The 43880-nt window shown below is 42.7% G+C and carries 42 protein-coding genes and 1 pseudogene (1 of these 43 cut by a window edge); 23 read left to right on the top strand and 20 right to left on the bottom strand.

The genetic code is table 11. From position 1 onward, the window contains the following. Window positions 1–341: 341 nt before the first annotated feature. Together C0J08_RS06870 and C0J08_RS06865 are read right to left on the bottom strand one after the other, a co-directional pair. Complete coding sequence (locus tag C0J08_RS06870; RefSeq protein WP_212655356.1) at window positions 342–1037, bottom strand: DUF1353 domain-containing protein; 696 nt, start codon at window positions 1035–1037, stop codon at window positions 342–344. A 987-nt stretch (window positions 1038–2024) separates the two neighbouring features. After that, on the bottom strand, window positions 2025–3662 hold the full coding sequence (locus C0J08_RS06865; RefSeq protein WP_212655355.1) for an NAD+ synthase: 1638 nt from the start codon (window positions 3660–3662) through the stop codon (window positions 2025–2027). Window positions 3663–3734: 72 nt separating this feature from the next. Here C0J08_RS06865 and C0J08_RS06860 point away from each other — a divergent pair, with 72 nt between their 5' ends. Next, window positions 3735–3995 (top strand): PP0621 family protein, encoded by a 261-nt coding sequence (locus C0J08_RS06860; protein WP_212655354.1) that lies wholly within the window; start codon window positions 3735–3737, stop codon window positions 3993–3995. On the opposite strand, the gene C0J08_RS06855 is transcribed toward C0J08_RS06860, so the two are convergent. The 5 genes from C0J08_RS06855 to C0J08_RS06835 form a co-directional block, all read right to left on the bottom strand. After that, complete coding sequence (locus C0J08_RS06855; RefSeq protein WP_212655353.1) at window positions 3979–4431, bottom strand: hypothetical protein; 453 nt, start codon at window positions 4429–4431, stop codon at window positions 3979–3981. The genes C0J08_RS06860 and C0J08_RS06855 overlap by 17 nt on opposite strands. Window positions 4432–4477: 46 nt before the next feature. Then, window positions 4478–5377 carry a type II secretion system protein gene (locus C0J08_RS06850; protein ID WP_212655352.1) on the bottom strand — a complete coding sequence of 300 codons (900 nt, stop codon included), beginning with the start codon at window positions 5375–5377 and terminating at the stop codon, window positions 4478–4480. After that, window positions 5374–5766, bottom strand: a complete 393-nt coding sequence (locus tag C0J08_RS06845) for a hypothetical protein (RefSeq protein ID WP_212655351.1) — start codon at window positions 5764–5766, stop codon at window positions 5374–5376. Before C0J08_RS06845 ends, C0J08_RS06850 begins: the two co-directional genes overlap by 4 nt. Further along, the gene (locus C0J08_RS06840) at window positions 5763–6275 is read right to left on the bottom strand and encodes a GspH/FimT family pseudopilin (protein WP_212655350.1); all 513 of its coding nucleotides are present in this window, start codon (window positions 6273–6275) and stop codon (window positions 5763–5765) included. Before C0J08_RS06840 ends, C0J08_RS06845 begins: the two co-directional genes overlap by 4 nt. A 69-nt stretch (window positions 6276–6344) precedes the next feature. Continuing rightward, window positions 6345–7226, bottom strand: coding sequence for an alpha/beta fold hydrolase (locus C0J08_RS06835; RefSeq protein ID WP_212655349.1), 882 nt, complete (start codon window positions 7224–7226; stop codon window positions 6345–6347). A 135-nt stretch (window positions 7227–7361) separates the two neighbouring features. Here C0J08_RS06835 and pabB point away from each other — a divergent pair, with 135 nt between their 5' ends. From pabB to C0J08_RS06820, 3 genes are all read left to right on the top strand, one after another. Continuing rightward, entirely contained in the window at window positions 7362–8786 is a 1425-nt protein-coding gene (pabB, locus tag C0J08_RS06830) for an aminodeoxychorismate synthase component I (RefSeq protein WP_212655348.1), read from the top strand. Window positions 8787–8794: 8 nt separating this feature from the next. Further along, entirely contained in the window at window positions 8795–9445 is a 651-nt protein-coding gene (locus tag C0J08_RS06825) for a CoA pyrophosphatase (protein WP_212655347.1), read from the top strand. A gap of 106 nt (window positions 9446–9551) precedes the next feature. Then, window positions 9552–10286: a phosphoadenylyl-sulfate reductase gene (locus tag C0J08_RS06820; RefSeq protein ID WP_212655346.1), complete on the top strand. Its 735-nt coding sequence runs from the start codon at window positions 9552–9554 to the stop codon at window positions 10284–10286. A 43-nt stretch (window positions 10287–10329) separates the two neighbouring features. Here the strand turns inward: C0J08_RS06820 and C0J08_RS06815 are convergent, their stop codons facing one another. Beyond that, window positions 10330–10635: a LysR family transcriptional regulator gene (locus tag C0J08_RS06815; RefSeq protein WP_212655345.1), complete on the bottom strand. Its 306-nt coding sequence runs from the start codon at window positions 10633–10635 to the stop codon at window positions 10330–10332. A gap of 111 nt (window positions 10636–10746) precedes the next feature. Here C0J08_RS06815 and C0J08_RS06810 point away from each other — a divergent pair, with 111 nt between their 5' ends. Beyond that, window positions 10747–12093 (top strand): anti-phage deoxyguanosine triphosphatase, encoded by a 1347-nt coding sequence (locus C0J08_RS06810; protein ID WP_212655344.1) that lies wholly within the window; start codon window positions 10747–10749, stop codon window positions 12091–12093. Between the two features lie 136 nt (window positions 12094–12229). On the opposite strand, the gene C0J08_RS06805 is transcribed toward C0J08_RS06810, so the two are convergent. From C0J08_RS06805 to C0J08_RS06795, 3 genes are all read right to left on the bottom strand, one after another. Further along, the gene (locus tag C0J08_RS06805) at window positions 12230–12646 is read right to left on the bottom strand and encodes a DUF6678 family protein (RefSeq protein WP_212655343.1); all 417 of its coding nucleotides are present in this window, start codon (window positions 12644–12646) and stop codon (window positions 12230–12232) included. 59 nt (window positions 12647–12705) lie between these two features. Then, window positions 12706–13020: a putative quinol monooxygenase gene (locus C0J08_RS06800; protein ID WP_212655342.1), complete on the bottom strand. Its 315-nt coding sequence runs from the start codon at window positions 13018–13020 to the stop codon at window positions 12706–12708. Window positions 13021–13140: 120 nt separating this feature from the next. Then, complete coding sequence (locus C0J08_RS06795; protein ID WP_212655341.1) at window positions 13141–14016, bottom strand: HEPN domain-containing protein; 876 nt, start codon at window positions 14014–14016, stop codon at window positions 13141–13143. A gap of 653 nt (window positions 14017–14669) precedes the next feature. Here C0J08_RS06795 and C0J08_RS06790 point away from each other — a divergent pair. Then, complete coding sequence (locus tag C0J08_RS06790) at window positions 14670–15791, top strand: FAD-dependent monooxygenase (RefSeq protein ID WP_212655340.1); 1122 nt, start codon at window positions 14670–14672, stop codon at window positions 15789–15791. Window positions 15792–15965: 174 nt separating this feature from the next. Here C0J08_RS06790 and C0J08_RS06785 read toward each other — a convergent pair whose 3' ends face one another. The 7 genes from C0J08_RS06785 to apbC all read right to left on the bottom strand — a co-directional run bounded on the left by C0J08_RS06785 (window position 15966) and on the right by apbC (window position 21390). Beyond that, window positions 15966–16382, bottom strand: a complete 417-nt coding sequence (locus C0J08_RS06785; RefSeq protein ID WP_212655339.1) for a VOC family protein — start codon at window positions 16380–16382, stop codon at window positions 15966–15968. Between the two features lie 118 nt (window positions 16383–16500). Further along, window positions 16501–16932: an acetyltransferase gene (locus tag C0J08_RS06780; RefSeq protein ID WP_212655338.1), complete on the bottom strand. Its 432-nt coding sequence runs from the start codon at window positions 16930–16932 to the stop codon at window positions 16501–16503. 28 nt (window positions 16933–16960) lie between these two features. Beyond that, complete coding sequence (locus C0J08_RS06775) at window positions 16961–17476, bottom strand: phosphatase domain-containing protein (RefSeq protein ID WP_212655337.1); 516 nt, start codon at window positions 17474–17476, stop codon at window positions 16961–16963. A 114-nt stretch (window positions 17477–17590) separates the two neighbouring features. Then, window positions 17591–17986 carry a hypothetical protein gene (locus C0J08_RS06770; RefSeq protein ID WP_212655336.1) on the bottom strand — a complete coding sequence of 132 codons (396 nt, stop codon included), beginning with the start codon at window positions 17984–17986 and terminating at the stop codon, window positions 17591–17593. A 1-nt stretch (window position 17987) separates the two neighbouring features. Beyond that, complete coding sequence (locus tag C0J08_RS06765; RefSeq protein ID WP_212655335.1) at window positions 17988–18914, bottom strand: ParA family protein; 927 nt, start codon at window positions 18912–18914, stop codon at window positions 17988–17990. Between the two features lie 761 nt (window positions 18915–19675). Continuing rightward, window positions 19676–20260 carry a dCTP deaminase gene (gene dcd, locus C0J08_RS06760; protein ID WP_212655334.1) on the bottom strand — a complete coding sequence of 195 codons (585 nt, stop codon included), beginning with the start codon at window positions 20258–20260 and terminating at the stop codon, window positions 19676–19678. A 47-nt stretch (window positions 20261–20307) separates the two neighbouring features. Then, window positions 20308–21390: an iron-sulfur cluster carrier protein ApbC gene (gene apbC / locus C0J08_RS06755; RefSeq protein ID WP_212655333.1), complete on the bottom strand. Its 1083-nt coding sequence runs from the start codon at window positions 21388–21390 to the stop codon at window positions 20308–20310. A gap of 288 nt (window positions 21391–21678) precedes the next feature. Here apbC and metG point away from each other — a divergent pair, with 288 nt between their 5' ends. From metG to C0J08_RS06675, 17 genes and pseudogenes are all read left to right on the top strand, one after another. Further along, window positions 21679–23730, top strand: a complete 2052-nt coding sequence (gene metG / locus C0J08_RS06750; protein WP_212655332.1) for a methionine--tRNA ligase — start codon at window positions 21679–21681, stop codon at window positions 23728–23730. A 340-nt stretch (window positions 23731–24070) separates the two neighbouring features. Then, window positions 24071–24652: an electron transport complex subunit RsxA gene (gene rsxA / locus C0J08_RS06745; RefSeq protein ID WP_012069258.1), complete on the top strand. Its 582-nt coding sequence runs from the start codon at window positions 24071–24073 to the stop codon at window positions 24650–24652. 9 nt (window positions 24653–24661) lie between these two features. Further along, window positions 24662–25258 carry an electron transport complex subunit RsxB gene (rsxB, locus tag C0J08_RS06740; RefSeq protein WP_212655331.1) on the top strand — a complete coding sequence of 199 codons (597 nt, stop codon included), beginning with the start codon at window positions 24662–24664 and terminating at the stop codon, window positions 25256–25258. Then, a complete protein-coding gene (gene rsxC / locus C0J08_RS06735; RefSeq protein ID WP_212655330.1) occupies window positions 25258–27933 on the top strand; it encodes an electron transport complex subunit RsxC in 2676 nt (891 codons plus the stop codon). Before rsxB ends, rsxC begins: the two co-directional genes overlap by 1 nt. Next, entirely contained in the window at window positions 27934–28992 is a 1059-nt protein-coding gene (gene rsxD, locus C0J08_RS06730; protein WP_212655329.1) for an electron transport complex subunit RsxD, read from the top strand. After that, window positions 28992–29609, top strand: coding sequence for an electron transport complex subunit RsxG (rsxG, locus tag C0J08_RS06725; protein ID WP_169459165.1), 618 nt, complete (start codon window positions 28992–28994; stop codon window positions 29607–29609). The genes rsxD and rsxG overlap by 1 nt, the downstream gene beginning before the upstream one ends. Before the next feature lie 15 nt (window positions 29610–29624). Beyond that, window positions 29625–30386: an electron transport complex subunit E gene (locus C0J08_RS06720; RefSeq protein ID WP_249344641.1), complete on the top strand. Its 762-nt coding sequence runs from the start codon at window positions 29625–29627 to the stop codon at window positions 30384–30386. A gap of 71 nt (window positions 30387–30457) precedes the next feature. Next, window positions 30458–31093, top strand: coding sequence for an endonuclease III (nth, locus tag C0J08_RS06715; protein ID WP_212655328.1), 636 nt, complete (start codon window positions 30458–30460; stop codon window positions 31091–31093). Window positions 31094–31205: 112 nt separating this feature from the next. Beyond that, the gene (locus tag C0J08_RS06710; protein ID WP_212655327.1) at window positions 31206–32483 is read left to right on the top strand and encodes a tyrosine-type recombinase/integrase; all 1278 of its coding nucleotides are present in this window, start codon (window positions 31206–31208) and stop codon (window positions 32481–32483) included. Then, the gene (locus C0J08_RS06705) at window positions 32480–34129 is read left to right on the top strand and encodes a hypothetical protein (protein ID WP_212655326.1); all 1650 of its coding nucleotides are present in this window, start codon (window positions 32480–32482) and stop codon (window positions 34127–34129) included. Before C0J08_RS06710 ends, C0J08_RS06705 begins: the two co-directional genes overlap by 4 nt. Continuing rightward, window positions 34126–36441 carry a hypothetical protein gene (locus tag C0J08_RS06700; protein WP_212655325.1) on the top strand — a complete coding sequence of 772 codons (2316 nt, stop codon included), beginning with the start codon at window positions 34126–34128 and terminating at the stop codon, window positions 36439–36441. Before C0J08_RS06705 ends, C0J08_RS06700 begins: the two co-directional genes overlap by 4 nt. Window positions 36442–36451: 10 nt before the next feature. Continuing rightward, window positions 36452–36874, top strand: coding sequence for a hypothetical protein (locus C0J08_RS06695; RefSeq protein ID WP_212655324.1), 423 nt, complete (start codon window positions 36452–36454; stop codon window positions 36872–36874). Window positions 36875–36950: 76 nt separating this feature from the next. Further along, window positions 36951–37073 (top strand): annotated as a pseudogene (locus C0J08_RS22865) (VPA1267 family protein); the annotation flags it as partial. A gap of 127 nt (window positions 37074–37200) precedes the next feature. Then, window positions 37201–37761: a recombinase family protein gene (locus C0J08_RS06690; protein ID WP_212655323.1), complete on the top strand. Its 561-nt coding sequence runs from the start codon at window positions 37201–37203 to the stop codon at window positions 37759–37761. Continuing rightward, entirely contained in the window at window positions 37761–38198 is a 438-nt protein-coding gene (locus tag C0J08_RS06685) for a VPA1267 family protein (RefSeq protein ID WP_212655322.1), read from the top strand. Before C0J08_RS06690 ends, C0J08_RS06685 begins: the two co-directional genes overlap by 1 nt. 158 nt (window positions 38199–38356) lie before the next feature. Beyond that, on the top strand, window positions 38357–40375 hold the full coding sequence (locus C0J08_RS06680) for an AAA family ATPase (RefSeq protein ID WP_212655321.1): 2019 nt from the start codon (window positions 38357–38359) through the stop codon (window positions 40373–40375). A 363-nt stretch (window positions 40376–40738) separates the two neighbouring features. Next, window positions 40739–42439, top strand: a complete 1701-nt coding sequence (locus C0J08_RS06675) for an ApeA N-terminal domain 1-containing protein (protein WP_212655320.1) — start codon at window positions 40739–40741, stop codon at window positions 42437–42439. 200 nt (window positions 42440–42639) lie between these two features. Here C0J08_RS06675 and C0J08_RS06670 read toward each other — a convergent pair whose 3' ends face one another. Beyond that, a complete protein-coding gene (locus C0J08_RS06670) occupies window positions 42640–43071 on the bottom strand; it encodes a hypothetical protein (protein WP_212655319.1) in 432 nt (143 codons plus the stop codon). 132 nt (window positions 43072–43203) lie between these two features. Beyond that, window positions 43204–43880, bottom strand: the 3' portion of a protein-coding gene (locus C0J08_RS06665; RefSeq protein WP_212655318.1) for a HEPN domain-containing protein. It continues 601 nt past the right edge of the window; only the last 677 of its 1278 coding nucleotides appear in the window; its start codon lies beyond the right edge, outside the window — the gene reads right to left on this strand; the stop codon is at window positions 43204–43206.

Here is a 43880-nt window from a genome sequence, read left to right as displayed (position 1 = left end):
AGTGGATACGTCGGAACAAGCAACGGGAGTGGCATAACCTCCGACGGCGTTAGGATGGCCATCAGATAGCTATCTGATTGAACCACGAGCATAGACTGAAGAAACGGTGTCACGACGTATCAAGTAAGGTCAGCTCTGATAGGGAAAAGCCCTATTAATCTACGGATACCAGCATGATAACCGACGAATTTACTGGCTTCTTCCAATGTGTTCACTCATCTCTTTTGAGCAGTGCAAAAGGTCTATTCATTTAGAAGGAATCGCTGTGTGCTACTTGACGTGGGGAGTCATACCAACGCTGCATTCACCGGCTTGTCCGGTGCAATGCTTTGTTATGCGCACTACTTGAATGCATTAATCTGCTCCAGCGACATAGGGGAGCTGGAGTTTTCAGACTTTTCAATCTGTGCTACCAACTCTTCAAATTTTTTCTCTGTTAAAATTTTATCGGGAGGTGGTATTTTTATTGCAAACTCAACAACGCGATCACCGGCACTCTTGGTTTCAGGCATATCAAAACACACTCGATCTCCCAACGGCATCTTCATACAATGTTTTTTAGAGGAACCAGAAGTTTGATATACAATCGATTTCACTTTTTCCTCTATAGGCCATCTTGGGCCAAAGTGGTAAACAGCCGCGTACATAGTTTTTGCCTTAGCCACCCCAACTCCAGATGCCCTCATTCCATAATAGAATGCTAGATGCACCACCTCCCAAGTTCTATTCTTCTCTTGACACGCTATATCATGTATCACCGATGCATCACGATATTTTCCAGAAAATGGTGCGCCAACAATAATCCAAGCAAGAGTTGGTATCGACGCCCCATCAACTACAGAATTTTTCGGTGCAGACCAGGTTAAACCATTAGGATCTTCAAAATTAAAATCCTCCAAAACCTTCATTTGCCGTCCATCTTGAAGCCATTCGGCCCTAACATTACCTGAGTATTTGCCAAAATATTCATCAGCTGATGAGATCGATGAATGTAATAGAATGAAAATTGCTATTGCCCACCAATTAAGTCTGTTCATAAAAAGATCTCCGTATTCAGCGCATAACATTTTAATAGTGCGCATGCGCGTTTACACATTTTTAAATTCACTCAAAAAACCTTTTAACTTTCTGAAGAATAATACTTTTTAACTGATATCCACAAAAATCAAAACTGGAAAAACGAGCATGCGTGTTATTCCTTTTATCCACAGCACGTTATTTCTGTGCGGTAGATTCTTATTCATTGATATTAGGAGACTTTCTTTATTTCTGCTAGCACAAAACGCGCACAATTGATTTATTTAAAATGGCTAAACGCGCAAGAAAGCTCACTTTAAAAAAAATAAACTGTATATCCATCCATTAATTGCGTTTTGGTTTTCACCCTAAATAAGCCTGTTCGACGCGACGAAGTTGCGCGACCCTATTGAATTTCAGGGTCAGTTAAAAATCCCCTTCCCTCCACCAGCAAAAACAGTCTATGCCTTACGGTAAAAATCGTCTTGCTAAAGGTAGCGTGAAACAAAGCAAATGAGACGTTTGGGCGATAGCCCGATAAAGCGAATTTTTGCTTTCCTTTTAAACGAAAGTTTTGTGTCGCTAGACAAAAGTTACCCGCTCAGCAGAGCGGAATAAAGGTTGGGAATACAAAGCGTTTGAATGGAAACAAATAAGCTAAAGAAGCGGCTTCGACGCGACGAAGTTGCGCGACCCTATGGAATTTCAGGGTCAGTTAAAAATACCTTTTCTAAAATCAGCAAAAACAATCCATGCCTTACAGCTTAAATCGTCTTGCTAAACGCAACATAAAAAAGCAAATGAGACGTTTGGGCGATAGCCCGATAAAAGATTTTTTGGTTACTTTTGCATCGATTGGCAAAAGTTACCCGCTCAGCAGAGCGGAATAAACCAGCAGCTCAAAGCCATTGAGAAGTAACAAATACACCTTCAAACTCAAATAAAAACGCCTTCCCTTTTTTCAAAGAGAAGGCGCAAAACAAGTTTTGAACGCTTTTTTAAAAGCCCTACTCTCCGATGTGCCAACCATTGGTAATTGGATAACGACGATCTCGTCCAAACCCACGTGCGGTGATGCGAACGCCGGTTGGAGATTGGCGACGTTTGTATTCGTTCACGTCGACAAGGCGAAGCACGCGATACACGGTTTCACGGTCAAATTGATTCGTCGCTAGAATGGCTTCGGCGCTTTGGTCTTCTTCGATGTACATGCGCAGAATTTCGTCAAGGATGTCGTAACTTGGCAAAGAGTCTTCATCGACCTGATCTGGAGCCAGTTCCGCAGAAGGTGGACGTGTAATAACACGTTCCGGAATCACGTAGCCCAAGGTGTTGCGGTAGCGACAAAGCTTGAAGACTAAGGTTTTAAAGACGTCTTTTAGGACAGAGTAACCACCCACCATGTCGCCATATAAAGTGGCATAGCCAACGGCCATTTCGCTCTTGTTGCCTGTAGTCAGTACCATGTAGCCTTTCTTGTTAGAAATCGCCATTAAGGTGACGCCACGGGTACGAGCTTGTAAGTTTTCTTCTGTGGTGTCTTTGCCATAGCCTTCAAATTCTGGTGCAAGCACGTCTGTGAAAGCGGACACCATAGATTCAATCGGCAAGACGCTGTATTTGACACCCAGCAAGTTGGCTTCTTCTTCCGCGTCATGCAAACTGATAGAAGAAGTGTAAGTGTATGGCATCATGACTGCTTGAACACGGTCCGCCCCAATCGCGTCTACCGCGACCGCTAATGACAAGGCGGAGTCGATACCACCACTCAAGCCCAGCACAATTCCTTTAAAACGATTCTTGGTGATGTAGTCGCGTAGGCCAAGCACCATAGCTTGATACACGCTGGCTTCCACACCCAATGCAGGAGCAATGCTGCCCGCTACCGGTTCGACCTTATTCGGCTGGCTGTCGTCGACAATCATGTCGATACAATACAAACCAGATTCAAACCAAGGGGCTTGCATGACTTTCTCGCCTTTGGCGTTGACCACAAATGAGCCGCCTTCGTATACCAACTCATCCTGCGCGCCCATGTAGTTTACATAGACAATTGGCAGAGTAACTTCAGTGGCACGTTGATGCAGTAGCGCTTCTCGCTCGCCCATTTTTTCGATGTGGTATGGCGATGCGTTCAAGTTCAGAATTAACTCGGCACCAGCCGCTTTGGCTTGCGCCGTTGGCTCTGGGTGCCAAATATCTTCACAGATACTCAAACCGACTTTTACACCCTTGATGTCCACAATGCCTGGTTCACGACCTTCGCTGAAGTAACGCTTATCATCAAAGACCAAAAAATTTGGCAATTTATGCTTGGCATATTCCATCAACAAATTACCCTGATAAATTACGCCAGCACAGTTAAAGAGTTCCCCATCGATTCGACGTGGGTAGCCCACCACAACATAAATGTCATGAACATCGGTTAGTATTTTGGTTAAGGCAGATTCAATACGTGGATCTAAACTAGAACGCAGCAACAAATCTTCTGGTGGGTAACCGGTTAGGGTCAGTTCAGGAAAAACCACGACATCCGCGTGTTCTTCATCACGGGCTTTACATGCCGCATCGATAACGGATTGGGTGTTTTTGGTAATGTCGCCGACCAGCATATCCAGCTGGGCCATTGCAATTCGTAATGTCATACAGTTGCTATCTCGTGAACTCTGTTAGAATATGCCGTTATTGTCTGGAATAACCTAAGCTAGGTAAAGTGTATGATCGTACGTTTGATCGTTTTTGTGGCTATTTTCTTTATTGGTTGGTGGTTATACCGCCAATTTGTCCTTTTTAAGCACAATCAGTCCTCTGCAAAAGTCCAAAAACAGGATTCAGCCCAAAAAAACGAACCCCAAGAAAATATGGTTCGCTGTGAAGAATGCAAAACCTTCATTCCTCGCTCCCATGCGATTCACGACCAAGATGCGCGTCCTTTTTGCAGCGCTGAACATTTAAAAGCCTTTAACCAGAAGCACTAACCCAACCGGTTGAAAGCAATCGCCCCTCTCGCCACCACCAGCATCGATACTGTTGCTGGTTTTGTGTGGCGCAGAGTCGGTAGGATGTTTGCGTTGGCTCATCTTCCTCACTCTTGCGCTCATAACTTTCCCATCGATAATATAGAAACTGATTCTGGCTTTGCCACTCTTTTTGAGTGGTGAGTTCACTTAACGGACAAAAGCCCGAACATTGACTTGCTAAAGCAGATACAAAATGAGGCGATGTGACTAAATCTTGGTAAAAATCTTGCCAAATTTTTAATTCGCTATCCACATCATGCAATTGACCTCGCCATTGAGAAGATGCCAATACTCTTTCTTGGTAATGTATTGATAAACTGGACATCGCAAGTAATAAAGCCACTATAGGCAAAGATATCCAACCACGAAACTTACTCAATATAGAAAAATCCATTTTCTATCATCCTTATCGCCATTTAAACGGCTATTAATCGCTTACTTTACAGCACAATAATTTGGTTCCCCACACCCTGACAAGGTGAGAAGTAATGCCAAGTTTCACCTCTCATCGTCTGATATTGACTAATCGTGGTATCACGATCCAATTTGCAATCATTCAAGCGATATTGATATTCGACCCATAAGGCACGCAAATCTTTCAAGGGAAACTTTCCATAGCGAGTTTCTAACGTGTCCACCATTCCGTTCTGGTTATCATCTAACAATGGAAAAACCGTAAAACGCTCAATCCCATTCCACAACTCTAAAGAATTACCGCTTTCTTCAGGGGTGCGCCATAATGCATTCCAGCCATCTTTGCCTTTAGATATATACCAATAAAAACCATCTTGGCTTTCAATAATGCCAGACTGACCGAGAGCATTAATGCTTCCTTCTTGATCAGCTTGATTCTCGATTTTTATAAGACTTCGTTTAGAAGTAACACTCGTCACTTGAGCGTTATGACGGGACTGGCAAGTAGAAAAAGTGACATTGTCACCGGCTTTCCAATGACAAGACATGGTTGTCGCAACAGGGTTGCTTTGAACATTGACAGAGCCACGACACAAGCCATAATCGACCCCCATTAACCAATCAGAATCTTTATCGACAACCCTTGTCGCTAAACGAATCGGTGGAGACATACCTGACCCTATTGTTAAAAATAAAGACTCATCAACATAACAACTAGCCGGCAACAGACGAGACCACTGAGCTTGCACATGGGCCTCAATAGCCGCTTTTATACTATGTTGATCTTGATAAGTTTCAACTAACTGCTGACGATCCTGCATGCGTGCAATCGCAGTGACTAATAATGGCAAAAACAAGGCGATCAAGGCGCAAATCACCATTAACTCGACTAACAGACTGCCTTTTAAATAACGTCGACAATTCACTTTTCGCCCTCCTTAGCGACTAAAAAATCTTGTTGTGTAGATCTTTGCTCTAAAAGAGAATGCTGAGATGCATAGAACCACTCTCTTAATTGATTTCCTCTGCATGTTTGGCAATCAGGATAAGGTGCTTTGATATCCTTATTATCCTGGGGGTCCGTTAACCAAGAAACCGATCCAACCAAGCGCAACATAGCTTGTTGTTTCTGTTGATTTTCTTGCTGTTTTCGCTCGTTATCTGCCCGTTGAAGAGACTGCCATTGTGTTTCACTTTGCTGTTGCGATACAGACAACACAATAGCAAACAAGGCTAAACAAAGAATGACTTCTACCATGATCCATCCCTTCTGTTTCCCCCCAGATACTCGTTCCATATCCCCTGGGTTATTCATCCACATTGCCCTCCACTTATTCCCTGTGGATCTGTGAGATAAAAACGCCCACTCTGATTGAGTATCAAATCCGCTTGCCACATGCCCAAACAAAACTCAAACGTACCATTCTGATAACCAGACAAGCCGTTAGGGCGAAACTCGATTTGTTTTTTCTGGGTCGGAAAGCCATGCCAAGACACATCTAATGGATCACTAAACCGTATATCTCGATAGCGCTTTTCGGCGCCATTAGAAGGTAGAATTTGGTACAGTTTAAAGCCCGATGACCAGCCACCACTGCAATCTGAGCCACCACACACAAAGCTCGTCTGACCGCTCAATACCGCCAATTGACGTGCTTGTGTTAGCGCATCGGCTAAACGCTTCATTTCTGTTTTTAACGTATTTTTATCTTTGCTATTTTGACTGACACTAAGAAATTGCGTGGCGCCAATATGAGCTAAAACGCTCACAATGACGAGAACACACAGTACTTCCAGTAAAGAAAACCCTTGTTGATGGGTCATTGAGAACCTCCATGTTATGACTACTGTTTTTTTTATGATGGAAATGGCGTCCTGCCAATTCCATTTACGCTATTTTAATTCACTTTCTCTCAATGAAAACCAATTATTAATATGATTAGCAATTTGTCTAGGTTTTTGAAACGGCAATGAATGATCACACCCTGTCATGACTTTATGATGCCAAGCTGGATTCTGCTCACTCAATAAATCATAGTGCTGTCGTAGCGCTTCATGACTTAATTCACCCGAGAACAAAAACACCTGCTCAGAGGCCTCTATCATTGCCTGACGAATAGATGGTTCGTTCGCCATTAACGTCACGTGATCGGTTACTGCATCCAATGCAAAAGCAAAACCATAAGGTCGATGTGCAAGACGCGATTGCGTGGTGGCTTCTGCAACAGGATGTTTACGACGATTCGGTGATACCCCATCCATAAAGCTCGCAACACCTAGCTCAACATCTCCCGTATCACGAATCAATTTCGACGCATGACGATATTTTTGACGCACTTCCATCAAGGTAGATAAGTCTTCACGATCCAAAGACGCTGGCTCTAGCAAGGCCAATTTAACTTTCTTTTTACCCTGCAAACTGCGCTGATAATTAAGATTTAACGCCACCAGACCACCTAACGAATAGGCAACCATATCAAAATCATCCCATTTAACATGAGTTAATAGCGCTTCTACTTCGTCGGACAATTCAGCAATTGACACCGCACCTTCATCACCATGGTGATGAAAAGAATCTCCCATACCTTTTAGATCTGGCACCAGCATCCAGCGCCACTGAGTAAAATACGGCAACATCGGCGAATAAGTAATTTCACCCGCGACCCCAGCACCGTGCAATAACAAACAAACACGATCACTTTTTGCTTCTGGATTCTCGTAAAGACGATACGCAATACGTGCATTGGGCAAAGAAAGAAAAAATACGTCAGACACTTGTAATTAACCTGTGAGGACCCTTATTAAAAGAATACAATGCTTGCTAGTTGCAAAACACATAAAAAATCGAAACGCGCCTTTTTAACAAAGTATTGCTAAGCACGGATTCAATATTACTAGGTATTAAAATAAATGTCAGAAATCAAACACGTAAATCTCCCTTATCAGGCGTCGTTATTGTCTTTCTTTTCTGCTGTACGAGACTTACCTTACCCTGCCCTACTCGACAGTAATCATGAACATTTCCCTGATACACATTATGATATTTTAGTGGCCAATCCGCTTGCTCGAGTTCATCCATCGAACAATAGCCAACCTATCACTTGGTACACAACACCGTTTTATGAGTTAAGCAACACAGATAACCCAATGACACTATTGGATGAATTAATGGCGCTCATTTGCCAAGAATCATGGGCCAAAACAGCGCCGAAGGACTTGCCGTTTATTGGTGGATTATTGGGCTACTATGGATATGAAAGTGGTCACTTTGTCGAGCAATTACCTGATACAGTAAAACACGATATTCAACTGGAAACCCTAAGCATTGGTCTTTATGGTTGGGCGGTCATCACCTGTCATAAAACAAAAACCACCCAACTCATTACTTCCCCTTGGTGTCATTCCGAAGACGTTGCCGATCTTATCAACCGCTTTACCAGTGCTTGTGATGATGTCTTGGTAAAACATGACCTAAATGAAGCTCGCCCGTTTCGTCTAGCGGCACCTTTTGCTTCCAATATGACCGAGTCCGAATACGCGCAAAAATTTTCCGCAGTACAAGACTATATTCAGTCTGGAGATTGCTATCAGGTGAATTTGGCGCAACGCTTTTCCACTCATTTTCAAGGCGATACATTTACGGCCTATCACACATTGAGAGAAGCTTGCCCAACGCCCTTCTCGGCTTACATGGAGCTTTCACCAGAGCAAAGTATATTGAGTCATTCGCCGGAGCGCTTCCTTTTGTGTGACCAAGGTCGGGTTGAGTCCAAGCCTATCAAAGGCACCGTTGCTCGTGGCAAAACACCAGAAGAAGATCTGAAAAATGCTAACTGGTTATTAGCATCTGAAAAAGATCGCGCTGAAAACCTGATGATTGTGGATTTACTGCGTAATGATTTAGGTCGCACTTGCTTAACAGGTAGCATTAAGGTTCCAACACTTTTCGCTTTGGAGAGTTATGCCAACGTGCATCATTTGGTATCTACAGTGGAAGGCCGAATTGATCAGGCCGCCCAAGCCATTAAAGTATTCCATCAAAGTTTCCCTGGTGGCTCCATTACGGGCGCACCTAAAATTCGCTCGATGGAAATTATTGATGAATTAGAACCCCATGAGCGTTCAGCCTACTGTGGTTCTATTGCTTACTTTAGTGCCAACGGCCAAATGGACTCTAGCATTACTATTCGAACCTTGGTGGCAGATCATGGCAATTTGCATTGCTGGGCTGGCGGTGGATTGGTTGCAGATTCAAAATGCCAAGAAGAATACCAAGAAACCTTTACCAAAGTAGGCAAGTTAACCCATACTCTAGAACAAGACTTTTTGAAATAGGCCGTATCATGTCTGACATAGAGCAGTTTTTGAATGCTCCTCCCATCGATTTTAGCTTGGACGATATTCGCGCAGCATTAGACAGAGCACCTTATGCGCAACAGATTCATAACCCAGACGAAGAAATGTTTCCGAATGGTTATGATTTAACTTACCGATCTGCTGCGGTGCTCATACCTATTTGGCGAGAACCAGAAGATGGTGAGCTGTATGTACTTTTAACACAACGCGCATTGCACATGCGCAACCATCCAGGACAAATTGCCTTCCCCGGTGGCAAACATGATCCCGATGACGCCAGCATCCAATACACGGCTTTACGAGAAACACTGGAAGAAGTCGGTTTATCACCCGATTGCTTCGATCTATTAGGAGAGTTAGGTGAATACTGCACCATCTCTGGATATTGCATTAAACCCATCGTGGCTGAAATGACCCGAAAAAGCGAACTAAGCCTGTGTGAAGACGAAGTAAAATCCGTTCACTGGGTGCCTTTACGCTACTTACTAACGCCTCAAAACTATCGTTTCAGAAAGAAAAAGCTCGATAAAATTTCCCGTGGTTACTTCGAAATAAATTATGAAGAAATTCGTATTTGGGGTGTGACCGCCGGCATTTTATATGGGCTTTATCAAACCCTCGCAAGGCACCAACGCTGAACCAGTTCATTTAGTATTATAAGGATAGTGTTCTTTCGTCTTTTATTTCGTCGACACAAATTGATAAGGTACAGCCAACGTAACTTAGAACACGGTAAAATTTACTATGCCTGCATTTGATTTAACGTCTTTTATTGCCAACAACAAAGAAGACGAAGCTCAAAAAATCATCCATAACGCGATGAAGGAATTCGACAACATTGCCATTTCTTTTAGTGGCGCAGAAGATGTTATTCTCATTGACATGGCCGTCAAAGCTAAAAAAGACATTCACGTATTTTCTCTTGATACAGGTCGCCTACATCCTGAAACCTATCGCTTTATCGAGCAGGTCCGTAAACACTACAAAATCAATATAGACATACTGTCTCCCGATCGAGAAGAACTGGAACAATTCACCCGTGAAAAAGGTTTGTTTAGCTTTTTTGAAGATGGTCATAAAGAGTGCTGTGGTATTCGTAAAGTAAAACCGCTTAAACGCAAATTAGCCACGCTAGACGCATGGATCACAGGACAGCGTAAAGACCAAAGCCCAGGCACACGTAACGTTCTAGCCTTTGCTGAAAAAGACAGTGCTTTTAGCACAAATGAAAAAGATCTATTTAAATTCAACCCGTTGGCTAACTGGTCATCGGGAGACGTTTGGAACTACATCAAAATGTTTGACGTTCCATATAATGAATTGCATTTGAAAGGCTTTACCAGTATCGGTTGCGAGCCTTGTACTCGACCTATCTTACCAAACCAGCACGAACGTGAAGGTCGCTGGTGGTGGGAAGAATCAGAACACAAAGAATGCGGCCTGCATATCGGTAATCTCATACCCAGCACTCAGCAATAAACCAACTTTTTCTAAAAAAGCAAAAAGTGCCTGATTCATACAATCAGGCACTTTTACTTGCTTGGAATACATCAGTTGATTTGCTAGTCAAATAGTTTTGCCAAGATAAGATAAAACCATCATAACAAGCTTCAAGCTCTTTTATATGTTGCAGTAAAACTTCACCCGCTGGCGTCATATCGGTTATTCGACCATGCCGAATCAACAGCGGCTCACCTAAATCACGCTCTAATTTTTGAATATGTTGGCTGACCGCAGGTTGAGTTAAACCCAACAGCTTCGCTGTTTTTGTAAAACTTCCCGTTTCAACCAAGGCTTTAAAAGTAATAAGATGTTGTGTATTAAGCATAAAGATTCCTTATAGTTGGTTACATTATGCCCAATCCCATTTTTACGAACATTGACCTATATCGTGTTTTAATGAAAGATTGAAAGTTATTAAACTAAGTGGATTAAGAGCATGACAACCACGCAAGACATAATGAGACCTTGGCACGAAAGACAATCCGGCCATCAAGAATCCCGTGACAACGACTACCGAACACCTTATCAACGTGACAGAGCCAGAATCATTCATAGTGCGGCTTTTCGACGTCTGCAATCCAAAACTCAAATCCTCGCCATCAGACAAAATGACTACAGCCGCACTCGATTAACACACTCTCTAGAAGTAGCCCAAATTGGCAACGGCATAGTCCATCAACTAAAATTTAGCTCACCAGAAGATGCGGATTTTCAACCTTGGCTTGCGGACGACTCGTTAATTGAAACCGTTTGCTTAAGTCACGATATAGGCCACCCACCTTTTGGCCATGGTGGTGAAGTCGCCCTCAACTACATGATGCAAAATTATGGAGGCTTTGAAGGCAACGCACAGTCCCTAAGAATTTTAGGTAAACGCGGATCTTACTCTCCCATTTTTGGTATGGATGTCACACGCCGCACCTTACTCGGTGTTTTAAAATACCCCGTCTTACATGCCAGCGTGGTTGGCAAATACCCTGAAAAACCAAATAATTTTCGCCAGTTCAAAGCATCTCACTGGGCGCCACCAAAGTGTGTCTATCAAGAAGAACAAGACCTACTTAACTGGATCATCGAACCCTTTAGCCAATCTGACAAAGTACTGTTACAAGAAGTCCAAAAAACGAACCCTGATGGCCACGCCAAAGCCAAGCACGCCAGCTTCGATACCAGCATCATGGATCTGGCTGATGACATCGCCTACGGCGTCCATGACCTTGAAGATGCCATCGTCCTTGGCATGGTCACCAAAGACATGTGGCTAGAGCACCTAGAACCCAAATTAGCCGCGCTGGCTTCACCCTTTTTAATCGAACACTTAAACGACATCCGCACCCAATTATTCAGCCGCCAAAGCCACCTTCGTAAAGAAGCCATTGGCAGCTTAGTTAGCTGGTTCATCACCTCATGTCGAGTCATCGAAAAAACACAATTTGAGCACCCGTTACTGCGCTTTCAAGTGGGCTTGCCCGAAGGCCAACGCCAAGCACTAAACTTGTTAAAGCAATTTGAAATGCAACACATCATCCAACGTCCAGAAGTACAAATGCTCGTCTACAAAGGACAGCAAATGTTATTGGAAATGTTCGAAGCCTACTCCGCCGATCCGAGTCGATTACTTCCAAGAGAGATCGCCAACGAATGGCAGAAAAGCCAAGAACGAGGAGAAAATGGACTGCGCATCATCTGTGACTACATGGCTTCCATGACCGACGACTACGCCAGCCGTATGTACAATAAATTGTTCGTGCCAAGCCTAGGCTCGGTATTTGAACCAATGTAATTTGGTCAATTCCCCTTTTTGATAAAATCTCATAATCGGGATTGCGTCTAAGGGGGGATTGACGCCGCCAACACATGCCGAGCGTAGCGAGATACAGTGAAATGCGTTTTGCATTGAACGATTGTGCTTAGCCTTCTTATACGAACTCTACCGTTTGACCTGGCCATTGGTAGCCCCAAATTCTTATTGACTCACCCTCAATACTAAAGGGAATGCTATGACACTTGAGTAGGCTGGTAAAGTACTCGGTATTGTCTGTGACTCTATCAGGAAGTACATGCCCTCGACGCTCTTTGTTAATTGGATATATTTCGAGCCACTCAATATATTTGTATTCTGGCAGGTGGTAGTACCAGTCTCCGTCCCATTGCGGTTCAGTTTCTTGTTTATCCCTTAGGCAGCGTACACGCCAAACGGGTTGACGCTCAGTTTCTTCAAGCATCAAGGTTCGAAGCTTTTCCCATTTAGTGTTGTTCATAACACTTATAAGAGAATTACGAACGATATAGCGTTCTAGTCTTTCGCAATCTTTGAATTGATCTTCAGTTTTCATGATTTGTATGACGCATGAATTAAGCCGCGCTGCAGAACGGCGTCGGCTTAAATGAATGGTTAGGACTCATCGATTGGAAGAGCGGCATATGGATGAACTGGAATGCGCATGGGCGGCTCAGCCAAAAGGCTAATTATCTCGTCGCGAAGTTCGTCAGCGAGCGGGCTATTTTCATAGTTGGCTTTCGCTTCCTCGGATATAAAAACCTCAACGTTCCAAAGGATGTCTGGGTCTCCGTCCTCACGAGCAATGATGAATCGATCGGAAGCCCCTGATTTCGTCATTCCAGTGCTCGCCAACTCGAAAAGCTTGTCGCCTAGGCCCGGTTTGGCGCGCATTTTGATAATGTAAGCGGGTTGATCTTGAAGTGCCATAAAGTCTCCTATAAGTCGTAACGCCCGCATAAAATGCGAATAATGCTTGGCTAAAATTAGCGAAGAATGAGCGCCAGCCAAGCTTTAGACGTCTTTTTTGATGCGTTTGTTAGCTGATAGTTACGATTCCGAACCAAACAACATGATATCTAACTGTTCATTATTTGGAACATAACCGCTCTCAATAATTTTAAAAAGCACATTTCTTAGTAGATTGAATGTTTCCAGCAAGTGCTGTTCATCATGTTTAGGCCGACCATGAGCAGCAGCAGAACGCTTGTCATATAGTTTTGCTACTTTCTTTTGAAGTTCTCTTCTGCTTGCCCCCGGTTTTTCTAAAAAAGATGCAATTAAAGCCGAAACCCTAAACCTCAATTCTGATGTGCTCGGTGAAAATAACGCTTCAAGCGCTCCCCATAATGACACGAGTGTTAACGCCGTATTTTGGATGAATTGCCCCTGATCAATTGCTTCTTTTGCGAGAGCGAACTCAGGACTTTTCTTCAATAGTTCCTGTGTTACCTGCCAATGCTCTTGAACCCACTTAAGAGATCCAAAACTTGCGGCCTCTTGTTCTACTGATAGGGCAAAGGAGCGGTTTTGAACCTCAAATGCATAGAGAGCCTGATGTTTTTCATTGGCATTTTCGCGATCAAAAGCTAGATTCGAGAAAACTGGAAGTGTAATCGCTGGGTTAACCCCAAGCCGAAGTAAAAACAATATAACACGTGCAGTCTGAATGGCCTCATCCGTTTCACCCTTGTTTTCAATTGGGACAACTAGCTCTGCTGAAATATCATAGGATATACCACCTGATGCAGAAGACCACGGACCTGGATGGTGCTTAGTTGGCTCTTCGGGTGGAGCAAAAGCAACCATGAATGGGGCTAAGATGTGCGCATACGTTTCTCGAATCACAACCCCATTGCCCAGATCAAAATCTGTTTCTGGTAACTGGAGACCATGAAGGCCAAAGAACAGCTTTTTAATTTCCACAGAGCTCCCTCCTATGATAAACAGCTAACAGCTTAATAGTGCGCATGCGCGTTTGAACATATTTAAAACCTTCTTAATATCTCTATAAATTACTGACTCTAAAGCCATTAATATAAATATTAACAATCTCCAAAACTATAAAAACGAGCATGCCTGTTATTTCAATTATCCACAGCGCGTTATTCTTTTGCCATGACTCCTTACTTCATTGATACTAAAAGACTTCCTTGCTTCCTGCCAGCACAAAACGTGCGCAACAGGTTTATTTAAAATGGCTAAACGAGCAAAAATGCGTTCATTTCAAAAATAAACGGTATATTCATCCATAAATTACATTTTAATTTTCATCCAAAAATGAAGTCATTTCGATGCAACGAAGTTACGCGACTTTTTGGCATTTCTGAGTCGGTTAAAAATCCCCTTCCTAGCATCATTAAAAACAATATATACCTTACGATAAAAATCGTCTCACTAACCCCATATCTAACAACATGGATGAAAAGTTTGGGGTAGATTGAACACCTCATCCCTACAAAATCGTATAAAACCCTAATTTATATGGATTTTTTTAGTTCAAATGCATCAACCTATCGATACTCTTGGCGTCTAGCGATAAAATACCCGCAACATGAGTCAACAAAGAGAGAAGTGTAATGCGAGTGTTAATTGTCGGTGCTGGGGTAGCAGGTTGTGCTTTATATCGACGTTTGAAACCATTGGGATTTGCGGTCGATATTATTGAAAAATCTGCAGTGCTAGAAAGTGAAGGCGCGGCTATTTGCTTACCGGCTAACGCTATGCTGGCATTGGAAAAATTGGGCTTAAGTCAGCCAGTGCTGGATTTAGCCTACCAAGTAAACCAAGTGGAATACGCCCTACCGTCTGGCAAAACGCTGGCGTCTGCTTCGTTGCACCAAGCCCCGCTGAATAAAGCGCCTTTTGTCGCGTTAAAGCGCGATGACCTGATGTCTGTGCTAAGAAAAGACATGGCAGAAGCCGTTCAGTTGAACACTTGGCTTGAAGACCTTAAACAAGGTGACAATGACGTACTGGTGACGTTTCAATCGGGAGAAACCAAATCCTACGATTTAGTTGTCGCGGCTGATGGTATTAACTCCTCCGTTAGACAAATGGTACAAACCGACTCCGCCCCTCTTTCTCATAAAGTGACCAACTGGCGATACACCACGAAAAAGCCTATCGCAGGTATTCAGCCAACTTACTACGTGGGTAATGATTCCGCCTTCATGATTTACCCGATCAGCGAAGAAGAAGTCTATTGTTACGGCCAGATTATGGATGACGATGGAAAGTTCGCGTCCTTGCCTAGCCATCAAGCCATTCAAGACATCTTTGCCGATTACGCTTCACCTGTATCAGATTGCATAAAGAATCTAACGGCAGAGCAACCCATCGTACTGGGTCAGTTAAAAACGGTAAAAAACACGGAGTCTTTGTTTAATCGGGTCGTGTTAGTGGGCGATGCCTTGCATGGTTGCCCGCCAAGCTTGCAACAAGGCGCTGGCATGTCGTTAGAAGACATCAACTGTTTAGCGGACGCGCTGGAGCAATTCGAACTAGCCGAAGCGTTAAAACACTATCAGCAACAACGCACAGCGAGAGTAACGTGGACGGTAAATGAGTCGAATAAAATCATTAAACTCGCCGGCTTAGGTCGCTCACCCATTGGACGATTTATTCGTAACACCATGATTCGTGTAAAAGGCCCTGCCAATGTGGTTGGCTGGCGCAAACTGCTAAACGAAATGGAGTAAATACCACTAACCCCCATTTTTCCTTCTAATTAAGAAGGTGGAGAATGGGGTTGCTCTTTGGCCTTCAAGTATATTTGTTACTTCTCAATGACTTTGAGCTGAAAGTTTATTCCGCCCTGCTGGGCGGGTAACTTTTGCCAAGCGTTGAGATCCCCTCTTAAATTGCATGTTATGCTACCTTTTCGCCATCGGATGGTCTGGGTTTAGTTGGAGCAGATCCCACAAGTTTCCATACAAGTCTTCAAACACTGCTACCGTTCCATAGTCTTGTTCTGCAGGCTCTCGAACAAAATTAATACCAATAGATTTCATGCGCTCAAAGTCACGCCAAAAATCGTCGGTATTTAGGAACAAGAACACTCGGCCACCAGTTTGGTTTCCAATAAAGTCATGCTGTTCTGGTTTCGATGCTTTAGCAAGCAATAGAGTAACACCATGAGAGTTAGGCGGAGCGACAACCACCCAACGTTTATCTTGCTCAGGTTGGTAGGTATCTTCAATAAGCTCAAATTTGAGTTTGTTTACGTAAAAATCTATTGCTTCATCGTAGTCTTTTACAACCAAAGCTATATGGACAATATTCTGTTTCATCGTATTCCTTATTGAAGATTTCGGGTCGGTAGCATGACCCCAACCAGCCTACGCGGTTACGGAATGGAGGCGAAGCCGCAATGCAATAGGCACCACCGTGACTGGCTTTGTTAAATTTTTATAGCGCCATATGCAACAGAGGATAAGGCTTACCCTGCCCATCTACTGCTGATCGGCCTGTCACTTTAAAGCCAATATGCTGGTAAAAACCTAGCGCCTGTTCATTCTGCTCGTTTACATCAACCTTTGATACTCCCTGCTCATTGATAGCATGGGCCGCTAACATGGCACCAATGCCTTTGCCACGTGCATCAGGTGAGATGAACAACATCTCAATATTACCGTCATGTACTCCGCAGAATCCCTGAACTTCGCCGTTACTGTTTTTAACGCACCTTAAATCAACTGCGTCAAAATACTGTTCCAAAATTAACGGCTTTAACTCCTGTAGATCATCTTCAGCCAGAAAATCATGCGTTGCCCTGACCGACGCTTCCCAAACTTCTATCAACTTAAGATGATCTGCTTTTTCTACGATCTCGATATTCATCACTAAGCCCGATTAAAAATTTAACGTTTCAATTTGAGGCAAGTGATAACGAGTCAGACAACATTGACTTGTTCTGTAAGTAAAATGCTTCGAGCACACCTTTAGAAAAGCTCATCCATCCATCAGCACTGAAGGCAACCTCCCTAACCTTAAGGACTTCAATCATAGAAATATCAACCTCTGCTCCATCAATGGCTATCAAGCTAGCTGCCAAGACTAAACCAGTTCGGTCTTTTCCAGAACGGCAGTGAACCAGTACCGGACCATTCCTTAAATTTTCACCCAAAAATTTCATAGCTTTTGGAAGATTCCTTAAACAAAGCTCTTTATCTCCTGGCTGAACAGGCGCATTAGATGACATAGGTATATTCGCGTAATTAAATCCCAATGATTCAATTAAACTCTCGTGTACCATTTCGCCATCATTAACACTTAAAATAGCCGAAAAACCATTATTCTTAAATGTTTCCAAATCCCATGGATCAAGATTTGGACCAGATCGCCCCGCGAGCAAACCCTCTCTCAACCAGAATACCTTTTCCACTATTACTCCTTACACAGAACGCCCGCATAAACTGCGGAGCAAGTTGGACCGATTTTTGCGGCTTTTTTTTTGCAAAAATCGGGCTGACTTGTGACGTCAGATTTGATGCGATTGTTATGTATCGTTTCTTTGAATGGCACTAGATCTCAATGTGGCACCTACCGTACCTTCAATAATTTTTTCTCTAATTTTATCGACCTTATCCTGCTTCATTACAAAAATATCAATCTGTTTTGCAAACCACTCTAATTCATTTTTATTTTTAAAGTTATTATTTAGGATTTCATATCCTGAATCACGACTATTACAGGCTTTCAGCTCATCGAGCACTAAATTTGCCTTTTTTGTATCAAGTTCAGGTTTACCTTCTTGCGATTGATTTTTCTTTAACACCTTTAATGCTAAGGAGTACTCTCCACTGTTAAGTTTTTTGATATCACTTTCTGAAAGTGATTCAAGATCTTTAACTAGCTCAATCAAAAATTTGGATATTATATTTTCATTTTTCATTTTAAACACCTGTAGCTCTTTGAAATTCATCTACAAATGAATTTATTTCTGAAACTACATCAGAGTAAGTCCCTCTGCTGTATTCATGCAGTGTTACGGGAATCCCATCTTGCGGAGCAGATGCAAAGATTGATTTATTTTCTCTGAAATATGTAGAAAAAGTAGGTATACCAAGTCGTTGCGTTTGAGTAATAAACTGTTGCTGAGATCCGATTGGTGCCCCTGAATATATTTGTATCATTGTAAAAACAACACCCAACATTGCTGGACTAGATTGAGGAACAGTTACATCCATAGAAGCGAATTCATTAAATTCTCGAATTAATTGATCTACACTTCTATGCAAATAATCAATACCTAGAGTTGAAAGGTAATCGGGCTTGGCTGGTATCAATATTTGATCAGACGCAATTAACGCATTCTTGGTAACAATATTAAAGTTAGGCGGGCAGTCGATCAATACCACATCATAAAAGTTAGAGGCATATTCAACTATCGAATCTCTTAATTTACCATGGACTTTAATATAATTTAGTTTTGCTTGATTCATGTTTGCACCACCAAGTAATGTAGCTAGCTCTAAATCTACATTAATCAAACCAAGGTGAGAGGGAATCAAGTCAACCAAACCTGTTGCACCCATTTGTTGCAGTACGTTATTTACTCCAGGTCTAACAACTAAGCTAGATAATGATGGAGGAGCCAAGCCTTGGCTGATCGCATCAAAATAATTTTTTATTGTTTTTGTATCTTTCAGATTTTTGTCCCAATAATCAGGGCTAATAAAAGAAAAAGTTAAGCTGGCCTGAGCATCCATATCGAGTAATAACACTCTTTTATTTCTTCTTGCTAATTCAGCAGCTATATTGGCCGTAACGGTCGTTTTACCAACACCACCTTTGTAATTTATTACTGATATTATTTTCATCATTACTCCTTTAATTGTACCGAAACTTAATTATATGGCCGAGATACATAACATTTTAATAATGCGCATGCACGTTTAGTCAATTTCAAAACCATCTAAAAAAACCTTATAAACAATTGAATAATAAAAGTTTTATAAAGCTATTCACAAAAGTGAAAACTAGAAAAACGAGCATGCGTGTTATTCCTTTTATCCACAGCGCGTTATTTCTACCCTATGAATCCTTATTCATTGATATTAGAGGACTTTCTTACCTACCTCCAGCACAAAACGCGTACAACTGGTTTATTTAAAGTGGTGAAACGAGCAAAAATACCTTCATCTCAAAAATAGATTATATATCCACTCATAAATTGCGTTTTGACTTTCATTTCAGAAGAAGCCAGTTCGACGCGACGAAGTTGCGCGACCCTATGGAGTTTCAGGGTCAGTTAAAAATACCTTTCCCTCCACCAACAAAACCAATCTATGCCTTACGGTAAAAATCGTCCTGCTAGACCAATCTTAAACAAAGTAAATGAGACGTTTGGGCGATAGCCCGATAAAGCGAATTTTTGGTTACTTTTTGGGCGCTTGCAAAAAGTTACCCGCTCAGCAGAGCGGAATAAAGGTTGGGAATACAAAGCGTTTGAATGGAACTTGATTAGACTATAACCAAGGAGTCATAGCCCTTTTTAGAAAGGGCTTTTAATATTTGAAATACCTTGGGGTTAAAAAGGGGTTCGACCCCTTTACCCAATAAGGCAATTTGCAATTAAAAACTAATTCTCGCCGGAAATCCGGCTACCAACCGCGGAGGTCTGGTCTTTATACTTAGCGTTATCACGTTTGTTGTAAGGACGTTCCGCCGAACCCGACATGGTTTCAAAGTTGATGGCGCCGATGGTCATGCCTGGGCTTAGGGCGATGGGCAGTTTGCCACCGTTAAGGAATTCTAGAACGATACCGCCGCTCCAACCTGGGTCGATTCGGTGTGCGGTGACGTGGACCATTAAGCCAAGGCGCGCCAAGGAAGAGCGACCATCGAGCCAGCCAACTAGGTTATCAGGTACGGTGACCGATTCTTTGGTGACACCGAGTACTAACTCCCCAGGATGAATGAAGAAAGGCTTGCCGTCGTCGACCAGTATTTCTTCACTCATGACAGATTCAATAACTTTGCTAAGGTCGGCTTTTGAGCTGCTTAGATCAAGGTAAGGCGCAGGGTGACCTTGGAAAACACGAAACGAGTTGCCCAATCGTAAATCAACGGACACACCACTAATCACGCTGTTATCAGGGCGCGGTTCAATTACTATGGAACCTTCGTCTAGGGCTTTGATGATATCTCGGTCACACAAACGCATTTCTTTTCCTCAATTTTCTATTTAATCGCTCTGATTAGGCTGTTTTTTTAATCGTCGCTCATGCTAATAGTCGGCATGGCAAATTGCTCACCTAGTCCAGAGCCTTGTTTGGATGCAAGGGTAGCACCAAGCTTGCGTGCAATCGACTGATAAATGCCTGCCGTATCACTTTCTGGTGCATTTACCACGATTGGACGGCCTGCATCGCTTTGCTCACGAATGGCTAGACTCAGTGGCAATTTACCTAATACGTTGACGTTATATTCTTTTGCAAGGCTAGCACCGCCTTCGTCACCAAAGATGGCTTCATGATGACCACAGTTAGAACAAATATGGGTCGACATGTTTTCTACTACGCCCAACACAGGAATTTTTACCTTGTTGAACATTTCAATACCGCGGCGCGCATCCAATAAGGCGATGTCTTGCGGTGTCGTCACAATAACAGAGCCCGCTACCGGCACTTTTTGCGCCAGTGTTAGCTGAATATCGCCTGTACCCGGTGGCATATCAATGAACAAATAATCAAGGTCATTCCAATCGGTTTGCGTCAAGATCTGCATCAAAGCGCCAGTGACCATAGGTCCACGCCATGCAACGGGTGTGTCTTTGGTGGTTAGAAACGCCATCGACATGACTTGCACACCAAAGGCGCTTGGTGGCACAAAGAATTTGTCTTCACGTACTTGCGGACGCGTATCTTCTGGGAAGCCTAGCAACATGCCTTGGCTTGGGCCATAGATATCAGCATCTAAGATGCCTACCCGAGCGCCCTCTTTTGCCATAGCCAACGCAAGGTTAACTGTCGTGGTAGATTTGCCCACACCACCTTTGCCAGAGGCCACCGCGATGATGTTTTTTACCCCTTTTAAACCGGCAATGTTACCTTGAGTGGCTTGGCTTTCGACCTTAAAGTCGATGTCTAGCACCAAGTCGCGATCCTCTGCCATTAAGGTTTTAATTTTAGCTTCCAATGCCGCTTGTTGTTTCTGTGCTGGGTAACCGAGCGTCAAAGTGACATGAACGCGGCTGTCATCACTCACTACATTCCATACGGCACCATAAGGCTGACCGGAGTTGTCATCAATGAGGGTTTCTAAAGTCGCCTGTAGTTGGGCATCTGTTAGCATAGGGGATCCTTGTAAGGCGGAAAATAAAGACACCGTCGCTCGTAACATCGCTCAACGATCTCTTAAAACGTGTTTAGTTTATCTTGTGCCAAATGTGGGGACAAATTACAGAAAAGCAAGCCTAGAAGTGAGCTTAGAATAGAGTCTAACCCTTGCACATGGGAGATAGGGTCTTATAATGTCGCTTTTCTTATACTCTCTATCCTTTAGGTGCTTTATTTATTCGTCATCTGCGCCTAATTATTGATAGAATACCCGACCTTTTTTAATCCAGCAGGCTTATCAAAAATGGCACAAACGCAACGCAAAATTTTAGTCACCAGCGCCCTTCCTTATGCCAATGGTTCTATCCATTTAGGGCACATGCTGGAGCACATCCAAACCGATATCTGGGTGCGTTTTCAAAAAATGCGCGGCCATCTTTGTACTGCGGTATGCGCAGATGATGCACACGGCACGGCGATCATGATCAAAGCCGCGCAAAACGGCATCACCTCAGAAGAGTTGATCGATGGCGTTCGCCAAGAGCACATGGCGGACTTTAACGACTTCCTGATCGGTTACGACAACTATTACTCGACTCACTCAGAAGAGAACCGTGAGTTTTCTAACAGCATCTACAAAGCATTGCGCGACAATGGCAAGATCGCTGTGCGTTCTATCGTGCAGGCGTACGACCCTGAAAAAGAAATGTTCCTTGCAGACCGTTTCATCAAGGGAACATGCCCAAAATGTAAAGCAGAAGATCAATACGGTGATAACTGTGAAGTCTGTTCTGCCACTTACACGCCGATGGAAATGATCAATCCGCGTTCTGTTTATTCTGGCGCGACTCCGATCGAAAAAGATTCAGAACACTACTTCTTCAAACTGCCTGATTTCCAAGACTTCCTAGCAAAGTGGACTCGCAGTGGTACGTTACAAGATCAAGTCGCGAACAAGCTATCTGAATGGTTGGACTCTGGCCTGAAAGAATGGGACATCAGCCGTGACGCGCCTTACTTTGGTTTTGAAATTCCAGATGCACCAGGTAAATATTTCTATGTGTGGCTAGATGCTCCTATTGGTTATATGGCGAGCTTCAAAAACCTTTGTGATCGTACCGAAGGTTTGGAATTTGATGACTACTGGGCGAAAGATTCCGATGCAGAGCTTTATCACTTCATTGGTAAAGACATTATCAACTTCCACGCTTTGTTCTGGCCTGCCATGTTGGATTGCGCTGGTTACCGCACACCAACCGCGGTCAATGCACACGGCTATGTTACGGTTGATGGCGAAAAAATGTCTAAATCGCGCGGTACTTTTATTAAAGCGCGTACTTATCTGAAGCATTTGGACCCACAATACTTGCGTTACTACTATGCAGCCAAGCTTAACTCCCGTGTTGACGATATCGACCTTAGCCTAGGGGATTTCCTTCAACGCGTGAACTCAGACATTGTGGGTAAAGTCGTCAACATTGCCAGCCGTACGGCTAGCTTCATCAACAAGAAATTCGATGGACAATTGGCAAGTGACATAAGCGAAGCCGAGATGATTCAATCTTTCATCGACGCGGGCGACTTGATTGCAGAACACTTTGAAGGTCGTGAATACGGTAAGGCGATTCGTGAAATCATGCGCCTTGCGGACGTGGCGAACGAATACATTGCCGAGCAAGCGCCTTGGGTATTAGCAAAAGACGAAGCGACCCTACCTAAAGTTCAAGACGTATGTACCGTTGCGCTGAACCTGTTCAGCATTTTGGCGACCTACTTGAAACCGGTTATGCCGAACCTAGTGACCGACGCCGAGGCCTTCCTTGACAAAGAACTAACATGGGATAACCGCAGCGAATTGTTGTTTGGCAAAACAGTGAACAAATTCAAGCCGCTAATGGGCCGTATTGAACAAGCGCAGATCGATGCCATCATTGAAGAAGGCAAACAAGAAGCAGCAGCAGAAGCCGCAGCGAAAGAAGCCGCCGCACCAAAACAAGTTGAAACTGAATTGAGCAAAGAACCTCTTGAAGCTGAAATCAATTTCGATGACTTCGCCAAAGTGGATTTGCGTATTGCTTTGATCGTCAAAGCCGAGCACGTAGAAAAAGCCAATAAACTACTAAAACTGACCTTGGACATAGGCGGCGAAACTCGCACTGTGTTCTCTGGTATTAAGTCAGCTTATAAGCCAGAAGACTTAGAAGGCAAACACACTGTCATGGTAGCGAACCTTGCACCTCGCAAAATGAAGTTTGGCATGTCAGAAGGTATGGTTTTAGCCGCAGGCCCTGGTGGTGAAGAAATTTACCTACTAGAACCTCATGCTGGCGCTAAACCTGGCCAACGCGTGATGTAATCATGCATTAGGGCTTATTTCCTCTTTAAGCTCTAAAAAAACGCAGTAAAAAACCAATGCTCACCCGAGTTAATAAGAAACATTATTAATAAGGTGGGCATTGGCATTAATAAAGAAACATAAATCGAACTTATATAAGCGTAACTTATTACCTATATACTAAATCGGACTAGAAATACTAAAGCTTTAGTCTTGTTAGTTATAAGTAGATTGGTATAGTTACGCTCACAGATACTTTTGCCAAAAGTATCGAAAATCAACGAACTTAATTCTTATGAGATCTCCGCCACGATGCCGCAAGCGCCGCAGCCGTTAACGATCTCCTATTATTGGAAGAGAAATGACTGAATATCTCCTGATACTAGTCAGTACCATTCTGGTTAATAACTTTGTATTGGTACAGTTTTTGGGTCTATGTCCTTTTATGGGGGTGTCTGGGAAACTAGAAACCTCTATTGGTATGGCAATGGCCACGACCTTTGTTTTGACTCTATCGAGCCTATGTAGCTATCTCACTTATACCTACATACTTCAGCCATTTGGTCTTGAATACCTACAAACCATTTCCTTTATTTTGGTGATTGCTGTGGTGGTACAGTTCACCGAAATGGTGGTTCATAAAACCAGTCCGCTACTTTATCGCGTGCTAGGTATCTTCTTACCTTTGATCACCACGAACTGCGCCGTTTTGGGTGTGGCGCTACAAAACATCAGCAAACAGAACGGTTTCGTTGAATCCATACTTTACGGTTTTGGTGCTGCTGTCGGTTTCTCTTTCGTATTGATTCTGTTCTCAGCCATGCGTGAACGCATCAACGTTGCTGACGTACCGACGGTATTTAAAGGTTCTGCTATCGGTATGATTACCGCAGGCCTGATGGCTCTTGCTTTCATGGGCTTCACCGCCCTTGTGCAGATTTAGGAGCCAACGATGTTTACTGTTTTACTTGCCATTGGAATTCTGGTTCTTTTATCCCTTATTTTTGGTGCGATTCTGGGTTACGCCAATGTGCGATTCCATGTGGAAGGCGACCCTATCGTTGACCAAATCGACGCCCTGCTACCGCAAACCCAATGTGGTCAATGTGGTCACCCAGGCTGCCGCCCTTATGCCGAAGCCATCGCCAATGGCGAAGCCATTAACCATTGTCCACCAGGCGGCCAAGCCACTATTCAAGCCTTAGCCGATTTATTGGACGTGGAAGCCGTTCCATTAGACGGCGATCACGGTACAGAAAGTGCGAAACGTGTTGCTGTGATTCGTGAAGATGAATGTATCGGCTGTACCAAGTGTATTCAGGCATGCCCTGTCGATGCGATCTTAGGTGCAGCAAAACAAATGCACACGGTAATTGCAGATGAATGCACAGGTTGTGACCTTTGTGTTGAGCCTTGCCCAGTAGATTGTATTGATATGGTAGAAGTCGGCGTGACAGCAAAAACTTGGTCTTGGGACAAACCGCAAGGTATCGCGGCAACCTCGCTTAATATTATTGCCACCGACCGCCAAGCGGAGGGGGTGCACTAATGCAAACAGCAAACATTTTCTCTTTTCATGGCGGCATCCACCCACCAGAAAACAAAGCCCAATCACTGCAATTGCCTTTGGGTCGACCAAGTTTACCTAGCGAGCTAATTTTGCCACTTGGTCAGCACATTGGTCAAAGCTCTCGCCCCTTAGTCAAAGTGGGTGACAAAGTATTAAAAGGCCAAACTATCGCCATCAACAATGGCTTTTTGAGTAGCTTTTTACACGCTCCGACTTCTGGCACCATCAGCGCCATTGAAGAACGTCTTATTGCTCACCCTTCGGGTTTGAGTGACCTATGCATTGTGCTAAAACCCGATGGACAAGATACTTGGGGCGAGCTAACGCCATTAAGTAACTGGCAAGAAATCAGTAAAACCGATGTATTGGCATTTTTGTCTGAAATGGGCATTGTCGGCATGGGTGGCGCGGGCTTTCCGACTCAAGTAAAACTGCAAGGTGCGCATAAGAACCCGCTGACACACTTCATTATTAACGCTGCGGAATGCGAACCCTACATCACAGCCGATGACATGTTGATTCGAGAAAAAACCCTCGAGCTCGTGTTAGGCATCGAAATGTTGCAACATCTTGTTGAGGCCGAAAATGTCATTATTGGTATCGAAGACAACAAGCCAACGGCCATTGCGGCATTAAAAACCTTACTTACCCAGCACAACAGCAAGATACAAATTGCCGTGGTGCCAACTAAGTACCCTTCTGGCGGTGAAAAACAGCTAATCCAGCTGTTAACCGGTAAAGAAGTACCAAGTGGGCAGTACCCTGCGGACATTGGTGTTTTATGCCAAAACGTCGGCACCTGTGTTGCCGTATACGACGCCATATCATTAGGCAAGCCACTAATATCTCGCTTTACTACTTTGACAGGTGACGCACTTAAAAGCCCACAAAACGTCGAAGTTTTACTGGGTACGCCTGTTGAGCATTTGTTGAAATACGCGGATTCCGAGCCTAAAAAAATGAGCCGCTTAATCATGGGTGGGCCAATGATGGGTTACACCCTAGACTCAGCTGCTGTGCCAATCGTCAAAACCAGCAACTGTATCCTAGCGGCGAGCAAAAAAGAGCTCCCACCACCAGCGCCAGAACAAGCGTGTATTCGTTGCGGCATGTGTGAGCAAGCCTGCCCTGCAAGCCTATTGCCTCAGCAATTATTGTGGTTCAGTAAAAGCCAAGAGTTTGAAAAAGCCGAACACCACAACTTATTTGATTGCATCGAATGTGGTGCTTGTTCTTATGTCTGCCCAAGCAGCATTCCATTAGTGCAATATTACCGCCACTCTAAGAGCAGTATTCGTGAAGCTCGTGAAGCCAATGTGAAATCCGATTTGGCGAAACAACGTTTTGAAGCTCGTAAAGCCCGTCAAGAAGCGGAAGCCGCAGAGAAAGAAGCGAAACGTCTTGCTCGTCAAAAAGCCGCCCCAAGCAAAACGGCTGATACGAAAAAAACCACACCAGCAACGGCGGCTCCGACTGCTGCTGCGCCTGCCAGTGACGAATCGAAAAAGCTCAAAGTCGATATCGCCATTGCTAAATCTAAGCTGAAGAAACTGCAAAAACAGTTGCTTGAAGCACAAGAAAATGAACACCTTGAAGACATTAATAGCCTGCAACTGCAAGTGACGGATCAAGAAAAAGCGTTGGCATCATTAGAAGATCAACTAAGCAAGATACCGACTGCTGCTCCGGCAAGTGTCGCTGACACAGCCGCTAAACAAAATGCAGCGCCAGCCAATGACGAGTTAAAGAAAGCCAAGGTCGATGTCGCCTTAATTGGTGTGAAACTTAAGAAGCTGCACAAGCAACTGACAGAAACGCCCGATGATCAGGAATTAAAAGACAAGATCACAACGTTTGAAGCCGATCTAAAAGCAGCACAAGAGACGGTAAGCAAGCTGGGTGCAACAGCAACATCCAATGCTGCAACGCCAGAACCAAAAGCGGCCGCAAGCGATGAACTGAAAAAGTTAAAAATCGATGCCGCCATCGCGAAAGCGGCGGTGAAAAAAGTCGAGAAAGCACTGAAAAAGGCCGAAGAGATTCAAGCACCTGAAATTGAGGCCATTCGCCAACAGCTTCATGATGCGCAACAACGAGCAGATGAGCTGGAAAAAGCCTTAGCGAATCCTGATGCCATTACCGCAAAAACAGACGTTGCTGCAAAAGCCGCCCCCGTCGCAAATGATCAGGATGCTGAAGCCGCTAAAAAGCGTAAAATCGACCTTGCCATTGCCAAAGCGGGCATTAAAAAAGCCGAAAAGAACATTCAGCTTTTAAAAGATCAAGGCAAAAGCGAAGCGGAAATAGCCGAGTCTGAATGGCCTAAAAAGCTGATCGAAGCACAGCAAAAGCTTGCTGCTCTTGAACAAGAGACAGAACAAGCTGAGCCGGCTCAATCCGCAGCCAAAGAATCTGCGAATGAAGCCAAAGCTGAGCCAGAAATGGATTTGGCGAATCAGATCAAAAAAGAAAAAATCGCCGTTGCGTTAGCAAAGGCACAAATTAATAAATTGAATAAACGCTTACAAAGCTCTCCAGAAGAAGCGGACAGCATAAATGAAGAAATTGCGTCCACAGAGCAACGTTTGCAAAACGCGGAAGCTTTGTTAGAAAAACTTATTCATTCGCAAACCAACATGCAAGAGAATCGTTAAATGGCATTATTGAGGATCACCTCCCCCCACACACAACGTGCAGGACGTCGCACCTCTTGGGTAATGCAGATGGTTATTTTAGCGACCATTCCTGGCATTGTGGTACAAACTTGGCTATTTGGCTGGGGCACGTTAATCAACTTAATGATTGCCTGCATCACCGCGCTATTGAGTGAAGCGGCCATTTTGGCGATGCGTCGTCGCCCTGTTAGCTTCTTCCTAAAAGATTACAGTGCGTTATTAACCGCCGTGTTATTGGGTGCGGCTCTGCCGCCGATTGTGCCTTGGTGGGTAACCGTGACCGCCGTTGCTTTTGCCATCATCTTTGCCAAGCAACTGTACGGCGGTTTGGGTAATAATCCATTCAACCCAGCCATGGTCGGTTACGCGATTGTGCTGGTGTCTTTTCCCGTCCCCATGAGCCAATGGCTGGGTGTACAAAGCATGGTAACGTCAGGGGATACGCTGTCTTTCGTGCAAAGCTTACAAGCGATATTCCATCACTTGCCTGTGATCGATAGCTACACTATGGCAACGCCGTTGGATGGCTTCAAACACAAAGATTTATTAGATACGCAAGCCGCATTTAGCAGTATCGCCGCACTACAAGGACCAAGCCTAAACAGCTGGCTTTGGGTGAACGCCGCTTATCTAGTAGGTGGTCTTGCGCTTATTTGGTTGCGTATCATCACATGGCACACTCCAGTGTCACTGCTGGCTGCGTTGGCGGTAATGGCTGGCGTATTCTATCTGATTGACCCTAGCAATAATGCCGCACCACTTTTCCACCTCACGACGGGTGCCGCTATGTTTGGTGCCTTCTTTATCGCCACAGACCCTGTGTCTTCTTGTACCAGTAATCGCGGTAAACTGATTTATGGTGCGGGTATTGGTATCTTGATCTACATTATTCGCTCTTGGGGTGGTTATCCTGATGGGGTGGCATTTGGCGTCTTGTTAATGAACTTCGCGGCGCCTTTAATCGATTACTACACACAGCCAAGAACCTACGGCCACAAAAAAGCCAAAAGCGGTTTAAAAGTTGGGGAGGATAACTAATGGAATTGCTCGCCTCTATTCGCCGTAACAGTCTTGGGTTGGCTATTTTTGCGGTGCTAACTGCTGGTCTTATTGCGATCACGCACCAACTAACAGACCACACGATCAAGAATAATATCTTGGATGCGCAGATTTCAGCTTTTAACGAAATATTGCCCGCCAATTTGTACGATAACGACTTAACCAAAGACACCGCTATTCTGCCACCCGATCCCCTATTAGGCAGCGAAGAAGGCATTAAGATTCATATCGCCCGTAAGAATGGTGAAGTCTCTGGCATTATCTTCGAAACCATTGCCCCACGTGGTTATAACGGTAATTTAGACATGCTGGTTGCCATTGATAAAAATGGCGTTGTGACAGGCAGTCGCGTCATTAGTCACAAAGAAACACCAGGACTTGGCGACAAGGTTGACTTGAAAAAGTCTAAGTGGATTCTGAGTTTTGCCAATAAGTCACTGGAAAATCCAACCTTAAAAGGCTGGGCAGTGAAAAAAGACGGCGGGGATTTTGACCAATTTACAGGGGCGACCATCACCCCACGCGCCGTCGTTCGCGCTGTAAAAAACACCCTTATTTATTTTGATCAACACAAAGATACGCTGTTAGCGTATTAGGATAGTCCAATGAAAATGAGCGCAGAAACAGCGGCAACTGACGCTACTCAAGAAGAGAGTAAGCCAAGCGCCAATTACGCAGAAATCATTTATAACGGTATCTGGAAGAACAACCCGGCTCTGGTTCAGCTGCTTGGTTTGTGTCCTATGTTGGCGGTCACCAGTACGGTCGTCAACGCATTGGGCCTTGGGTTGGCGACCATGGTGGTTTTAGTCGGCTCTAACATTGCCGTCTCCATCATTCGTAACTACGTGGCCGATGCCGTTCGTCTGCCAGCTTTTGTCATGATCATCGCCTCTTTTACCACCTGTATCGAATTAATCATGCAGGCTTATACCTATGAGCTTTATCAGATTTTGGGGATTTTTATTCCTCTAATCGTAACCAACTGTGCGATTCTAGGTCGTGCCGATGCGTTTGCTAGCCGCAACCCCGTTATTCCTTCTGCGCTCGATGGTTTTATGATGGGATTGGGCTTCATGTTCATTCTGGTTACCTTGGGCGCCATGCGTGAGCTGATTGGTCAAGGCACATTGTTTTCTGATATGCAGTTGTTATTCGGTGATATGGCAACACATTGGAAAATTGTTGTTTTTAACGACTATCCAAATGTTCTTTTTGCTGTCTTACCGCCCGGTGCCTTTATTGGACTTGGCTTGTTGATCGCTGGTAAAAACTACCTAGACGAACGTGAGAAAAAACGCATTGCCGCACAAAAAGCCAAAGATGGCCCAATCGCCTCAAAACGTGTGCGTGTGACGGGTCAAGTGAGCTAACGTTTAGCGACAGTCAGTCACATTAGTAAAAGTGAACAAAGAATATCAAAAGTGAATAAAGGCTATTTATTTTGAACAAAGAGAAGCGCTACGAGATTTTTTCTCGCTTACGAGCTGAAAACCCAAATCCCGTAACTGAGCTGGAATACAGCTCGCCTTTTGAGCTTTTAATTGCGGTGTTGTTTTCTGCCCAAGCCACAGACGTGAGCGTCAACAAAGCTACACGCAAACTTTTCCCTGTCGCCAATACGCCTGAAACCATGCTGGCCCTCGGTGTTGATGGACTCAAAGAGTACATCAAAACCATTGGCTTATTTAACGCCAAGGCCGAAAACGCCATCAAGACCTGCCAAATTCTTATCGAGAAGCACAACAGTGTGGTGCCTGAAACTCGTGAAGAACTGGAAGCCCTACCAGGGGTTGGCCGCAAAACCGCCAATGTGGTATTAAACACAGCCTTTCGACAAGTGGCCATGGCGGTGGATACGCATATCTTTCGCTTCGGGAATCGAACAAAAGTCGCCCCAGGTAAAAACGTTTTAGAAGTCGAGATGAAGCTTCTTAAGTTTGTACCAAAAGAGTTTCTTTTGGATGCGCACCACTGGATGATTCTTCATGGTCGTTACATCTGCGTAGCTCGCAAGCCCAAGTGCGATGCCTGCATTATTGAAGATTTATGTGAGTTCTCTCCACCAAATAAAAAGTAAAGAATTGAAATTGGGTAAACCAAGAGATTCCATAGGGAATATTTTTTTACCTTTACAAAATAAACATAATTAATTAAGGTGTATTTATGTGTAACCAGTAGATAATTCTGTAATGAATAACTTAAGTGATAATGTTCAAGTTAAGATATATAAAGATATGAATGGCCTCTCTTTCCCTGCTATTGTTCAGGATGGGCTGCCCTGCCATGTATACCTTACTGCCTATTTGACTAGCAATCATGACCTATCATTCAATTCACTAAAGAAATACGCCTATGAGTTGAAGTTTTTGCATTGCTTCTTCATGGGTAGAGCCATTGATCTCGTTGAGCGTGTAGCGAGTGGCTCTTTTCTATCTATTGAAGAAATTGACAGCTATATCCGTGCCTGTAAGTTTTATGTTGACACTGATGGTGATAACAATGACAACAAAGTAGTTAGCCTAACCGACAAAAGAATCAGGGATGCGATATATGCGACATCCAACAGCCAGCCAAAAGTATCAGCGCACACTTTTAATCAACGCCTCAACCGCCTAAAATCCTACATCGAATTTTTATATGTTTGCCATCACTACGATCAAGCTGAAACTGAGCAGAAAATTCGCACGGACAACCAATTTAATAACTTTAAGCTCTACATAAGCTCTGTAATATCTAAAACCCGAAAAAATAATACGTTTACTAAAGATGCCTTTGAATCAGCTATACCAAACGATAAATTTATTAAGTTATTAGACGTTATTCAAGAGCGCTCCTCTAACAATCCATTCAAGTCGAGCAAACTTAGAAATCAATTAATCGCCCAAATATTGATTTCTACAGGGGTGCGTGTTGGTGCTGTCATGAAATTGAAAGTGGGTGATTTAGTGGATGATTGGAGTAACCCTCGATTCCTACTCACCCGAACGCCCAATGACCCAACGGATACAAGGCGGCTTCCCGCCGCAAATAAAACAAAAGCACTTTCTGTTTCTATCTCTCCTGATTTAATGAAGCTTATTAAGCTCTACACCGCAACTGTACGGAATATTACGCCAAACACTCATAAGCATGAATTTCTTTTTATCTCAGAAAAAGGAAAAACCATTGGGGAACCAATATCCTACAACGCAATTCACAAAGTTATTAAGACGTTTGGGGATTATGTTGGACTAGCATTGCACCCACATTTACTTCGCCATAAATGGAATGAAGTCTTTGAAAACAAAGCTAAAGAACAAGGGTTTCCACCTGATAAAATCGAAGACCTTCGTAAGTATGCGATGGGGTGGGTGGAAGATTCAAAAATGGCATCCGTTTACAACGAATTTCAATTAGCGATGACAGTGGCTGAAATCTCATCGAAGAACCAGAGTCAATCCGTACCCAATCTGAGAGGTGGAAAATGAGCAGCCTTGAAATTAGTAGCTTAAAAAACAGCTATGAAGGAAAAAGCACCTTTCAATCAAAAGAAAAGGGCTATGAAATCGATCTCTTTTCCGATGAATGGGTACTTGGCTACAAGAAAAATCTCTACCTTAGATGGATGAATGCGTTAAACAGTAACGTTTTTCTCGACCTACGACTGGCTATAGCTCACGCTGCAAAACATTATGCGTTTAAATCACTCAATAGTTATGTCTGCACATTAAGAACTATTTGCCGGTACTTAGAACCAGCTACGTTTGAAGCATGGTGGATAACGCTCACTACCTATAAAGAGTCCGTGCGAGCCACATTAATCGCACTTTGCAAACGAAGTCATGAGTACCCCTGCAATACCCTAGCCCCGCTCTACAACATCGTTAAAACCGAGAAAATTGGCTCAAAATTTGGCTCAAAAAGTATTCTTGACGAAACAACCGGCGCTTACAGTGAAATTGAGCGTGACAATATACTCGAAGCACTCCGAATTGAGACACTCCATGCACTCGATAGTGAGTTTACTAAGATAAAAGCCTTTACTAATCTTAGAACAATTCTGGCCTGTCAGTTGATGGTTGCCATCGTAAGAAGGCACACTCAAATGATTCAACTCAAATGGTGTGATCTCTTGCAGATTGGTCAGACGTTTAAGTCTCACAAGGAAAATAACACTGAATGGAAACCTCTTACACAGCACCCCTTTTCTGACATGGAGCAATTACAATTGCGAACATTTAAAGGTAAAGATGGTCAATTCAGAGGTAATGCCGAATCACGTTCTCATCGCTTAGAGCCAAACCTGTCTGAACTGTTGCTTCAATATTATAAAGTCTATAAGACCTACATATGTGCCTCATTGCGCCGGAATGATATTGAACTGTCCGAGACTGAAATGAAAGAGCTGATGCAAAGACTCCCCCTTTTTCCAGACCAGAGCTTATTTTCAGCAGATTTTGAGACAAAAGAAAATCTCTTTCACTCCGTGAGCGACATGTCCGAGGCGTTTCATCTCGCTTCATCAGCTCTTCCAAAGTGCTTTGCATACCTATTTAATGAAAAACTAGACATTAAAAGTGACCGAGTAGCACATAAGCCCCTTGCCTTAAAAAATAATCGCTGGCGTCACACCCAATTGACTTTTGCTGCTTGGATGGGGTTAAGCCCTGCACAAATCGCCGCCATTACGGGTGTCACAGTGAGTGCAATAAAATCTTATCTTGATTTAAAAGCACCTGAACGAGTCAAAATTGACCAGGCCTTTGCGGGGAATAGCGTCATACAACGCTTTGACAGCGTATCTTCGAAACAATTACAGCAACACCCTGACTTTAAAGTTAAAAGCCCTTTTGATGAAGAGATGGGACACAAACTTAATCCAGCTAATTGCGCAAGTTGTCTGTCGAAAGGCGCAGCCCCAATGGGGTGCTACCCCTGTGATAATTTTCGACCGCTCGAAACCGCAGACCATCAACAATATTTAGAGAAAGCAGAGCGAAAACTGACTATTAATAGTCAATCAGCCCATCCAGCCACCGTTAAGAAACTGCAAACTATTATTCTCTATATCAGAGTGACAATTGTATTGTGTGAAGAGCGAAAAACTCTGAAATTGAAGGAAGAGCAGCAGTGAAGACGATTAATCGTTATATTGATAACCAACGTGCTTACATTGCTCAAAAGAAAGCACAGCCTCTCATTGGATTTACTAATGCTCAAGGTCAGCCTGCTTCTTGGAGTGATATTGTTATCAGGTTCACAGACCGCGACAGTAGAACCATGAATATATACTTTTGCAATAAAAATAGAAAAGTTCCAAGAATAGGAACACGTTTCACAGATGATGATCGTTTAGTGCCTGAAATACATGATATGTTGTTCTCATATATGCTTGATGTAATTAAGCAAAATGTATCAACAAAAAATAAGAAAGATAAAATTGCGGTAGCCAGATACTTCCTTTGTTCCCTTGAGGAGAATATAGCTACCTCCACTCTTGAGAAAATCCAACGCATCATCGACTCGATGACATACAAAATGATGTTGCCATCTTTCATCAACTGGCTCCATCACAATAAAATGCTACCTAAAAGCTGTCAGCCCTATATAAACCTCAAAACCAAATCATTTCGCGGCAAAAGTGGCGATGATGCACTAGTTGCGGAGCAAAACAAGCTGCCTTCGGAAAATGCGCTGCTAGCACTTGGTGCTATCTTCTATGATGTCATCCCCTCTTCTGAGGGTAGTGAAAAGGACAGTATTGAGGCTTGGCAGCCCCTTTTATCTTCGAAGAAAACACAACAAGACAGCTTTGTTTGCACCATGGCAGCACTTGGCATGGCGTCTCCCAATCGAATCGGCGCAGAACAAGTGCTTCTAACATCACAACGAGTAAAGAGGCACACTCAAATTGTCGATGGGCAGCAAAAAACAGTACATTATTTAAATTGGCGAGGCTCAAAAGGTTACAAGGACTATCAAAATCACATCAATGCTGAAATGGTCGATAGCTTAGACCGAGCCCTACACTACACGATTCTTGCAACTGAACCCGCAAGAGCACTGGCTCGGTTCTATCGACAGCCAAATCGCCCGTTGAAAGAAGTACTGGGTGAATTTGAACCTAGTGATAAAAATATCGCACTACTAACACCTTCAATGAATCAACCAACGAACCTTATACATCTTGGCTTGATGCTTGGTTTTTTTGAAGGTAGTGACAAATGTGTGCGAGTCACATCTGACACAAAAGGGGCAGTTGATGTATCAACCAATCAGTTCTCCAAATTCATCAAACCCATAGCACAGATTAAAATGTTCGATACTCTGGTATTTAAGAGTAATTGTTCTTACGCTCAAGCACTTACTGGATGTCCGCTATCAAGCAAAGCTCAACGCGAAAAGTATATAGCGGGTAAACAAGAACTCACCGTGGCAGAGTTTCAGAACCACACCATCAAGGTAAATCACTCTAAACTAAAAGGTTACAGTAGCCACCAAACTAAGTCTGTGGATTTTGAAAGTGCGTTATTTACTTACACGTATAAGCAACTGAGAGGTAAAGTGATGAACCCATTCCTTTTGGTACCGATTAGTTCACTAAGTAGATTCTTTTCTGATGATTTAATTAAACGTGTAATATCACATCCTACACTCTTTGAACGACACGGGTTTGCATCCAGCTTTTTCCTAAAGCCACACCAACTCCGTCATTGGCAAAATGATTATCTAGCGAAAAAAGGTTTGCCTCACCACCTTATTTCGATGTTATCCGGTAGAAAGAGCGCAGAACAGACACTGACCTATATCCATACGACTGATGCTCAGAACGCTTTTGTGATTGGAGATATTTCTTACTCTAATGAGCTAGAAAGCAATATCGAAGAGAATGTAAATCTTCGTATTCAGACCATGGATCAATTCAATGAAGCTATCAACAATGAAACGCCGACTTTTATTCATGAGACAGGATTTTGTACTCAAAACCTCGCCATATCCCCCTGTACTTATATGTCGGATTTTGAAACCCAATGTGCATTGTGCTCATCTTCTTGTCATGTGACACATGATAGCAAAGCAATAGACTTACTCCAGAAGGATTTAAAGGTACAAACACATCGTTTGGAAGAGGTGCAGGAAGCTAACAATTTTGAAACAAGTGAAGGAATGCAAAAGTGGTACAAAACTCATTATAACAACACTTGTATGTTGAAAAATCTCATTGGAGTGTTATCCGATGATGCAATAAAACCAGGCTGTAGCGTGCGATTACTCACTCGTTCAAACCGCATAAGAATCACTAATTTAGAAACAAAAACGGTAGAAGAGCAAAGGTTAGCACTACCTGATGCCGAGCAAGCCCTTCAAGCCGCGATTGAGGCAAGAAACGATAAAAGTAAAGACGAAGCCACAAATAATTTCTTAGCCTTTTTAGGATCGCTCTAGTGGGGATGATATGGCAATTAAATCACTTGAAACTGAACAACAAATATCCGTACAAGCCCTCATTCGAAGTTGGGAAGGCAAGTTAACATGGGATTTATTAGTCACAAAAATAGAATCCAGCTTAGGCATTGCCACCACGAGACAAACGCTCGACAAATACGCCAATATCAAGCACGAATACAAGCAAAAAAAACAAGTTTTAAGGGGCAAGCCTGTTTCGGCTGAAAATCAAGAACTGATCTCTTACTTACAAAAAGACGTTGATTTAGCTGAAAAGGTAATCCAATTGGAAGCGCAACTTTCGGTTGCACACTCGGAGATTGGTAAGCTCCATGCTTTCATTCAAAAGTTATCCAGTATCGGCAAAACTAACCCGAGTGTCATGGATGTGTTTCAAAAGACCTTACAAAACATTGAAAGCGGTAATAAGTAAAAAATCAAACTATGTATAACGCACTCACCTTCAAATCATGCAATAGCGAGAGGAAACATGACAAGCAAGTGGGCAACAGAAGGTGCAACAAAATCTAGAGGCATATGAGATTTGGAGAGCCACTCAAACGAATGATGATTTTAAGCAAATCGTGTTCAGAGATCAGCTTAATCGAATTTTTTGTTTAACTGGATTTTAACATTAATAGATGTCTGGGACAGTCTAAAAGTCATATCAATAAATAAGTACATGTACTTATTTATTTTATTTGATAAAAGTACGGACTCAATTCACAATGTACTAAAGTTATAACTTTGGTACATCTAATGTCACATTTGATTGGTTATGCTCGTGTAAGCACCATAGCGCAAGACCTAAGTTCACAAGTTGCTGCCCTAGAGAACGCTGGGTGTCAGAAAATATTTTCAGGAAAATACAGCGGTAGTTCAAAGGATAACGATGTTCAGCTTCAATCTCTGATTGATTATGTGCGTGATGACGATGTCGTTGTTGTAACAAGGCTAGACAGGCTTGGCCGTTCCCTAAAAGCTATTTTGAGAACCATCGATAGAATTCATGAAAAGAATGCCTCCCTTAAAACGCTGGATGGCGCTTTAGATACATCCCAACGCACAGCCCTATCACAAGCAATTGTTTCACTCATTGGTGTTTTCGCCCAACTAGAACGTGACTTAATCTTTGATAGAACAAGTGAAGGCCGAGCCGCCGCCATACAAGCGGGTCAGCATATGGGAAGGCCTCCTAAAATCGGTGCGAACGATAGAAAGCAGATACGTAAGCGCCTCAAAGCTGAGAGTATTTCTAAACTGTCACGTGAATTCGAGGTAAGCAGGCAGACTATCATGCGCATAAGGGATGAAAAATAATGGCTAACGGGCAGCAAAAAGCACAGCAAAACGTCGACTCCTTTGAAGTTTGGAAGGCTACCCAATCGGATGATGACTTTCTTCAAATTGCCCACCGAGGACAGTTAAAGCGTGGCGAAGTTGCCAAAGCTATTGGTTGTGGAAAATCGGCGCTGACACAGAACCCTATTTTAAGACAAGCTCTTGAGAAGCTTGAGACTGAGTTAAGGGCTCGTGGTGTGTTGCCGCCATTCACAGCTGAGTCTGAAACAGTGAAGTCTAACCCAAAGGAATACGATGCTAGTCAAGCCTCTAGGCAACTGGAGTCTAGAAGGTTATCTCAATTAGAGGCTGAAAACATAGAGCTTAAAGCCAAGGTTAGAGAATTAGAGTCTCGCTTGAAACGATTCGGTGAGTTGTCTGAAACTCTGTCTGAGATGGGGTTCATGCCTCGATGAATAATGCCATTCATGAAGACCACGTTAGGATAACTAGCATTCCGTACAGTTCTTCTAGTCTAGTTATCTTCACCGGTGTACCACTGGAAAAAAATTCGTATAAAACCACTAGCGGTAAATATTACGTCACTATCAAAGCAAATCCTGAATCAATCCCAGTGCAACTGGCAATTGGTCAGTATTGGACGGTCAAAGGCGCAAGACGTATTGAGGAAGTGGCAACAGGCGATTACTTAATGCTCCAGCATATCTATGAAGCACCAGATTATGTTGAATGTACTCTGCCAGAGTCAGGTGAACAGCTAATACAGTTCATCGCCAAAGAAAAAGCGTTTAGAGGAATTGGAGAGGTTAAGGCCAGAGCTCTATGGGCGTTGCTAGGCAACTCTTTCCACTCAACCCTGCAAACTGACACACTTGAAGCCAGAAATCGCCTTAAAGGGGTTTTGAGTGAGGATTCTATTGATGCGCTTTACGAAGGGTATGAGAAATATAAAAATCTCAAACATACCAACTGGATGACGCTGCGTGGTATTCCAGCTTCAATTCAACAGCGACTGCTCAAGTTCCATGATGACAAATCTGTCGACGCAATACAGGACAACCCTTACCTACTATGTGGATTCGGAATGTCCTTTGATGATGTTGAAGGCCTTATTAAAAAGTGGACTTTTGAAATTGCGGCTGATGATCAGAGACGACTTAGTGCAGCTCTAGAATTTGCCCTACGAAAGCAAGTAGAAAAAGGACATACCTATACTAAACGGGAAGACTTAGTACCTGCATTGAACAAATTACTGAAGAATAACGAGTTAGTCGCAAGCGCCTGCAAAGCAGGACACGATAAAGCTCAATTTCTGCTGAATAATGACACTCTGACGTATCACCCAACCGCTCAACTATTAATGGAGTCTACCGTTGCCAAACGTCTGTTAACAATGGCTGACATTGACGGTTTGTATGACCGAAAAGCCAGCCAAGCTTACCGTGCGGCCCTCAAAGAATTACCTTATGATCTAACAGCAAAGCAAAAAGAAGCAGTGGGAACATGCATAGATAATGCTGTAGCCTGTATAACCGGAGGGGCCGGAACGGGTAAAACGACAGTACTCAGAACAGCGCTTAGAGCCTTTAGTTTAATGGGTTATGCCATCCATGCCGTAGCACTAAGTGGTCGAGCTGCAATGCGTCTACATGAGTCTATAGGCTTCACGACGATGACTATTGCTGGCTTTTTGAGAAATCCACCATTGGACAGCACAGATAGCGATAAGAACCTATTGGTGATTGATGAAGCAAGCATGGTTGATTTACCGACCATGTATCGGATTGTTACGCATATACATCCATCTGTACGGATCGTATTAACGGGTGATCCGGATCAACTGCCGCCTATTGGATGCGGAAAAGTATTGGCTGATATCGTTCACTCAAAACGAATAGCCAACACCATGCTTGATATTGTGAAACGTCAGGAAGGAAGTACCGGCATCCCTGAGTACTCAAAGCTCATTAATCAGGGGGAGATTCCACCGAGGCTTTCTACCGCCTCTATATTTTTCCATGAGGCTAATAAAAGCGAAATAACGAATAGGTGTTGTCGCCTGTATTGTGAAAGCCCTGAAAATAGCCGAATTATTGCTCCTACCAGAAGTATGGTATCTGAGATAAACAACAAGGTTCAATTGGCAGTAAATGGCCATGGCGAAATGCTTAGATTCACCATCCATTCTGAAGAGTTCTTCTTGAATCTACGGCTGAACGATGCCGTATTGTTTACGAAAAACCTTTATCATAGAGGTATCCAGAACGGCAGCCTTGGCGTTCTTAGTGGCGTTGAGCCAGAACAGGATGACTCAGATGAGTTGGCTGAAACATATTTTGGTGATGTAACACTGGATACCGGCAACAGAATACAAATCTCACAAGACGTTTTAGACTGTATGGAGCTGGGTTACGCCATCACTTTACATAAGGCTCAAGGCTCACAATTTCCACGAGTGATCATTGCATTGAGTAAAGGCAGAATCGTCGATCGTGCATGGCTGTATACAGCCATTACTCGTGCAGAGAGTGAAATTCACATAGTAGGAAGTCAGGAAGATTTCATTGCAATTACAGAGGCCAGTAGCAATGCAAGTCGAAGAAATAGTTACCTTCTTAACTTGCTAATTTGAATTTATAAATACATAAAATTGTAGGAGATTAATAAAGTCTCACACTAAACAACCAAGTAACCCTGTTCGTACCGTTTTGGATTAAAAGTGACTAAAAATAAAGATTCATGCTAATTGCTACTACCAAGTCTGAATCGAGCGATAACTGAGTATTAAAGTTTCATACTAGCTGTAACTCATTTCTGGACAGAAACGTGTCAGAGACTTTTCTAAATTAGCAACGCACAGATAGCAATACGTATTGCAACTTACAATGTGGTGCCAAAATATCCTTGTCTATTATAGATATACTCGGAAATGGATGGCCAAAGAGAAAAAGTTCGGTAAGATTCCTATGTGTATGGTTGGATATTTGGTGGAATTTTGGATTTACGACTAACTGAAGATTTAGAATTAAATGTTCGAATTAACGAAGGTGAGTACTGCAAGCTTAAGATTGGGTACGGAAAGATCCCTATGCTATCTCATGTTAGCAAGCATTCATATTTTTATGAAAATAATGAAGATGTTGTTCAGGTAGAGGATTTTACTGAACAGTTAGCTCAAAAATATCTTTTGTCAGGCGGTATTAATTCTGGAACGCACTCATCCAAGTTGTTTCGATATGTATATTCAGGTAAAGCAGAAACAACCAAACTAAAAAAAGTATACTTCACATTCCCTGAACTAGCAGCGTATTTCAACAACGAAATCTCAAGAAATCTAGAACAGAATGGTGACCTGAGTGGAAATGTCACTATAGAGCCGATGGAAGCCACAGTATTGAAAGATGACCAAACTATTAAGGTTGGATTGCGTCAATACTATCGACTCTCTAACACATCAACCAAAGATGGCTTTCAGTTCACTAGCTCGATGACTCTGTTTTTTGAATTTGAAAATGCCATAACTTTCAGCGAAATAGAAAAGTACCTGTATAAGTCTAAAAACCTTTTTACTTGGATTACAGGTTTTCCAATCAAAGTGTCCAAAATCGAAGTGTCGGATGATGAAAATAGAGGAACGTTATACATCCCAACAGTAAAAGATACTTCTGAACATGATCTATCATACCCAAACAGTTTCATGTTGGCAGACCGATTGAGAGAGCATTTTGTAAAAATTTGTGAGTCATACTTCGTAAAAAATACGTTTGAATTTGAGAATATCTGGTCACGAACAATACCTTTATACAATTTCAATGGAGTTTTAGAGTATGAAACCATGCTCTATACAGCCATTCTCGATAAGTATTGCAGCCATAAAGTAGATCAACTGAATCTTGATACAATGCTCGATGAAGATAAGTATACCGAATTAATGGGTAAACTCTCAGACTTGATATCTGGTGATACAGAGTTGGTCAAAACTTTTTCAAAAGGTATTCTGGCTGATTTGAGTAATGTTAAAGTACTTAGGGAAGCCTTACCTAATCGTTCTGCTGCAACATTTAAGCAAAAAGTTAAGAGGTACCTAAATCACATAGGTAATCATGTTACAGAGGTGTTCCTGTCGAGTGAAGACCTACATGTTATTAAGGATGTCAGAGATAGGGCCGCTCATGGTGAAATAGAAAAATTCACTACAGACGAAGTAAGTAAAATATACTGGAAGTTGAGAATGTTAGTTACCTACCTAATCTATAAAGACTTAGGTGTATCTGACGATGACTTTCTCAAAGTCATTTCTTTTACATTCAATCCATTAGCTTTGAACTGTGATACAGATGAGTTTAAATTGGATACAAAGCTAAATAAGGCAATTGCTTTACCTGTTTCAGAATCAGTATTTAGTGAACTCTCGTCTAAGCTCAGAGTACATCTTGTTCTTACTCGGAATCAAAACCTTTACGAAGTTCATAAAGAATACACAGCTAAACTGTCGAACTATTTTAGTGTTAAAAACTCTACAGATAGAAAAATAAACCACCTAGATGAGTACGTAAAAACCTTGCTAGAAAATCCAAAGCTTGAAGCTAAATACACTGGTAATGCGTACATTACGCACAAGCGAAAAAACCACAAATTACACAGTGTAATCCTTGTCGATACCCCGAAAAAATTAAGTAGTTACAATGTGTTATAAAGGTAGGTGTTTTGCCCTTCGTGAGTAATGGGTCGCATCTTGCTTTCCATAAATTCAAGTAATGTAAATATAATATGTTTGCATTGTCACAAGGAGGAATGCTGACTCATTTTGGGGCATAAATGAGCTAGAACTATTACACTAAATCATTTCTGTCAGATTAGGAAAAGTATGTTGAGTCCATACTCGTTTGTTATATCTTATGCTGTGTTGCAGCTTGGATAAGCTTTATTTTTTTGAAAAAAATCCCAAATGACTAAACGCTCTACAAGCTTTATATATGCTTTGCTTTCCTTATATGGCCTATCAACAGGCAAAATAGCTACGTATAATTTATTAGGAGACTCCCGACTTATTTTACCTTTAAGGTACTTATCTGAATAAGACCATCCTCCACTGTGGGCTCTCTTACGTAAAAATGCAGACTGTTTAAATTGATATAACCGCTTTGAAATTGTTTGACCTGTAGTTTCGCCTACATAAACGATATTTGATGAACTTGTGCACGGCTCAGAATAAGGCTTTCTTGTGAAGTGAGCCAGAATATAAACCCCAGGAAATCCTATTCCATCGATCTCTTTGTAGCTATCAAATGGAACCCACTCTTTAAATTTATAATCTGGAATGTTCAAGATTTCCCCCAAAATGTAACAAAAATGTGTTAATGGATGTGCTAAATCAGCATTCCATGAATAAGTACAGGTATGGAAAAATCACTTAACTTGGTGTCCAGTTTTGATAGTACAAATCAGTTTGTGAATATTCTATGTTCTGCAATATTCGCTTATCTTCTTATTAAACTCTTCAACTAGTCCTTTGGGTACTCGAAGGTTAACCGTATCAGGTTGTTCTACCTTGTATTCTCCTCGATAGTTGATAACGCATACTCTTACAATCTCAAACAATGATTCAATTGGGTCGATACCGTGTTCATCAACAAATTTTTGGTATTTGTCATGGTCTGAGAATATTGATATCTCCCCATGTACAAACTTACTCCTCAAATCGTAAATAGTTTTTATTTTTGATTCGATACCTACGATATCACATGCGTCTCTACTCACCCCACCAACTATAGATGCCTTGTTACTTTTGTTTGTACCATACAGTGCATCTAACGCAATAAATTGGTTTAGGAAACTCTCGCGTTTATCAAGGGTCCACCCATGAGCGATAAAAGATAGCGCAGATTTCATTCTCTTAGGGGGAGAAGAAAAAATCTTCTGTAGATTGCTAACAACTTCATCTCTCAGATTTATCTCATAAACAGAAGGTAGGTTCGATCTTATTGTGCTTGTGGTAATGTCCATCGAATCAAAAGAATTTATTCTACAATCAACTATTTCATTATTGATTCTCAAAGGATTATCGATAGTCGCGCATAGTGCACCAAATAACCTGTCTAACTCTTCGACTGCTTCATTTTTTGAGCGTGCATAAA

The organism is Marinomonas sp. CT5 (genome assembly GCF_018336975.1).
Lineage (GTDB): Bacteria > Pseudomonadota > Gammaproteobacteria > Pseudomonadales > Marinomonadaceae > Marinomonas.
Note: the sequence above shows the minus strand (reverse complement) of the source record. Positions and strands in the feature narration are given on the sequence as shown.

What these genes read in the sequence shown, in the direction of transcription:
- dcd (WP_212655334.1), bottom strand. Translation starts at nt 20,260, where the DNA reads ATGCGTTTGTGTGACCGAGATATCATCAAAGCCCTAGACGAAGGTTCC.
- C0J08_RS06695 (WP_212655324.1), top strand. Translation starts at nt 36,452, where the DNA reads ATGGCAATTAAATCACTTGAAACTGAACAACAAATATCCGTACAAGCC.
- C0J08_RS06720 (WP_249344641.1), top strand. Translation starts at nt 29,625, where the DNA reads ATGAGCGCAGAAACAGCGGCAACTGACGCTACTCAAGAAGAGAGTAAG.
- C0J08_RS06690 (WP_212655323.1), top strand. Translation starts at nt 37,201, where the DNA reads ATGTCACATTTGATTGGTTATGCTCGTGTAAGCACCATAGCGCAAGAC.
- C0J08_RS06860 (WP_212655354.1), top strand. Translation starts at nt 3,735, where the DNA reads ATGATCGTACGTTTGATCGTTTTTGTGGCTATTTTCTTTATTGGTTGG.
- C0J08_RS06780 (WP_212655338.1), bottom strand. Translation starts at nt 16,932, where the DNA reads ATGAATATCGAGATCGTAGAAAAAGCAGATCATCTTAAGTTGATAGAA.
- C0J08_RS06790 (WP_212655340.1), top strand. Translation starts at nt 14,670, where the DNA reads ATGCGAGTGTTAATTGTCGGTGCTGGGGTAGCAGGTTGTGCTTTATAT.
- C0J08_RS06865 (WP_212655355.1), bottom strand. Translation starts at nt 3,662, where the DNA reads ATGACATTACGAATTGCAATGGCCCAGCTGGATATGCTGGTCGGCGAC.
- C0J08_RS06785 (WP_212655339.1), bottom strand. Translation starts at nt 16,382, where the DNA reads ATGAAACAGAATATTGTCCATATAGCTTTGGTTGTAAAAGACTACGAT.
- C0J08_RS06825 (WP_212655347.1), top strand. Translation starts at nt 8,795, where the DNA reads ATGTCTGACATAGAGCAGTTTTTGAATGCTCCTCCCATCGATTTTAGC.
- C0J08_RS06800 (WP_212655342.1), bottom strand. Translation starts at nt 13,020, where the DNA reads ATGGCACTTCAAGATCAACCCGCTTACATTATCAAAATGCGCGCCAAA.
- metG (WP_212655332.1), top strand. Translation starts at nt 21,679, where the DNA reads ATGGCACAAACGCAACGCAAAATTTTAGTCACCAGCGCCCTTCCTTAT.
- rsxG (WP_169459165.1), top strand. Translation starts at nt 28,992, where the DNA reads ATGGAATTGCTCGCCTCTATTCGCCGTAACAGTCTTGGGTTGGCTATT.
- C0J08_RS06810 (WP_212655344.1), top strand. Translation starts at nt 10,747, where the DNA reads ATGACAACCACGCAAGACATAATGAGACCTTGGCACGAAAGACAATCC.
- C0J08_RS06685 (WP_212655322.1), top strand. Translation starts at nt 37,761, where the DNA reads ATGGCTAACGGGCAGCAAAAAGCACAGCAAAACGTCGACTCCTTTGAA.
- C0J08_RS06840 (WP_212655350.1), bottom strand. Translation starts at nt 6,275, where the DNA reads ATGACCCATCAACAAGGGTTTTCTTTACTGGAAGTACTGTGTGTTCTC.
- C0J08_RS06705 (WP_212655326.1), top strand. Translation starts at nt 32,480, where the DNA reads ATGAGCAGCCTTGAAATTAGTAGCTTAAAAAACAGCTATGAAGGAAAA.
- rsxB (WP_212655331.1), top strand. Translation starts at nt 24,662, where the DNA reads ATGTTTACTGTTTTACTTGCCATTGGAATTCTGGTTCTTTTATCCCTT.
- apbC (WP_212655333.1), bottom strand. Translation starts at nt 21,390, where the DNA reads ATGCTAACAGATGCCCAACTACAGGCGACTTTAGAAACCCTCATTGAT.
- C0J08_RS06765 (WP_212655335.1), bottom strand. Translation starts at nt 18,914, where the DNA reads ATGAAAATAATATCAGTAATAAATTACAAAGGTGGTGTTGGTAAAACG.
- C0J08_RS06845 (WP_212655351.1), bottom strand. Translation starts at nt 5,766, where the DNA reads ATGAATAACCCAGGGGATATGGAACGAGTATCTGGGGGGAAACAGAAG.
- C0J08_RS06815 (WP_212655345.1), bottom strand. Translation starts at nt 10,635, where the DNA reads ATGCTTAATACACAACATCTTATTACTTTTAAAGCCTTGGTTGAAACG.
- rsxC (WP_212655330.1), top strand. Translation starts at nt 25,258, where the DNA reads ATGCAAACAGCAAACATTTTCTCTTTTCATGGCGGCATCCACCCACCA.
- C0J08_RS06710 (WP_212655327.1), top strand. Translation starts at nt 31,206, where the DNA reads ATGAATAACTTAAGTGATAATGTTCAAGTTAAGATATATAAAGATATG.
- C0J08_RS06770 (WP_212655336.1), bottom strand. Translation starts at nt 17,986, where the DNA reads ATGAAAAATGAAAATATAATATCCAAATTTTTGATTGAGCTAGTTAAA.
- C0J08_RS06855 (WP_212655353.1), bottom strand. Translation starts at nt 4,431, where the DNA reads ATGGATTTTTCTATATTGAGTAAGTTTCGTGGTTGGATATCTTTGCCT.
- pabB (WP_212655348.1), top strand. Translation starts at nt 7,362, where the DNA reads ATGTCAGAAATCAAACACGTAAATCTCCCTTATCAGGCGTCGTTATTG.
- C0J08_RS06870 (WP_212655356.1), bottom strand. Translation starts at nt 1,037, where the DNA reads ATGAACAGACTTAATTGGTGGGCAATAGCAATTTTCATTCTATTACAT.
- C0J08_RS06805 (WP_212655343.1), bottom strand. Translation starts at nt 12,646, where the DNA reads ATGAAAACTGAAGATCAATTCAAAGATTGCGAAAGACTAGAACGCTAT.
- rsxD (WP_212655329.1), top strand. Translation starts at nt 27,934, where the DNA reads ATGGCATTATTGAGGATCACCTCCCCCCACACACAACGTGCAGGACGT.
- rsxA (WP_012069258.1), top strand. Translation starts at nt 24,071, where the DNA reads ATGACTGAATATCTCCTGATACTAGTCAGTACCATTCTGGTTAATAAC.
- C0J08_RS06820 (WP_212655346.1), top strand. Translation starts at nt 9,552, where the DNA reads ATGCCTGCATTTGATTTAACGTCTTTTATTGCCAACAACAAAGAAGAC.